The 53,160-nt window shown below is 71.4% G+C and carries 50 protein-coding genes and 3 pseudogenes; 19 read left to right on the forward strand and 34 right to left on the reverse strand.

Going from position 1 to position 53,160, the window contains the following annotated elements:
- Positions 1-24: 24 nt before the first annotated feature.
- Positions 25-513, forward strand: coding sequence for a hypothetical protein (locus tag EIL87_RS02135; protein WP_125088388.1), 489 nt, complete (start codon positions 25-27; stop codon positions 511-513).
- Between the two features lie 163 nt (positions 514-676).
- Here EIL87_RS02135 and EIL87_RS02140 read toward each other — a convergent pair whose 3' ends face one another.
- The gene (locus EIL87_RS02140; protein ID WP_125088389.1) at positions 677-1,312 is read right to left on the reverse strand and encodes a TetR/AcrR family transcriptional regulator; all 636 of its coding nucleotides are present in this window, start codon (positions 1,310-1,312) and stop codon (positions 677-679) included.
- 106 nt (positions 1,313-1,418) lie between these two features.
- On the opposite strand from EIL87_RS02140, the gene EIL87_RS02145 reads away from it, so the two are divergent.
- Positions 1,419-1,997: a VOC family protein gene (locus tag EIL87_RS02145; RefSeq protein WP_125088390.1), complete on the forward strand. Its 579-nt coding sequence runs from the start codon at positions 1,419-1,421 to the stop codon at positions 1,995-1,997.
- Positions 1,981-2,628 (forward strand): carboxymuconolactone decarboxylase family protein, encoded by a 648-nt coding sequence (locus EIL87_RS02150; RefSeq protein WP_125088391.1) that lies wholly within the window; start codon positions 1,981-1,983, stop codon positions 2,626-2,628. Before EIL87_RS02145 ends, EIL87_RS02150 begins: the two co-directional genes overlap by 17 nt.
- A 1-nt stretch (position 2,629) precedes the next feature.
- On the opposite strand, the gene EIL87_RS02155 is transcribed toward EIL87_RS02150, so the two are convergent.
- On the reverse strand, positions 2,630-3,958 hold the full coding sequence (locus EIL87_RS02155) for an oxygenase MpaB family protein (protein WP_125088392.1): 1,329 nt from the start codon (positions 3,956-3,958) through the stop codon (positions 2,630-2,632).
- A gap of 64 nt (positions 3,959-4,022) precedes the next feature.
- Between EIL87_RS02155 and EIL87_RS02160 the strand changes: the two genes are divergently transcribed.
- Complete coding sequence (locus EIL87_RS02160) at positions 4,023-4,637, forward strand: TetR/AcrR family transcriptional regulator (protein WP_199740162.1); 615 nt, start codon at positions 4,023-4,025, stop codon at positions 4,635-4,637.
- Between the two features lie 46 nt (positions 4,638-4,683).
- Here the strand turns inward: EIL87_RS02160 and EIL87_RS27665 are convergent, their stop codons facing one another.
- Complete coding sequence (locus EIL87_RS27665; protein ID WP_267898789.1) at positions 4,684-4,812, reverse strand: hypothetical protein; 129 nt, start codon at positions 4,810-4,812, stop codon at positions 4,684-4,686.
- Positions 4,813-5,164: 352 nt separating this feature from the next.
- Between EIL87_RS27665 and EIL87_RS27670 the strand changes: the two genes are divergently transcribed.
- From EIL87_RS27670 to EIL87_RS02185, 4 genes are all read left to right on the forward strand, one after another.
- On the forward strand, positions 5,165-5,968 hold the full coding sequence (locus EIL87_RS27670) for an alpha/beta fold hydrolase (protein ID WP_267898792.1): 804 nt from the start codon (positions 5,165-5,167) through the stop codon (positions 5,966-5,968).
- A gap of 99 nt (positions 5,969-6,067) precedes the next feature.
- A complete protein-coding gene (locus EIL87_RS02175; RefSeq protein ID WP_125088394.1) occupies positions 6,068-6,583 on the forward strand; it encodes an isochorismatase family protein in 516 nt (171 codons plus the stop codon).
- A gap of 12 nt (positions 6,584-6,595) precedes the next feature.
- Positions 6,596-7,345 carry an enoyl-CoA hydratase-related protein gene (locus EIL87_RS02180; RefSeq protein WP_125088395.1) on the forward strand — a complete coding sequence of 250 codons (750 nt, stop codon included), beginning with the start codon at positions 6,596-6,598 and terminating at the stop codon, positions 7,343-7,345.
- Positions 7,346-7,537: 192 nt separating this feature from the next.
- Positions 7,538-9,148, forward strand: a complete 1,611-nt coding sequence (locus EIL87_RS02185) for a GMC family oxidoreductase (protein ID WP_125088396.1) — start codon at positions 7,538-7,540, stop codon at positions 9,146-9,148.
- On the opposite strand, the gene EIL87_RS02190 is transcribed toward EIL87_RS02185, so the two are convergent.
- The 4 genes from EIL87_RS02190 to benA form a co-directional block, all read right to left on the reverse strand.
- A complete protein-coding gene (locus EIL87_RS02190) occupies positions 9,136-11,808 on the reverse strand; it encodes a helix-turn-helix transcriptional regulator (RefSeq protein WP_125088397.1) in 2,673 nt (890 codons plus the stop codon). The genes EIL87_RS02185 and EIL87_RS02190 overlap by 13 nt on opposite strands.
- A gap of 297 nt (positions 11,809-12,105) precedes the next feature.
- A complete protein-coding gene (gene benC, locus EIL87_RS02195; protein ID WP_125088398.1) occupies positions 12,106-14,748 on the reverse strand; it encodes a benzoate 1,2-dioxygenase electron transfer component BenC in 2,643 nt (880 codons plus the stop codon).
- Positions 14,749-14,759: 11 nt separating this feature from the next.
- Positions 14,760-15,302, reverse strand: a complete 543-nt coding sequence (gene benB, locus EIL87_RS02200) for a benzoate 1,2-dioxygenase small subunit (RefSeq protein ID WP_125088399.1) — start codon at positions 15,300-15,302, stop codon at positions 14,760-14,762.
- A gap of 25 nt (positions 15,303-15,327) precedes the next feature.
- Positions 15,328-16,692: a benzoate 1,2-dioxygenase large subunit gene (gene benA, locus EIL87_RS02205; protein ID WP_125088400.1), complete on the reverse strand. Its 1,365-nt coding sequence runs from the start codon at positions 16,690-16,692 to the stop codon at positions 15,328-15,330.
- Between the two features lie 243 nt (positions 16,693-16,935).
- On the opposite strand from benA, the gene EIL87_RS02210 reads away from it, so the two are divergent.
- The 7 genes from EIL87_RS02210 to EIL87_RS02240 all read left to right on the forward strand — a co-directional run bounded on the left by EIL87_RS02210 (position 16,936) and on the right by EIL87_RS02240 (position 22,413).
- The gene (locus EIL87_RS02210; RefSeq protein WP_125088401.1) at positions 16,936-17,844 is read left to right on the forward strand and encodes a LysR substrate-binding domain-containing protein; all 909 of its coding nucleotides are present in this window, start codon (positions 16,936-16,938) and stop codon (positions 17,842-17,844) included.
- Positions 17,841-18,944: a mandelate racemase/muconate lactonizing enzyme family protein gene (locus EIL87_RS02215; protein WP_125088402.1), complete on the forward strand. Its 1,104-nt coding sequence runs from the start codon at positions 17,841-17,843 to the stop codon at positions 18,942-18,944. The genes EIL87_RS02210 and EIL87_RS02215 overlap by 4 nt, the downstream gene beginning before the upstream one ends.
- Positions 18,945-18,972: 28 nt before the next feature.
- Complete coding sequence (catA, locus tag EIL87_RS02220; protein WP_125088403.1) at positions 18,973-19,818, forward strand: catechol 1,2-dioxygenase; 846 nt, start codon at positions 18,973-18,975, stop codon at positions 19,816-19,818.
- Between the two features lie 20 nt (positions 19,819-19,838).
- Entirely contained in the window at positions 19,839-20,120 is a 282-nt protein-coding gene (gene catC / locus EIL87_RS02225) for a muconolactone Delta-isomerase (RefSeq protein ID WP_125088404.1), read from the forward strand.
- Positions 20,121-20,183: 63 nt separating this feature from the next.
- Positions 20,184-21,449, forward strand: coding sequence for a benzoate/H(+) symporter BenE family transporter (locus tag EIL87_RS02230; RefSeq protein WP_125088405.1), 1,266 nt, complete (start codon positions 20,184-20,186; stop codon positions 21,447-21,449).
- 77 nt (positions 21,450-21,526) lie between these two features.
- On the forward strand, positions 21,527-21,991 hold the full coding sequence (locus tag EIL87_RS02235; protein ID WP_125088406.1) for a MerR family transcriptional regulator: 465 nt from the start codon (positions 21,527-21,529) through the stop codon (positions 21,989-21,991).
- Positions 21,988-22,413 carry a carboxymuconolactone decarboxylase family protein gene (locus EIL87_RS02240; protein WP_125088407.1) on the forward strand — a complete coding sequence of 142 codons (426 nt, stop codon included), beginning with the start codon at positions 21,988-21,990 and terminating at the stop codon, positions 22,411-22,413. Before EIL87_RS02235 ends, EIL87_RS02240 begins: the two co-directional genes overlap by 4 nt.
- On the opposite strand, the gene EIL87_RS02245 is transcribed toward EIL87_RS02240, so the two are convergent.
- The 5 genes and pseudogenes from EIL87_RS02245 to EIL87_RS02265 form a co-directional block, all read right to left on the reverse strand.
- Positions 22,410-24,200 carry a helix-turn-helix domain-containing protein gene (locus EIL87_RS02245; RefSeq protein WP_125088408.1) on the reverse strand — a complete coding sequence of 597 codons (1,791 nt, stop codon included), beginning with the start codon at positions 24,198-24,200 and terminating at the stop codon, positions 22,410-22,412. The genes EIL87_RS02240 and EIL87_RS02245 overlap by 4 nt on opposite strands.
- A gap of 4 nt (positions 24,201-24,204) precedes the next feature.
- Positions 24,205-25,539 carry an MFS transporter gene (locus EIL87_RS02250; protein WP_233575953.1) on the reverse strand — a complete coding sequence of 445 codons (1,335 nt, stop codon included), beginning with the start codon at positions 25,537-25,539 and terminating at the stop codon, positions 24,205-24,207.
- A gap of 43 nt (positions 25,540-25,582) precedes the next feature.
- Positions 25,583-26,341, reverse strand: a complete 759-nt coding sequence (locus EIL87_RS02255; RefSeq protein ID WP_125088409.1) for a 3-hydroxybutyrate dehydrogenase — start codon at positions 26,339-26,341, stop codon at positions 25,583-25,585.
- Positions 26,342-26,663: 322 nt separating this feature from the next.
- Positions 26,664-26,990: pseudogene (locus EIL87_RS27285) on the reverse strand (hemerythrin domain-containing protein); the annotation flags it as partial.
- 510 nt (positions 26,991-27,500) lie between these two features.
- The gene (locus tag EIL87_RS02265; RefSeq protein WP_125088410.1) at positions 27,501-28,115 is read right to left on the reverse strand and encodes a phosphatase PAP2 family protein; all 615 of its coding nucleotides are present in this window, start codon (positions 28,113-28,115) and stop codon (positions 27,501-27,503) included.
- 269 nt (positions 28,116-28,384) lie between these two features.
- On the opposite strand from EIL87_RS02265, the gene EIL87_RS02270 reads away from it, so the two are divergent.
- Positions 28,385-29,188 (forward strand): SAM-dependent methyltransferase, encoded by an 804-nt coding sequence (locus EIL87_RS02270; RefSeq protein ID WP_125088411.1) that lies wholly within the window; start codon positions 28,385-28,387, stop codon positions 29,186-29,188.
- 107 nt (positions 29,189-29,295) lie between these two features.
- Positions 29,296-30,438 carry an NAD(P)-binding domain-containing protein gene (locus tag EIL87_RS02275; protein WP_125088412.1) on the forward strand — a complete coding sequence of 381 codons (1,143 nt, stop codon included), beginning with the start codon at positions 29,296-29,298 and terminating at the stop codon, positions 30,436-30,438.
- A gap of 5 nt (positions 30,439-30,443) precedes the next feature.
- Here EIL87_RS02275 and EIL87_RS02280 read toward each other — a convergent pair whose 3' ends face one another.
- The 5 genes and pseudogenes from EIL87_RS02280 to EIL87_RS02300 all read right to left on the reverse strand — a co-directional run bounded on the left by EIL87_RS02280 (position 30,444) and on the right by EIL87_RS02300 (position 34,053).
- Positions 30,444-31,712, reverse strand: a complete 1,269-nt coding sequence (locus EIL87_RS02280; RefSeq protein WP_233575954.1) for a M20 family metallo-hydrolase — start codon at positions 31,710-31,712, stop codon at positions 30,444-30,446.
- Positions 31,713-31,867: 155 nt separating this feature from the next.
- On the reverse strand, positions 31,868-32,743 hold the full coding sequence (locus tag EIL87_RS02285) for an aldo/keto reductase (protein ID WP_199740164.1): 876 nt from the start codon (positions 32,741-32,743) through the stop codon (positions 31,868-31,870).
- 287 nt (positions 32,744-33,030) lie between these two features.
- Positions 33,031-33,300, reverse strand: a pseudogene (locus EIL87_RS27290) (ArsR/SmtB family transcription factor); the annotation flags it as partial.
- 129 nt (positions 33,301-33,429) lie between these two features.
- Entirely contained in the window at positions 33,430-33,636 is a 207-nt protein-coding gene (locus tag EIL87_RS26710) for a hypothetical protein (protein ID WP_158628566.1), read from the reverse strand.
- A gap of 135 nt (positions 33,637-33,771) precedes the next feature.
- Positions 33,772-34,053, reverse strand: coding sequence for a 4a-hydroxytetrahydrobiopterin dehydratase (locus EIL87_RS02300; protein ID WP_125088415.1), 282 nt, complete (start codon positions 34,051-34,053; stop codon positions 33,772-33,774).
- Positions 34,054-34,208: 155 nt separating this feature from the next.
- Here EIL87_RS02300 and EIL87_RS02305 point away from each other — a divergent pair, with 155 nt between their 5' ends.
- Together EIL87_RS02305 and EIL87_RS02310 are read left to right on the forward strand one after the other, a co-directional pair.
- Positions 34,209-34,469: a DUF3040 domain-containing protein gene (locus EIL87_RS02305; RefSeq protein ID WP_125088416.1), complete on the forward strand. Its 261-nt coding sequence runs from the start codon at positions 34,209-34,211 to the stop codon at positions 34,467-34,469.
- A 98-nt stretch (positions 34,470-34,567) separates the two neighbouring features.
- Positions 34,568-35,318 (forward strand): annotated as a pseudogene (locus EIL87_RS02310) (nucleotidyltransferase domain-containing protein).
- A 99-nt stretch (positions 35,319-35,417) separates the two neighbouring features.
- Here EIL87_RS02310 and EIL87_RS02315 read toward each other — a convergent pair.
- The 17 genes from EIL87_RS02315 to EIL87_RS02395 all read right to left on the reverse strand — a co-directional run bounded on the left by EIL87_RS02315 (position 35,418) and on the right by EIL87_RS02395 (position 52,826).
- Positions 35,418-36,476 (reverse strand): PAS domain-containing sensor histidine kinase, encoded by a 1,059-nt coding sequence (locus EIL87_RS02315; protein WP_125088417.1) that lies wholly within the window; start codon positions 36,474-36,476, stop codon positions 35,418-35,420.
- An 18-nt stretch (positions 36,477-36,494) separates the two neighbouring features.
- Entirely contained in the window at positions 36,495-37,979 is a 1,485-nt protein-coding gene (gene kaiC / locus EIL87_RS02320; protein WP_125088418.1) for a circadian clock protein KaiC, read from the reverse strand.
- Complete coding sequence (locus EIL87_RS02325; RefSeq protein WP_199740166.1) at positions 37,976-38,380, reverse strand: circadian clock KaiB family protein; 405 nt, start codon at positions 38,378-38,380, stop codon at positions 37,976-37,978. Before EIL87_RS02325 ends, kaiC begins: the two co-directional genes overlap by 4 nt.
- Positions 38,381-38,444: 64 nt before the next feature.
- Positions 38,445-39,983, reverse strand: coding sequence for an acyl-CoA synthetase (locus EIL87_RS02330; protein WP_199740168.1), 1,539 nt, complete (start codon positions 39,981-39,983; stop codon positions 38,445-38,447).
- Positions 39,984-40,356: 373 nt separating this feature from the next.
- On the reverse strand, positions 40,357-40,842 hold the full coding sequence (locus EIL87_RS02335) for an SRPBCC family protein (RefSeq protein ID WP_125088419.1): 486 nt from the start codon (positions 40,840-40,842) through the stop codon (positions 40,357-40,359).
- Positions 40,843-40,844: 2 nt separating this feature from the next.
- Complete coding sequence (locus EIL87_RS02340; RefSeq protein ID WP_125088420.1) at positions 40,845-41,201, reverse strand: ArsR/SmtB family transcription factor; 357 nt, start codon at positions 41,199-41,201, stop codon at positions 40,845-40,847.
- A gap of 159 nt (positions 41,202-41,360) precedes the next feature.
- The gene (locus EIL87_RS02345) at positions 41,361-42,107 is read right to left on the reverse strand and encodes an enoyl-CoA hydratase/isomerase family protein (protein ID WP_125088421.1); all 747 of its coding nucleotides are present in this window, start codon (positions 42,105-42,107) and stop codon (positions 41,361-41,363) included.
- A gap of 241 nt (positions 42,108-42,348) precedes the next feature.
- A complete protein-coding gene (locus EIL87_RS02350) occupies positions 42,349-43,470 on the reverse strand; it encodes an alpha-lytic protease prodomain-containing protein (protein WP_125088422.1) in 1,122 nt (373 codons plus the stop codon).
- 757 nt (positions 43,471-44,227) lie between these two features.
- On the reverse strand, positions 44,228-45,115 hold the full coding sequence (locus tag EIL87_RS02355; protein ID WP_125088423.1) for a universal stress protein: 888 nt from the start codon (positions 45,113-45,115) through the stop codon (positions 44,228-44,230).
- A gap of 220 nt (positions 45,116-45,335) precedes the next feature.
- Complete coding sequence (locus EIL87_RS02360; protein WP_125088424.1) at positions 45,336-46,067, reverse strand: TSUP family transporter; 732 nt, start codon at positions 46,065-46,067, stop codon at positions 45,336-45,338.
- 71 nt (positions 46,068-46,138) lie between these two features.
- Positions 46,139-46,570, reverse strand: coding sequence for an HIT family protein (locus EIL87_RS02365; protein WP_125088425.1), 432 nt, complete (start codon positions 46,568-46,570; stop codon positions 46,139-46,141).
- A 219-nt stretch (positions 46,571-46,789) separates the two neighbouring features.
- Positions 46,790-48,397, reverse strand: coding sequence for a solute symporter family protein (locus EIL87_RS02370; protein ID WP_125088426.1), 1,608 nt, complete (start codon positions 48,395-48,397; stop codon positions 46,790-46,792).
- A 21-nt stretch (positions 48,398-48,418) separates the two neighbouring features.
- Positions 48,419-48,760, reverse strand: a complete 342-nt coding sequence (locus EIL87_RS02375; protein WP_125088427.1) for a DUF485 domain-containing protein — start codon at positions 48,758-48,760, stop codon at positions 48,419-48,421.
- Between the two features lie 168 nt (positions 48,761-48,928).
- Positions 48,929-50,608: a sodium/solute symporter gene (locus EIL87_RS02380; protein WP_125088428.1), complete on the reverse strand. Its 1,680-nt coding sequence runs from the start codon at positions 50,606-50,608 to the stop codon at positions 48,929-48,931.
- A gap of 3 nt (positions 50,609-50,611) precedes the next feature.
- A complete protein-coding gene (locus tag EIL87_RS02385; RefSeq protein WP_125088429.1) occupies positions 50,612-50,962 on the reverse strand; it encodes a DUF485 domain-containing protein in 351 nt (116 codons plus the stop codon).
- On the reverse strand, positions 50,959-51,744 hold the full coding sequence (locus EIL87_RS02390; protein WP_125088430.1) for a LytR/AlgR family response regulator transcription factor: 786 nt from the start codon (positions 51,742-51,744) through the stop codon (positions 50,959-50,961). The genes EIL87_RS02385 and EIL87_RS02390 overlap by 4 nt, the downstream gene beginning before the upstream one ends.
- Positions 51,741-52,826, reverse strand: coding sequence for a sensor histidine kinase (locus EIL87_RS02395; protein WP_125088431.1), 1,086 nt, complete (start codon positions 52,824-52,826; stop codon positions 51,741-51,743). Before EIL87_RS02395 ends, EIL87_RS02390 begins: the two co-directional genes overlap by 4 nt.
- Positions 52,827-53,160 lie beyond the last annotated feature (334 nt).

Raw genomic sequence — 53,160 nt, forward strand, 5'->3', positions numbered from 1 at the left:
ACGCCTGACCCTGGGGGGAGTTCGATGGCTGCTCGCACCACCACGGCCGCACTGGGGTTCGCAGCCGCCTTGATCGCGGCCACGGCCTGCGACTCGGCGCGCGCACCAGGCCCGCCCGCGACCCCCGCACCCGCGCCACCGTCGACGAGCGCGCTCACTCCGCAGCCTCCGCCCTCGGCCCCTGCCGAGCCCTCGCCCGAACAGCCGCCGCGGCAAGAACTTCCGCCCAGCGGTCCGAACACCGGTGCGGCGACCGAGGACTCACCCTCTTCCGAGGGGGCCACCGACCCGGACGCCGAAGACCCCTCTCCCGCGGGAGAGGGCTCGGGAACGGGCTCGGAGGAGGACTTCCAGGAGTACAGGCAGGAATCGGGCTACCCCTACAGCTACGAGGAGCACGACCGGCTGCCCGGCTACCTGCAGTGCGGAACGGCGTGCGGCCAGGAACCCACGTCCGGCGAAGTCCAACGTCAGCACCTGTGCGAGCGAGGAATTCTCGACGACGGGTGCTGAGCAGGAGATCTTCACAGCAGACTACCGGTGTCCACCCACGTCACGGTGTTCGGCTGGGGTTGCACCTGGGGTGAACCCGACGCCGACGTCGTTGCTGGCCGAGAACCCCCGACGAAGGGCCAGATCGGGAGATCTCGCGACCGCGGGAGAACGTGGGCGGCGACTACTCCGCGGGGAGGGCGAGCGCCCGGCGGGTGAGGGTGTCAAGCGTGTCGAGGAGCCGCTCGGCAGCCGGTGGGTCGTCACCTTGGACGATCCACAGGTAGAGGGAGTGGTCGATCATCGCCGCCAGGGCGCGCGCGGTCAGCTCGGGGTCCACGTCGTCGGGCACCAGCCCGTCGCGTTGCCAGCGTCGGAGGGCGTGGGCGGTCCGCGCGATCGAGGTGGCCCGGTGCTCGCGGCGCAGCTCCTGGAACTCCTCGTTGAACGTGGCGACCTGCTCGACGATGGCCATCATCTTGGCGTTGCGCAGGTAGGCCTCGCAGTAGGCGCGGTTGGCGTGGCGGATGCGCTCCGCGGGTGACGCCCCGGCCCCCGGTCCGTCGGCGCGCGAGGTCATCTCGGCGAACAACCGGTCGGCGACTTCGAAGAACACCGCTTCCTTGGACGGGAAGTAGGTGTAGAAGGAACCGTAGGCGACCTCGGCTCGACGAGCGATGTGCGCGATCCGGGTGTCCAGGAAACCCCGCTCCTCGAAGACCTCCCGCGCTGCGGCGATGAGCTTCTCGCGGGTGCGCGCGCCGCGCTCGGTCAACGGCGGACGTCCGCCTCGCTCGGTGGAACCCGCTCCCTCCGGCATGCCCTCGATCCCCCTCGCGGACCTTGACAACCCCGGGTGCACCGGATGATGATCTCATATTCCGCACAAGTTGACATGACTGTCAAGTCAGCCATCGGAGGCGTCGATGACGACGACCAACCCGGAGTTCCAGCTCGGCGGCATCAACCACCTGGCGCTCGTCTCGTCGGACATGCAGCGCACCATCGACTTCTACAGCGGCGTGCTGGGCATGCCGCTGATCAAGACCATCGACCTCCCAGGCGGTTCCGGCCAGCACTTCTTCTTCGACTGCGGTGGTGGCGACTGCGTGGCGTTCTTCTGGTTCCCCGACGCCCCCGATGCGGCACCCGGCATCTCGGCGCCGGCTTCCCGGCCCGGTGAGGGCGAACTGCTCAGCGCGGTCGGGTCGATGAACCACGTGGCCTTCCACGTCCCGGTGGAGCACTTCGAGGAGTACCGGGAGCGGCTGCAGGCCAAGGGCGTGGCCGTGAGCCCGGTCCTCAACCACGACGACAGCCCGTCGACCGTGGCACGGGAGATGCACGACGGCGTGTTCGTGCGCTCCTTCTACTTCCAGGACCCGGACGGCATCCTGCTCGAATTCGCGTGCTGGACCCGCCAGTTCACCGACGCCGACGTCTCCCACACGCCCAAGACCGCCGCCGACCGGACCGTGGGAGAGCGCAATGCCGCGCCTGCGTGAGGTCCCGCGCGCCGAGGTCACCGACGAGCGGGTCCTGTTCTTCTACGACCGGCTCTTCGGACCGGACCGCGACCCCGCGGTTGACCACGGCACCGCGACCGGCTCACCCGGCGACTGGTGGACCGTGTTCGCGCAGTGCCCGGAGGTCTTCCGCCACGCCGTCCGCGGGTTCGCGTTGTACCGGAACGCGAGCCTCGACCCGGTGCTGCGCGAGCTCGGCCAGTGCCGCGCCGGTTGGGCGCGGGGCAGCCAGTTCGTCTTCTCCCAGCACTGCAAGCAGCTGCGCGCGCTCGGCGTGCCGGAGGAGAAGATCACCGCTCTCCCCGCCTGGCAGCTCGCCGACTGCTACACCGCGCCCGAGCGCGCAGTGCTCGCCTACACCGACGCCCTGGTGCTCGACGGCGGCCGGGTCCCCGACCCCGTCTTCGCCGCGCTCGGCGAGCACCTCGGCGAGCCGGAGGTCCTGCAGCTGACCTACATCACCTGCGTGTACGACATGCACGCCACGATCGCCAAGGCACTGCGGCTGGAGTTCGACGACCGGGCGGACCCGGTCGTCGAGGTCGCCGCACCGGAGGGCAGCGGGAACCGCGACATCGCCGCCGACCTCACCGGAGGTGCGGGAGCCTGATTCAGGTGGCCGCCTCGGTCACCCGGCGGTAGGTCGCGGCATCGGTCGCGTACTCGGGATTGCCGTACTCGGCGAGGCGCTGCTTGACGACGCGGGTGGTGTACTCGTCGGCGAGCTTGCGCAGGACCGGTTGCTCGGCGGCGACAGCCATGGTGAAGAAACGGCCCAGGACGAACGGGGCCGTGGCCGCCACGCAGGCGAGGTCGACGAACCCGAACGGGACGCTCATGGCTTCGGCCCGCTTGAGGTCGCCGCCGCAGATGCCGAGGAACAGCGCTTTGCTCCAGCTGCGCTCCACGAGCTCCGCGGCCTGGTCGAGCAACGACCGGCCGGGACGGAGATCGGCGGACATGGTCGAGCGGACCAGCTCACCGCAGGTCGCGTCGTCGAACCCGCGGCGCAGCGTCGCCGCGCGCGCGTGGAAGAGATCCACGATGCCGGACGCCGTGGTGGGCAGCAGCTCTTCGGGCAAGCCGAGCAGGAAGCACCGGTACCGGCTCACCTCCAGCATCGCGCGCTCGCGCGCGGAGAACTCACTGCGCCCGGATCCGGTGGCCATCATGGCCGCCAGGTACATGTTGATCAGACCGGCGGGCATCTGGTCGGCCTGCGGCACCGGCACGCCGTAGACCGCCGGGTCCCAGCCCTCGGGGCTGCTGAGCGCGTTGCAGCGGACCATCGAGTGCATCAGCCGCACCATGGCCGCGGCTTGGAACCCCTCGCCGTAGCGGCCCAACGCACCCGGCAGCGTCGTGACGGTGAAGAAGTTGGCGGTCTCGTTGACGCGTCGAGCGGCGCGCCGGCCGGTGAGCGCGCCGGTCAGCACCATCGGCAAGGCCGCGTAGGTGTTGATGAAGGTCGCCAGGAACGCTCCGCGCGTGATGTAGGGCGACAGGAACGCGGCACCGATGCGCAGCTGGCGCGCACCTTCCTCGACGAGCTCCATGTCGAGCCAGTCCGGCGTGTTCTCCATGGCCGCGATGAGGGCGCGCAGCTCGTCGGGGGCGTCGGGCACGGAATCGACGCCCTCCCGGCACGCCTGCTGCAGCATGCCGATCAGGCCCTTGACGCCGTGCTGCTGGGACAACGCCGCGTAGGGGTCGGCGACCACGTCACCGAGCATGGTGGTGGTCCGGATCAGCTCCACGGCCCGCTCGTTCGCGAGCACGGACTCGCGATCACCCACCCAGCTGGGCAGGTCGGACTTCGCCTGCGGGTCGGTGGTGAACCGGTGCGGGGTGCTGTCGAAGTCGATCGAACCGTAGAGGTCGGGCTGCCGTTCCCGCTGAGAGACGGCCCGTTGAGCGAGCTCAGGGTAGTGGAGCGCCATCCGGACACCTCAACTTTCAACCTGTAGGTTCCAGGCTGACAGGTTGTAAGTTAGAGTGTCAAGAGTGACCGGATCCCCCAGCACGCGCAAGCGGATGAGCGCCGTCGACCGCCGCGAGCAGATCCTCGACGTCACCCACCGGATCGTCGACGAGGAAGGCTTCCACGCGGCGACGCCGAACCGCGTCGCGGAGGCCGCCGGCGTCACCCGCCCGGTGCTCTACCAGCTCTTCGGCGATCTGGCCGGAGTCCTCGTCGCGCTCGTCGACCGCGAGTCCGAGCGCGCTGGGATCCAGTTCGCGAAGGCCACCTCGCAGCTCACCGAAGCGCCGGAGGACGACCGGCTCATCAGCACGTTCTGCGGCGTGCTCAACGCGGTCGACGAACACCCCTCGACCTGGCGGCTGTTCCTGTTCCCGCCCCAAGGCGCTCCACCGCGGCTGCACCAGCGGCTCGCCGAATCCGAAGAGCTCGTCGTGCAGTTCCTCCAGCGCGAGCTCGAACGCACCGTCCCCGACCTCCCCGACCCGGAGTACACCGCGAGGATGGTGCACGCCGCCGGGCGCGAGCTGCTGCAACGCCGCCTCGCCGATCCCACCCACGCCACCACCGAACGGCTCATTGCCCTCGTCCGGCACGTGCGGACCTGGGTGCTGCCCACCAGCGCCCTCCCGAACTGACGTCACCACCGGCGCGCGAGAGCCGGGCGCCGGTGGTGCAGCCGGGTCAGAGGGAGGCCGGCAAGACCAGGAAGCTCCACGCCAGCAGGGGACCGATGCCGACGATTCCCGCGGTGTAACCGATGATCTGCTTGTAGAAGCGGTCTCGGTCCACGCCGCGCGCGTTGCTGAGCACCAACCTCCACCGCACCCAGCTCGGGACGGTTCGCACCGGCTGAGCGACCGCGCCGCCCCCGGGAGCGCTCTGCGTCGCCCCCGTGCAGGAGTCGGGAGGACCACCGCGCGGTCCCGGACGATCAGCACCGCTGGTTGAGCGGACCCGGTACTGTCTCGATCATCGCGCTCCACCGGGAGGGGTTCGGTAGGGCCTCCGCAGCACCAGGCGCGGTGGGCATCGGGTGCGGAACCCACCCACCTCGACCTCGTGGGAGCCGCGCACCTGACAGGAGACCGCCATCCACACCGACACGCTCACCATCGACGGCACACCGCTCGACTACCGCGAACGCGGCAATGGGCCGCCGCTGCTGCTCCTGCCTGGCGGGAGCGGCCACGCCGGCGTCCTCGACGGGGTCGTCGCGCACCTGGCAGACCACCACCGCGTCGTCGCCCTGTCGAGCCGGCTGGCTTCGGCCCCGGGGGACGCCGAGCACCACGACCAGCGCCCGGCGGACCACGCCGAGGACGCGCTGGGGCTGATCGAGGCGCTCTTCGACGAACCGCCGACCGTCTTCGGGTTCAGCGCGGGTGCGATCACCACGCTCGCACTGCTGGCGCACCACCCCGACCGCATCGGTCGGGCGGTCGTCCACGAGCCCCCGGTGATCGGGTTGCTGCCCGACGCCGACCGCCACCGGGAGGCCCTCGAAGCGGTCCGGACCGCCGCGCGCACCCAGGGGCCCGAGGAAGCCTCCCGGCTCATGACCGAGACGATGACCGCCTCGGCACCCAGCACGGACTCACCGGAGGTGCGCCACCCCGGCGACTGGCTCGACGGGTACGCCGAGACCCAGCCCGAGCCGCCCACCTCCGACCTGCTGGAGCTGCTGCCCCTGCTCGGCGAGCTGCAACCGCTGTTCCTGGAGCACCTCCTCCTGCCGTTCACCACCAGCGAGCTCGACCTGCCCGCGCTCAGCGCAGCGGAATCGCGCCTGGTCCCCGCCGCCGGCATCGACTCCCGAGGTCAACTCCCCCACCGCACCGCCACCGCCCTGGCCCACCGGCTAGGACTCCCCCTGACCGAACTCCCCGGCGGACACCTCGGCCCGGTCGAACGCCCCGCCCAGTTCGCCACCGCCCTCCGAGCCCTCCTCGCAGAGGTGACGGCCTGATCTTGCGGGGCGCGGCGAACAGCTGTGCTGTCGGCTCGGGGTTCTGCCACCCGCACCGCCCACCGGACCAAGAACTCACCAGCGACTTATGGTCGTGCCATGGCGTTGTTGCGTTCGGGCTCTTCTGTGCTGCTGGTGGTGGACCTGCAGGAACGGCTGATGCCGGCCATCACCGGCGGCGCGGCCGTGCTGGAGAACACCGCCCTGCTGGTGCGGGCCGCGGTGCGGTTGGGGGTGGACGTCCGCGCCACCGAGCAGAACCCCCGCGGCCTCGGCCCGACCGTCGCCGAGATCGCGGAGCTGCTGCCGCGGCCGGCCCAACCCAAGACCACCTTCGCCGCCGGGATCGAGCCCGGGCCCGGCACCGTCGTGGTGGCCGGGTGCGAGGCCCACGTGTGCGTGCTGCAGACCGCGCTGGGGCTGCGGGAGCGCGGGCGGGAGGTCGCCGTGGTCGCCGACGCCGCGGGGAGCCGGGTCGAGTCGAACCGCGACCGGGCGCTGGAACGCCTGCGCGCTCACGGGGTGGACGTCGTCACCGCGGAGATGGTCGTGTTCGAATGGCTCCACGACAGTGACCACCCCGCCTTCCGCGAGGTGCTGGAGCTCATCAGGTGAGGAGCGGACTCGATGCCCGTGCGCGTGGAACGCACCGGTGCGGTGCAGGTCATCACGCTGGACCGGCTTGAACGGCGCAACGCCTTCGACGGCGGGATGACCGAGGCGCTCGACGCCGCGCTGAACGGCTTCGAGGACGACGACTCCGCGCTGGCGGCGGTGCTCACCGGCGGTCAGGACTTCTTCTCGGCGGGCACCGACCTCCGGGCCTGGGCCGGTGCTCCCACCGAGCGCGGTGGTCCCTACGGGATCGCCGGACGTGAGCTCGTCAAGCCGGTGATCGCCGCGGTGGAGGGTGCCGCTGCCGGCGGTGGCTTCGAGATCGCGCTGGCGACGTCGATGATCGTGGCTTCGGAGACCGCGCACTTCTCCTTCCCGGAAGTCGGGCTCGGGCTCATCGCCGAGTGCGGCGGGCTCTTCCGCGCGCCACGCGCGCTGCCGCTCAACATCGCTCGGGAGCTCCTGATCACCGGAGAACGCCTCCCCGCCCGACGTGCCTACGAACTGGGGCTGGTCAACCGGCTGACCGAGCCCGGGCGCGCATTGCCCGAAGCGCTGTCGCTCGCCCAGCGGATCGCCGAACAAGCCCCGATCGCCGTGCGGGAGACCCTGCGCGCGGTCGAAGCCGCTCACCCCGCCGACGACGACACCGACTGGGCGCGAACGACCTTCGCCAAGGACCGGGCACGCGCTTCCGCCGACGCCACTGAAGGCGTGGCCGCGTTCCTCGACAAGCGCTCCCCGCGCTGGAGCGGCGCCTGAGACCTGTCGCGGGAAGACGCCGCTCGCACCGTTCCACCCTCACCCGCCCGGACCAACGCCTCGGAACCGACACCTGGACGGGTGTCCCGCGGACCGCTGGCTGAAAACGACTTCCCCCGTGCTGCCGCCCGTGGGACGCTCGTCGGCGGCTCCGGTCGCGTTGCCCGGGACCGTTTTCTGGGGAGGTGTCTCATGCGCGGCGACGTCGACATCATCCTCGTCGGGGCAGGTTCTGCGGGGTGCGTGCTCGCCAACCGGCTCTCGGCGGACCCGGCCCTGTCCGTGCTCCTGCTCGAAGCCGGCCCGCGGGACCGCAACCCGCTGCTGCACGTTCCCAAGGGCTTCGGCAAGTTGATCGGCAACCCCCGCTTCGCCTGGCACTTCCCCACCGATCCGATCGGTTCGACGCGCCGCACCGAGAAGTGGGTGCGCGGACGGGTCCTCGGCGGGTCCAGCTCGATCAACGGGATGGTCTACAACCGGGGTCACCGAGCGGACTACGACGAGCTCGAGCGGCTCGGCAACCCCGGGTGGGGCTGGGACGAGGTGCTGCCGGTCTTCCGCGCCCTCGAGGACCACTCGCTGGGCCGCGGGCCCGGCCGCGGGGCGGGCGGACCGCTCTCGGTCAGCGTCGCCTCCCCCGGCGAACCCCTGTGCGAGGACATGATCGCCGCCGGGTCCGAGGCGGGTCTCAGCGCGGTCGACGACCTCAACGATTCCGACGCCGAACGCATCGGCTACTCGCCGATGACGATCCGCCACGGCCGGAGGGTCAGCGCGGCGCGGGCGTTCCTGCACCCGGCCCGCGATCGCCCCAACCTGCGGGTCCTCACCGGTGTGACGGTCGATTCCCTGCTGTTCGACGGTGACCGGGCGGTGGGCGTGCGGGGGCGGTTCCGCGGCTCCACTGTGGACTTCCGGTGCGTCCGAGAGGTCGTGCTCTGCGCGGGCAGCATCGGCAGCCCCGCGTTGCTGCAGCGGTCCGGGATCGGGCCCCGCGAGGTGCTGCGCCCGCTGGGCGTCGACACGCGCGTGGACGCCCCGAACGTCGGCGCTCGGATGCGCGAGCACCGCTGCGTGCCGCTGCAGTTCCGGTTGCGGGAGGACCGCGGTTACAACCGGCGGTTGAACTCCTCGGCGGCGCAGGTGCGCACGGCGTTGCGGTACCTGCGCACCCGGAGCGGGCCGCTGGCCGGCCCCGCCTTCGACGTAGTCGGGTTCCTCAAGAGCGACCCGCGGCTGGCCCGCCCGGACGCGCAGGTCCTGCTCGCTCCGCTGTCGCTCAAGCCGCACGGCGCCGGTGAGGAGGCGCAGGTGGAGGACGAACCCGGGGTGCAGGCCATCGGCTACGTGCTCCGGCCCGACAGCGAAGGCCGGTTGGCGATCACCTCGTCCGACCCCGACGACGACCTCACCGTCGACCCGGGGTTCCTCACCACCGGCCACGACCGCGAGATCACCGCGGCCACCTTGCGCCGGATGCGCGAGCTCTTCGCCCAGGAACCGATCGCACGGCACCTCGTCGGTGAAACGCTGCCCGGGACCGACGTCGACGACGTCGACGAGATCGCCGACGTGGCGTTGAACCGCGGGCACTGCGGCTACCACGCGATCGGGACGTGCGCGATGGGCCCGAACTCGGACGACGTGGTCGACCCGAGCTTGCGCGTGCGCGGGGTCGAGCGCCTCCGCGTCGTCGACTCCTCGGCCTTCCCGACCATGGTCTCCGGCAACCTCAACGCCCCGGTCATGGCGTTCGCCTGGCGAGCCGCGGACGTCCTGCTCGACGGTCAGTCGTCCTGACCGGGGTTGGTGCGCGCGGCGAGTTCCGCGCGGGAACGGATCCCGAGCTTGGCGTAGACGCGGGTCAGGTGGTACTGGACCGTCTTGCTCGACAGGAACAGCTCCGCCGCCACCTCCTTGTTGGACAACCCGCGTGCCACCAAGCGGACGACCGATTCCTCCTGCGGCGTCAGGCTGCTCGGGGTCGGTTCTGGCCTGGCCCGGTGCACCCCACCGGCTTTGAGCTCGCGGTCGCAGCGCTCGACGTAGGTGGTGGCACCCATGGCGGCGAAGCCGTCGCGGGCGGCGCTGAGGACGACGTCGGCGCGGGCGCGGCGGCGCAGGCGCCGCAGCGTCTGGCCGTAGCTGAAGTTGATGCGGGCCTGGTCGTAGCGCAGCGGGAGCGCGCTGATCAGCTCGAGCGCTTCGTCGAACGAGCCCGAGGCCGCTGCGACGTCGCCGCGCGCGCCGTGCAGCCGCCCGCGGGCCGCGGCGAGGCGGGCGCGGGTGGAGGCGTGGCCGCGCTTGGCGGCCAGCTTCTCGTGCGGGACGAGGAACTCCTCGGCCTCGTCCAGCCTGCCGAGCAGGACCAGGGCGTGGGCGTACATGTCCTGCCACGGCCAGTGGCCCGGTTCGTCCGTGCTCGCGCTCGGCGACGGCCGGGTCAGCGGGTGCAGCGCGCGCAGCACGCCGTCGGAGTCGGCGCGGGCCTCGGCCGCGTGCGCGCGGGCGAGCTGGCCGGGGATGCGCATGATGTGGTAGTCGCCGGCGCCGGTGGCGCCCTGCAGGAGCACCTCTTCGGTCGCCTCGACGTCACCGCGCGGGGCGTGCACCGCCGCGGCCGTCCACAGCAGCAGCGGGCCGGTCACCAAGATCCCGGTGTGCTCCTGCACCTCCATCGCTTCGCGCACGGTCGCCAGCGCCTCGTTCCACTCCCCGGTGAGGAACTGGACCCGCGCCAGCCAGGCCCTCGCCCACAGCGAGATCCGGGCCGACCCGCCGAGGTGCGCGGTGGGGATGGCGCTCTCGAAGTCGACGCGGGCGTCGTCGATCCGGTCGCTGATCAGGTGGATCCACCCGCGCGCCATGGTCGCGCGCTGCCACTGCGCGCCGTGGCGCAGGCGGGTGGTGAGGTGGTCGTAGTGGCGCTGGGCTTGCTTCGGGCTGCCGGTGGCCGCCAGGCCGATGCCGCGGATGGCGGCGGCTTCCACGGCCGTCGGCGTGTCGGCGCCCGACAGCTCGATCGCGCGGTCGGCCCACAGCACGAGGTCGTTGCCGTCGTAGCGGCACAGCGCGTCGAGGACGTAGCGCTGGCAGATCAGCGCGGCGGTCTCGGGTTCGCGGTCGGTGTTGACGATCGCCCAGGCGCGGCGGAGCCGGTTGCCTGCTTCGGCGGCCCTGCCCCGGACCAGGGCGAGGTAGCCGAGAACGGCGTCGCGCAGCGGGGTTTCGCGGATGCTCTCGACCTCGGGGATCAGCGCGGTGGCGCGGAAGACGTCGCCCGCACCGATGAGCGCGTCCACGGCTCGGGTGATCAGGGCTTGCTGGTGCTGGGGGTCGTCGGTGAGCCTGCTCGCGTCGCTGAGCAGGGTGGCGGCCGTGCCCCAGGCCCCTTCGGCGGCGCGTTCGCGGGCGAGGTCGTCGAGGCGTCCCGCCACTTCGGCGTCCGGCACTGGGCTGGCGGCCACCAGCAGCCGCAGAGACCGGACCGGGTCGTCGACGAGTTCGGACGCGCGGCGCTGCAGCTGGGCGCGGCGCGCCGGGCCCAGCTCGGTGAGCACGGCCGCGCGCACCATCGGGTCAGGTGGGCTGACGTAGGTGAGCCCGCGCGGGGCCAGCGCGACCAGCCCGGCCGCCGTGGTGGCGTCCATCAGGGGCAGCGGTTCGGTGTCGAGCTCGGCCAGCGACATCACGCTGCGGACCGGCGCGTCGGGACCGAGGACCGCCGCGGCCTCGGCGAACCGGCGCGCGACCGGCGAGCAGGCGTTGAGGTCCTCGCGCACCCGTGCCTGCACCGCCGCGGGTGCGGGCAAGGTCGGCTCGAACTGGGACCAGGTGCTGCGCGGGAGTTCCACGAGCAGCTGCGCGGCCGGGCGCGGGCGGCCGAGGGTGTGGCGGCGCAACCGTTCGGCCATCGACGGGTGCAGCGCGACGCCGTGCGCGGCGGCCAGCTCGCTGATCTGACCTGCGTCCAGCGGCGGGACGCGGGGGGCGTCGGTGGCGATGCGCGGCAGCAGGTCGAGGACTTCGGCGGGGGCGCGCCGATCGCCGGTGGTCGCGGTCGCCAAGACGCGCAGCGCGGCGTCCTGGTGGTGGCGTTGGGCCGAGGCGAGGGTGCGCAGCGAGGCCACGTCGCCGAACTGGGCGTCGTGGACCACCAGCACCGTGCACGGTTCGAGCCGGGTGACGAGTTCGGCGGCGGTGTCCAGCGGGTTCGAGGTCGGCAGTTCCGGGACGAGCTGCACCAGCAAGGAGTAGGGGCGGTCGGCCTCCCACTCCGAGGCCGTGGCCCGCAGGACCGGGACGTCCTGGCGGCCTGCGAGGTGGTCGGCCAGCGTCGAGCTCCCGATCCCGGGCGGCCCGCTGAGCAGGACGAAGCGGTTCTGCCCCGACCGCAGGATCTGCTCCAGACCGGCCACGAGCTCGGTCCGCCCGATCAGCGGCTGTGCTGGTCGTGTCACGTCCACCTCGTCGTGCGTCGGCGCCCGTCCAGCATCCCGGACGGGCGCCGACCAGCTTAAGCGGCGTGCGCTGCGCCGGCCGTCGGCACGGTGTGGTGCCGCGCCGACGAGCGGGCCACCGACCCGGGCCCGACGAGGTCGTCCAGCCCAGCCCGGCCGAAGCCCGCGCACCAGGCGACACCGGCCGCTCACACCTCGTCGGTCAGTCGTGCGGCACCGATGCCGATCGGCGGGCTCGTGGCCGCACGGGTGGGGTGCGGGACGGGGTTGGTGGCGACCCCCCCGTCCCGGCCGACGTCAACCGAGGTCGCCGCCTGCGACCGGCAGGACGGTGCCGGTGATGTAGGACGCCTCCTCGGAAGCGAGGAAGGTGATGGCGGCGGCCTGCTCGTCCAACGTGCCGTAGCGCTTCATCAGCGACGTGCCCAGGGTCTGGTCGATGTGGGCCTGGAACCACTCCTGCTCCTGCTCGGTCTCCAGCGGCGAGCCACCTCGGGAGACCCGGCGCGGGGGCGCCTGGGTGCCGCCCGGGGCGGTGGCGACCACGCGGATGCCGGAATCGGCGCACTCCAGGGCCAGCGAAGCGGTGATGGCGTTGATGCCGCCCTTGGCCGCCGAGTACGGGATCCGGTGGACTCCCCGGGTGGCTGCCGAGGAGACGTTGACGATCACCCCGCTGCCCCGCTCCTGCATCGAGGGCAGCGCGGCGCGGCAGGAGAACAGCGTGGTCATCAGCGACCTGCGCAGCTCGGTCTCGATCTGCTCCGGGGTGAACTCGGTGAACGGCTTGAACCAGATCGCTCCGCCGACGTTGTTGATGAGCACGTCGATGCGGCCGTGCCGGGCGACCGCCGCGTCCACCACGGACTGCGCGCCCTCCCAGGACTCCAGGTCGGCCACCACGGGCGAGGCTCCCAGCTCCTCGGCGAGGCCCTCGACCAGTTCGGAGCGGTCGGCCAGCACGAGGTCGCCGCCTTCGGCCGCGATGCGGCGGGCGGTCTGCTCGCCGATGCCCTGGGCCGAGCCGGTGACGATGACGACCTTGCCGTCGAAGCGCCCCGGGGTGGTGAAGCGCGGGCGCTTGGACTCCTCCGCGTCGGCCATGGCCCGCCGGGTGGTGTCCTTCGAGCGCTCGGCGTGCTCGGCGATCAGCTGCCGGGCCGCGGTGCGGTCGCCCGCCTCGAACGCGGTCACGATGTCGAGGTGGTCCTGGGTGCACCGGGGATCGCACCAGGTGGCGTTGCGCAGCGTGGTCTCCATGTGGCCCTTGACGCCGAGGGCGCGGTAGGCCTGCAGGAGGTGCTCGTTGCCGGTGAGGGTGAACAGGTAGTCGTGGAAGGCCGCGTTCGCCTCGGTGTAGGCGGCGGCGTCGACGAACCGGTCGCCGTCCACGTGCGGCACCGCCGATTCGGCGAGCAGCCGGTAACCGGCGAGCTGCTGGGAGCTGAGCCGGCCGATGGTCAGCTCCAGCGCGCCCAGCTCCAGCGCTTGGCGTGCCTCGAACACCGCGTCCGACTCGTGCACCGACGGGTGTTCCTCGCCGATCTCGTAACCACCGGGTGCCGGCGCGACGACCGGTTCGAGGTCGGTCGGCTCCGACAGCACCTGCTGACCTGCGACGCAGCGCGCCTCACCGTTGGCGATGAGCGCCTCACCGCGCTCGAGACCGCTCGTGCCACCACCGGTCCCGGCCCAGATGCGCTGCCCCGCGATGGAGCTCGCCGCGGCCCTCTCCTCCTCCACCGGCGGGAGGGAGCCGTCGTGCAGCGCCGCGACCGGGGTGCCCGGGAAGATGGTCTGACCGGCCAGGTTCCGGCCTTCCCCCGGGTTCTCCTCCAGTTCCGCCACGGGTTCGGGCTCCGCTTCCACCTCGGCGATGACGGGTTCGGGTGCGGGTTCCGGTTCGGGCTCGGCCTCGACGGCCGGGGCGCTGGTGGCGGCGAGGGCGAACTTCTCGTAGTAGAAGCCGGTCGGCTCGAAGCCGTCTCCGGCGAAGTGCTCGCGCACCGCCTCCACCATCGGCGGCGGCCCGCACAGGTACACCGCGACGTCACCGCCGTGCAGGTGCTCGTCCCGGATCAGCGTGGTCACGTAGCCCTTGTTCGGGGCGCTGCTGCCCGGGTCGGCGACGCAGTAGTCCCAGGTCAGGTTCTCGACGTCGGCGGCGAGCTCCCGCACGGTGTCCATCTCGACCAGGTCGTCGTCGGTGGTGACCCCGTAGATCAGGTGCGCGGGCCGCGTCGACCCGCAGGCGCGCATCGCGCGGATGATCGACAGGATCGGCGCGAGCCCGGTACCGCCGGCCAGCAGCAGCACCGGCCGGTCGGTCTCGCGCAGGAAGAAGCTGCCGTGCGGTCCGGTGAACGACAGCTCGTCGCCTGGCTGCGCCCGCTCGGTGAGGTACTCCGACATCACCCCGCCCGGGGTGATCTTGACCAGGAAGGTCAGCAGCTCGTCGTCGGGCGCGCTGCTGAAGGAGTAGGAGCGCGTCTCCTCAGTGCCGGGCACGGCGATGTTGACGTACTGGCCGGGCAGGAACGCCAGCTCGTCCCGGTTCGGCGTCTTCAGCGTCAGCGACACCGTGGTCGGCGAGAGCCGCTCGACCGCGTTCACCGTCGCGGGGAAGGTCGCGGCCTGGGTCTTGGCCACCGCCGAGGTGCTGGCGATGCGCAGCACCAGGTCGGACTTCGGGGTCATGCTGCACGGCAGCACGTAACCGCGTTCGGCCTCGTCGGCGGTGAGCGCGTCGTCGATGTAGCTGCCGCCGTCGTAGTCACCGGACTCGCAGAGGGCCTTGCACGTGCCGCAGGCCCCGTCGCGGCAGTCCAGCGGGATGTTGATGCGCTGCCGGTAGGACGCATCGGCCACGGTCTGGTCCGGCGCGCACGTGATGAACCGGGTGACACCGTCCTCGAAGGACAGCGCGACTTGGTGGGTCATGGCCGCCTCGCTCAGATGTGGTACACGTCGACGACGTGGTGGATGTAGTCGTTCTTGAGCACCACGGTCTTCCGGCGGATCAGCGGCGCCGGACCGGAGAAGTCGATGGTGTAGAACGACGTCCCGTAGTAGGGGTCCACGGTCTTGTACCGGAAGTACATGGTGTGCCAGTTGAACCGGACGTCCACGATGTCCCCGCGGCGTTCGATCAGCTCCACGTTGGTGATGTTGTGGCTGGTGCGGGGCTCCGGGATGGACGTGGCGCTGGAGCGCTCGGTGCGGATGCGGAAGACCCGGTCCTCCAGCCCGCCCTTGTTCGGGTAGTAGATGAGCGAGATGTCGGTCTGCGGGTCCTCGGTGAGCAGGTCGTCGTCACCCCAGGACGGCATCCAGAACACGACGTCGTCGGCGTAGCACTCCAGCCACTTCTCGAACTCGCGGTCGTCGAGGTAGCGGGCCTCGCGGTAGAGGAACTGCTCGATGTCCTGCTGGGTGATGGACTTGGTGCCCGCGGGTGCGGTGGTGGGCGCGGTGGCGTCAGCGTTGACGGTCATCGGGAATCTCCTGGCGCGGTGGGGGTCACTGGACGTCGGCGGCGCGTTCTGCGGCGATGGCGTTCCGCATGCGCTCCTGCCAGTAGCCGTGCTGGACCGGGTAGAGCCCTTCGTCCTCGTTCTTCTGGCCGGCCGAGATCACGCCCTTCATGTCGAGCGCTTCGGCGAGCTCGTCGGGACCGTTCAGCCAGTGCTCGGCACCGCGGCTCATGTCGTTCCACGGCGCGGCGGTGGCGCGGAAGGTCAGCTGGCAGGAGCGGAACTCCTCGAGGTCGTCCGGAGTGGCCATGCCCGAGGCGTTGAAGAAGTCCTCGTACTGGCGGATCCGCCACGCCCGCGACTCGGCGCTCTCGCCCTTGGGCGCGATGCAGTAGATGGTGACCTCGGTCTTGTCCGGCGCGATCGGCCGGAAGTGCCTGATCTGCGTGGAGAACTGGTCCATCAGGTAGACGTTCGGGTACAGGCACAGGTTCCGGGAGCCGCGCACCATGAACTCGCCCTTGGCTTCGCCGAACTCCTGCTTCAGCTCCTCGATGCGCGGCCACAGCGGGCGGTCCTGCGGGTTGCCCGCCCAGGTCCACAGGCACAGGTGGCCGTTCGGGTAGGACCAGTAGCCGCCACCGGACTTGCCCCAGCTGCCCGCGTCGAGGGTCTTGGTGCTGTTCTTGGACTCACCGGTGCCGCGACGGGCGGTGGTGGCCGCGTAGTTCCAGTGCGTGGCGGTGACGTGGTAGCCGTCGGCGCCGTTCTCGGCCTGGACCTTCCAGTTGCCGTCGAAGGTGTAGGTCGACGCGCCGCGGAGCACCTCCAGGCCGTCCGGGGACTGGTCGACGAGCATGTCGATGACCTTGGTGGTGTCGCCCAGGTGCTCGCTCAGCGGCGCCACGTCCGGGTTGAGGCTGCCGAACAGGAACCCGCGGTAGGAGTCGAAGCGGGCGACCTTGGTCATGTCGTGCGAGCCGTCGGTGTCGAACGCGGGCGGGTACCCGGCGCCGTCGGGATCCTTGACCTTGAGCAGCTTGCCGTCGTTGCGGAACGTCCAGCCGTGGAACGGGCACGTCAGCGTGGTGCGGTTGTCGGCCTTGCGGCGGCAGACCATCGCTCCGCGGTGGGCGCAGGCGTTGATCAGGCAGTGCAGCTCGCCCTCCTTGTCGCGGGTGATCACGACGGGCTGGCGGCCGATGTACGTGGTGAAGTAGTCGCCGGGGTTCGGCAGCTGGCTCTCGTGCGCGAGGTAGATCCAGTTGCCCTCGAAGATGTGCTTCATCTCGAGTTCGAAGATCTCCTCGTCGGTGAAGATCCGGCGGTTGGCCCGGTACACCCCGGCCTCGTGGTCCTCGACGACGGCGTCGGCGACGACGGCGGACACGCGGTTCAGCATCTCGGTCATGGATCCTCCAACGGCCCAGATCGACTCTGATCGGCCTCCCGGCGGCCGCTGGGCCGCCGTGGCATGACTCGGAACCATGACAGCTCGTGGTGGTGGTCACACCGGACAAATACCTAGACCTGACCTAGGGTGCGATTCATCGTTGTCGTTTATCAATCGTGCGGAACAAAGTCTTTGTCTTCGATGAGAGGGCTCCTTACCGTGGGAGGGCATCGGCGACGAGGACGAGGGAGGAGGCCCGCCGTGGAGCTTCGCCACCTGCGTTACTTCGCCACCGTCGCCGAGACGTGCCACTTCGGCCGAGCCGCCGAGCAGCTGCACATCGCCCAGCCCGCGCTCTCGCACGCCGTCCGGCAGCTGGAGGACGAGCTCGGCGTGGCGCTGCTGGAGCGCACGACCAGGCAGGTGGGGCTCACCCCGGCGGGCGAGTTCTTCTTGGGCGAGGCCCAGCGGGTGCTCTCGGCCGTCGACGCCGGCGTGCGCGGGGTGCAGCGGATCGGCGAGGGGCAGCTCGGCCTGGTCCGCGTGGGTGTCACCGGCACCGCGGCCTTCTCGCACCTGCCGCACCTGGCGCGGGCGCTGGCCCAGCGGGTGCCGCAGGTCGAGCTGGAGGTGCGCGCCGAGCTGCTCACCGCGGAGCAGTGCGCGCAGCTGCGCGACGGTTCGCTGGGCATCGGAGTGCTCCGGCCGCCGGTGACCGGCGAGGACATCGACTACCGCGTGATCGAGGCCGAGCCGCTGGTGGCGGCGGTCCCCGCCGACCACCGGCTGGCCGTGGAGCCCGTGGTGTCGATGACCGACCTGCGCGCCGAACCGCTGGTGACCTACGACGGCCGCCACTCGGTCGTGCACGCGGCGGTGCTGCGCAGCTGCCGCGACGCCGGGTTCACCCCGAACCAGCAGCACCACGCCCCGGGCACCGCCGCGCTGCTCGCGCTGGTCGCCGGTGGCCTGGGCGTGGGCGTCGTGCCCGCATCCGCCCGTTCGCTGCCGCTGGCCGGGGTGGTCTTCCGCGACCTGGCGGGAGCCGCGACCGTCGAGCTGGCGCTGGCCTGGCACCGCGACACCAGCTCTCCCCTGGTCAACACCGTCCTCGCCGAGCTCGAGGACGTCTTCCCGTCCGCACGACCCCCAGCAGAGGCCGGCTCATGAAGATCACCCGGGTGGAGGCGATCCCGTTCGCCATCCCGTACCGCAAACCGCTGCGCTTCGCCTCCGGCGAGGTCCACGCCGCCGAGCACGTCCTGGTGCGGGTGCACACCGACGACGGGGTCGTCGGTGTCGCCGAGGCACCACCGCGGCCGTTCACCTACGGCGAGACCCAGGCCGGGATCGTCACGGTGATCGACACGATCTTCGCACCGCAACTCACCGGGCTGAGCCTGCTGGAACGCGAGACCGCCTACGCGCGCTTGGCGCGCACCGTGGGCAACCCGACCGCGAAGGCCGCCATCGACATGGCGATGTGGGACGCCCTGGGCCGCAGCCTGGACGTGTCGGTGACCGAACTGCTCGGCGCCTACACCGACCGGATGCGCGTCTCGCACATGCTGGGCTTCGACGACCCCGCCGCGATGGTCGCCGAGGCCGAGAAGATGCGCGACACCTACGGGATCACCACCTTCAAGGTCAAGGTCGGCCGCCGTCCGGTCTCGCTGGACACCGCCGTGGTGCGAGCCCTGCGCGAGGGGCTGGGCGAGTCCGTCGAGCTCTACGTCGACGGCAACCGCGGCTGGACCGCCGCCGAGTCCGCGCGCGCCATGAAGGAGATGGCCGACCTGGACCTGCTCTTCGCCGAGGAGCTGTGCCCGGCCGACGACGTGCTCGGCCGGCGCTGGTTGGTGCAGCAGCTCGACGTGCCGTTCATCGCCGACGAATCCGCCGTCACCCAGGCCGATGTCACCCGGGAGGTGCTCGGCGGATCGGCCACGGCGGTGAGCATCAAGACCGCGCGGACCGGCTTCACCGGTTCCCAGCGCACCCACCACCTCGCCGAAGGCCTCGGCCTGGAGGTCGTGATGGGCAACCAGGTCGACGGCCAGCTCGGCTCGCTGTGCACCGTCGCCTTCGGCGCCGCCCACGCGCTCACCTCGCGCCGGGCCGGCGAACTCTCCAACTTCCTCGACATGAGCGATGACCTGCTGGCCGAACCGCTGCGGATCAGCGACGGTGAGCTCACCGTCCGTCCCGGTGCCGGCCTGGGTGCCGAGCTTGATCCCGACAAGCTTCGGCACTACCGCCAGGACCGCTGACCCCCACCGCCAATCAAGGAGGATTCAGATGACCACCGCCCACGACACGGCCACGGCCGCCGCTTCCGGCGCCAACGCGACCGAGCGCTTCAAGAGCGACAAGCTCGTCGGCGTGGAGGGCACCCCGCCTGAGCGCGTGAGCACGCTCGCCCGCGAGGTGCTCGAGGCCGTGCACGCCACCATCCGCAAGCACAAGGTGACCTACGCCGAGTACAACGCCCTCAAGGCGTGGCTGATCAACGTCGGCGAGGACGGCGAGTGGCCGCTGTTCCTCGACGTCTGGGTCGAGCACGTCGTCGAGGAGGTCGCCACCGAGCACCGCGAGGGCAACAAGGGGACGATCGAGGGCCCGTACTATGTCCCGGACGCCCCCGAGCAGGGCTCGAAGGGCGCGGTGCCGATGCGCGAGGACGAGCCGGGCACGCCGCTGACCTGGACCGGCCGCGTCACCACCACCGACGGTTCGGCGCTGGCCGGGGCGACGGTGGAGCTGTGGCACGCCGACGCCGACGGCTTCTACTCGCAGTTCGCCCCTGGCCTCCCGGAGTGGAACCTGCGCGGGACGTTCACCACCGACGCCGACGGGAACTTCGAGATCCGCACGGTGCGCCCGGCGTCGTACCAGATCCCGACCGACGGTGCCTGCGGCAAGCTCATCGCCGCCGCCGGGTGGCACGCGTGGCGGCCGGCGCACCTGCACGTCAAGGTCTCGGCACCGGGCCACGAGCTGCTGACCGCCCAGCTGTACTTCCCCGGCGACGAGCACAACGACGACGACATCGCCTCGGCGGTCAAGCCCGAGCTGATGCTCGACCCGAAACCGGTCGCCGGTGGCGAGGCCATCGAGTACGGCTTCGTCCTCGACCCGTCCTGATCAGTCCACAGGAGACAGACGTGCTCTACCACATCCGCATGGACGTGAAGCTCCCGCCGGACCTCGATCCGGACGTGCGCGCGGACCTGCTGGCGCGCGAGAAGGAGTACAGCCAGAAGCAGCAGCGCGAGGGCCGGTGGCCGCACCTGTGGCGGGTCGCGGGCGAGTACGCCAACATCTCGGTCGTCGACGTCGCCGATCACGACGAGTTGCACGAGGTGCTGTCCGGGCTACCGCTGTTCGCCTACATGGACATCGAGGTGACCCCGCTGGCGGTGCACCCGAACAAGATCGCAGGTTGAGGAACGCCTCGGAAGCCGGGTGTCCACAGCGGACACCCGGCTTCCTCGTACCGGAGGGGGCTCGTGACCAGCACTCTCGACGAAGTCGACACCGGGGAGCCGGTTCGCCGCACACGCTTCGAACGTCCCTCCCCCGCCCGAGCGCGCCAGGTGCTGCGCGACCTCAACGGCTCCTCGGTGGCCGGCGGGGTGGTCGGCCTGGTGTTCTCCGCGACCGGCCCGATCGCGGTGATCCTCTCGGCCGGCCTGAACGGTGGGCTGAGCCCGGCGCAGCTCGCGTCGTGGGTGTTCGGGGTGTTCTTCCTCAACGGCGTGCTCACCGCGATCGCGTCCTGGGTCTACCGGCAGCCGCTGGCGTTCTTCTGGACCATCCCCGGCACGGTCGTGGTCGGCGCCTCGCTGGACCACTTGCGCTGGTCGGAGGTGCTGGGCGCGTTCGTGGTGACCGCTCTGCTCATCCTCGCCATCGGCCTCACCGGGTGGGTCCGCACCGTCATGGCGGCCCTGCCGATGCCCATCGTGATGGCGATGGTCGCGGGCGTGTTCCTGCGCTTCGGGCTCGACCTCGTCCACGCCACCGGGTCGGACGCCGTCGTCGCCGTGCCGATGATCGCGGTGTTCCTGCTGCTCAGCGTGTTCCCCGCGGCCGGAAGGCTGGTGCCGCCGATCCTGGGTGCGCTGCTCGCAGGTGCGCTCGCCGTGGCCGCGTCCGGCCGCTTCGCCCTCGACGGGGCGGGCTGGCTCGCCCAGCCGCTGCTGCAGTCGCCGGAGTTCTCCTGGCGCGCCCTGACCGAACTCGTCGTGCCCCTGGCCATCACGGTGCTGGTGGTGCAGAACGGACAGGGCACAGCGGTTCTCCGGCAGGCGGGGCACCGCCCGCCGACCAACGTCGCAGCGCTGCTGTGCGGGCTCTGGTCGTTGCCGGCCGCCGCGGTCGGCGCGGTCTCGACCTGCCTGACCGGACCGACCAACGCGCTGCTGGTCGCCTCCACCGAACGCTCCCGCCAGTACACGGCCGGCATCGTGTGCGGTCTCGGCGCGATCGTCGTCGGGCTGTTCGCCCCGGCCTTCGTCCGCTTCATGCTGGCCACTCCCCCGGCGTTCATCGCGGTCCTCGGCGGGCTGGCCATGCTGCGCGCCTTGCAAGGTGCGTTCACCACCGCGTTCAGCACGAAGTTCACCCTGGGCGCCCTGCTGGCCTTCCTGGTGACCGTCTCCGGCGTGAACCCGCTCAACATCAACTCCGCGTTCTGGGGTCTGCTGGCGGGCGTCCTGGTCGCCTTCGCCCTGGAACGAGCGGACTTCACCTCCCGCGACCAGGCGGCCTAGAAGAGCCTGAAGCGGCTCCGCGGGGAGCGAGCGCGTGGTTGCGTTCGAGCGCGCTCACACCTCTACCGTTTCCCGGTGTGGCACACGACGACGCACTGCACGAGGCGCTGCGCCTGGCGATCGATCCACCCGGTGGGGTCTCGGTCGAGGCTCTGCGCGAGCTCGCGCGCGATGACGACGCAACCGAGTGGGACATCGCCACGACGGCGAAGCACCTCGGGGTGAACCCCCACACGCTGCGGTACTACGAACGCACCGGTCTGGTCCACGTCGACCGCGATGCCGCCGGCCACCGCCGCTACGACGCGCCCGCCGTGCGCAGGCTGGTGTTCCTCATCCGGATGCGGACCTCGGGCATGCCGATCAGCGACCTGCGGCACTACGTCGACCTCATCGACGCCGGACAGGACACCGTGCCCGAACGCCTGGACCTGTTGCTGGAACACCGCGACACGGTGCGATCCCAGATCGCCCGGCTGCAACTCGCCCTCGCCGCCACCGAGTACAAGATCGCCCTCTACCAGGAAGCAGACCAGCCATGACGAGCACCGCCCCGCAGCACGACATCTCCAGTCCCGACAACCTCGCCCGCCGCCGCCACGGGCTGTCCGTCCTGTCCGAGATCGACGGACACCGAGGCGAGGCCGTCCTCGACTCGCTCGCCGACATCAACCCAGCCCTCGGCCACCACGTCGCCGCGTTCGCCTTCGGGGACATCTACGACCGACCTGGTCTCGACCGCCGCAGCCGCCAGCTCGTCACCCTCGGCGTCCTGACCGCCCTGGGGAGCTGCGACCCGCAGCTCCGAGTTCACATCGGCGCTGCCCTGAACGTCGGTCTCAGCCGCGAGGAGATCACCGAAGCGCTCCTGCACGCGGCGGTGTTCTGCGGCTTCCCCCGGGCCCTGAACGCGACCTCCGTCGCCCGCGACGTCTTCGCCGAGCAGGACGACGCGCACCCCTAGCGGGTGCGGGCCGACTCCCAGCGGTGCAGGCGCAGGGCCAGCTGGATCTCCAAGGCGCGGGAGGGGGTTTGCCAGTCCTCGCCCAGCAGGGAAGCGACGCGTTCGAGGCGCTGCACGACCGTGTTGACGTGGACGTGCAGGACGTCCTTGGTGCGGTTGTGCTGGCCGCCCGCGGCGAAGTACGCCTCCAGCGTGGCCACCAGCTCGGTGCCGCGCCGCGCGTCGTAGTCCAGCACCGGTCCCAGCGTGCGGCGGACGAAACCGCCGATGTCGGCGCGATCACCGAGCAGCACGCCCAGGAACCCCAGCTCCTCGGCAGAAGCACCTTCGCCCGCGCGGCCCAGGGCCAGCAGCGCGTGCAGGCACCGCACCGCTTCGGCGTGCGCGGAGGCCACCGCGACGGGCCCGCACGCGGGACCGGCCGCGCCGACCGTGACCAGACCGTCCACAACGGACCCGAGTTCTTCGGCCAGGCGCGCCGCCAGCGTCGACGCGTCGTCCTCGCGGGCGAGCAGCACGACCTCGTCGGCGTGGCTGCCCGCGAGCACCGCTCGCGGGGAGGCCGCCATCACCAAGCGCCTGCGCGGGACCGACTCGGCGTGGGCCACCAGCACGCAGTGCGGGGCGGCGAGGTCCACGCCGAGCCGCGAGGCGCGCGCCACCAGCGCCGCGGAGTTGCGTTCGGGCGCCGTCAGCAGGTCGGTGAGCAGTTCGCCGCGCACCTCGTCCTCGGCCTTGGCCACCGAGCGGCGCAGCATCAGCAGCAGCGCGGTGACCACCGAGGCGCGCTCGAACAACCGCCGGTCCGCGTCGAGCAGCGTCGGGCGGTCCGCCAGCACGATGCTGCCGAGGGTTTCCGGTCCGGCCTGCACCGCGCACACCCAGGTCCCGTCGCGGACCACGGCACGGCCGGTGGCCAGCGAGTCCGCGACGGCGTCGGCCGCGGGCGGGTCGACGGGCTCGCCCGCGCGGGCGAGCTCGGTGGAGTCGGCGTCGAACAGCGACAGCGAGCCCTGCAGCACGTCGGCCAGCGCGGCCGCGACGCTGGAGACGTCGGCGCCGCGCAGCACCAGGTCCATCAGCCGGTCGTGGGCTTCGCCCGCCCGCTGCACCGCCTCGCTGTGGGTGCTGATCTCCTCCAGCAACCGGGCGTTGTCGAGCGCGATGGCCGCGTGGTCGGCCAAGGACGACAGCAGCGCGACCTCCTCCGGGGTGAACTCGCGGGGAGTGCGGTCGGCCGCGTAGAGCACGCCGATCACGTCGTCACCGACCGACAGCGGAACGCCGAGGATGGCCGCCAGCCCCTCGTCGCGCACCGCGTCGTCGATGGCCCTGGTGTGCGTCACGCGGTCGTCGCGGAAGTAGTCGGGACTGGCGTAGGGGCGGGCGGTCTGGGCGACCAGGCCGCCGATCCCCTTGCCCATGCCCAGCGCGACTTCCTTGAACAGCTGGGACACGCACCCGTCGGTGACCCGCATGTAGGTGCCACCCGCGGCTTCGTCGTTGAGGCTCAGGTACGACACGTCCGCGCCCAGCAGGGTCCGGGCGCGGCGCACGATCGACCGCAGCACGGCGTCCGGGTCGTGCAGCCGCGCCAGGTCGCTGGCCGTGTCGAACAACGCGGTCAGCTCCGCCTCCCGGCGGCGGTGCGCGCTCAGCGTCGCGGAGATGCGCAGCGCCAGCTCGGTGGCACGGCCGAGGTCGGGGTTGCCTGCACCGACCTCGGCCAGCCGTTCACCGCTCGCTCCGCTGGCGAGCAGGTCGAGCAGCTTCAGCACGTCGTCCACGCGCTCATCTTCCCACCGGCAGCCCGGCCTCCGCCCCGTCCTGAGCCTCGTCGTAGAGCGAGGTGCGGGCGGTTTCCCGGGCGCAGAGGAGCGCTGCCACGGTCAGCGCGCACATGGCCACCACGTAGAGCGAGACCGCTGTGGTGCCGCCGGTGGCCTTGAACAGCGCCACCGCGACGAGCGGGGCCAGCGCGCCGGCCGCGATCGAGGACAGCTGCCCGCCGACGGACAGCCCGGTGAAGCGGACCCGGGTGGCGAACTGCTCGGTGAAGAACGCCGCCTGCGGCCCGTACATCGCGCCGTGCAGCACCAGTCCGACGGTGGCGGCCACCGTGATCAGCAGCGGCGAGCGGGTGTCCATCAGCGCGAAGAACGCGAACGACCACACCGCCGTCCCGACCGCCCCGAACAGGTAGGTGGGCTTGCGACCGATCCGGTCCGACAGCGCGCCCCACATCGGGATCGTCACGAAGTGCACGGCCGAACCGATGAGCACCGCGTTGAGCCCGGCGGACTTGCTCATTCCGAGCCCGGTCGTGACGTAGACCAGGATGAACGCGGTGAGCACGTAGTAGGAGACGTTCTCGGCCATCCGGGCGCCGATGGTGATCAGCACCTGGCGCCAGCTGCGCCGGAACACCTCGATCACCGGGGCCTGGGGCCGGCTGCCGGCGTTGCGCTGCGCGGCCAGGAACACCGGGGACTCGGAGACGGTGAGCCGGATCCACAGACCGATCATCACCAGCGCACCGGAGAGCAGGAACGGGATCCGCCAGCCCCAGGCCTCGAACGCGGCGTCGGACTGGAAGGCAGCGAGGACCGCGAGCACGGCGGTGGCCAGCAGGTTCCCGCCCGGAGCACCGCACTGCGGCCACGACGCCCAGAACCCGCGCCGCCGGTCGTCGCCGTGCTCGGAGACGATGAGCACCGCTCCGCCCCACTCCCCGCCCAGGGCGAAGCCCTGGACCAGGCGCAGCAGCGTCAGCAGCAGCGGAGCGCCCGCGCCGATGGCCGCGTAGGTCGGCAGCAGGCCCATGGCCGCTGTCGACCCGCCCATCATCAGCAGGCTGATCACCAGCAACTGCTTGCGGCCGACCTTGTCACCGAAGTGCCCGAACACCAGCCCGCCCAGGGGCCGGGCGAGGAACCCGATCGCGTAGGTGGCGAACGACAGCAAGGTGCCGGTGAGCGGATCGGACTCGGGGAAGAACAGCGTGTTGAACACCAGCGCTGCGGCCGATCCGTAGAGGAAGAAGTCGTACCACTCGATGGTGGTGCCGATGAGGCTCGCGGCCACGATCTTGGCGATCCGCCTGGGTGGCGGCTGGGTCTCGGTCACCGTCAACACTCCTTCGTGTCACGTGGTTCTGCGGCCGTGGGGGTCAGGAGGCGGTCCAGCCGCCGTCGAGGGGCACGCTCGTGCCGGTGATGTGCGCGGCCTGGTCACCGCTCAACCAGCGCACGACGTCGGCGACCTCCTCGGGCGTGATGAGCTGCTTCACGGCGGCGCGCTGCAGCAGCACCTCGCTGATCACGTCGGATTCGTCCATGCCGTGCGCCTCGGCCTGGTCGCGGACCTGGTCGCGCACCAACCGGGTGTCGACGTAGCCGGGGTTGACGCAGTTGCTGGTGATGCCGTGCGCCGCACCCTCCAGAGCGGCCACTTTGGACAGTCCTTCGAGGGCGTGCTTGGCGGTCACGTACGCGGACTTGTAGGCGCTGGCCCGCAGACCGTGGACGCTGGAGACGTTGACGATCCGGCCGTGCCCGCGTTCGCGCATGTGCGGCAGCGCCTTGCGGACGAGCAGGAACGGCGTGGTGACCATGACCTGCTGCATGCGGGCGAAGACCTCGGGCGGGAACTCGTGCAGCGCCGCCACGTGCTGGAAACCGGCGTTGTTGACCAGCACGTCGACCTCGCTGGGCAGCTCCTCCACGGCAGCCGGGTCGGCGAGGTCGGCGGTGTGGGCCCACCCGCCGTGCTCGGCGGCGACGCGCTGCACGGCGTCCGCGTCGATGTCGACGGCGTGCACCTTCGCACCCGCCTCGGTCAGGGCCCGCACGCAGGCGTGGCCGATCCCGCTGGCCGCTCCGGTGACCAGCGCGACCCGGCCGTCCAAGCGGCCTTGAGAACTCAGCATGGCGACAGACGGTAAGCCCCCGCTGACCACCGGACCATGTGCCCGTCCACCACAGCCTGAGTTCGGGAGATGGTGACCGGGCACACCCCCTCAGCTCGGCACGGGCGGTGCTCCGGCGGTCACAACGGCGCGAGGACGCGTTCCGGGTCGGCGTCGAGGCCGAGCCGTTCCAGCACCGACAGGAGCGCCCGCTCCTCGAACCGGAAGTGGCTCTCCACGATCGCGGAGAGGCGGTCGAGGTGACGGGGCCAGGCTCCACCGGCGACGCGGACCGGTTGAGGGCGGCCTGCACCTGGTCCAGCAGGTGGGCGATCATGTCGTGGTCCTGCTGCAGCTCGTGCAGCGTCGGCCGGAGCTCCGGATGAGCGGCGGCGATCGCCGGGAACAACTCCCGGTCCTCACCTCCGTGGTGTGCGGACTGCGCGGTGCAGAAGCCTCGGCAGAAGAACAGCAGGTCCCGGCCCACATCACCGGGCGGAGCACCGCCGACGGCCTCTCGCCGGGTGTCCTCCAGCGCTTCGCGCAGGCGCGCGTGCACGCGGCGCAATTCCTGGTTCCAGGCGACCAGCCTGATCTTCTCGCCCTCAGTCACGGAAGGGCGACGGCATGGACATCGGCATGTCGCCTCCTTCGGGTCCCACGCCTCCATGCCTGGCACGAACTGCCACCGGCACGCGACGCTGGCGCCACACCAACACCGCGCTCCCCACCGCTGGAGCAGAACGGCGCACCGCGCCAACGGAGCAACCCGAATGCTGTCCAGGACCCCGCGGGACAACCCGGAAGCTGTCAACCCTCGAACTTCGCGCGAAGTTCGAACGGCAACCCCTCACCACTTCAGACACGACGACGCGCACGAAACACCTGCGCGTGTCAGGTCCGAGAAGGGCACAACGACCTCCCGCCGAACCGCGCCTGCCCCGGTTCGCACCTCGAGCGCATCTTGACGGGCTCCGCACACCGAGGCTCTGAGCAGCCGTCCTGAGACCCGGGCAGACCGACACGCGCGGGTTCAGGAAAGCGCCCTGATGTGTCCGAGGAAGTCACCCTCCTCGCAGCGAGTTGCATCCGGCCCCGTCCGCTTCGCGCGAGATGGTCGAACGGAGGTGCGAAGCCGCTGGAGCAGGCACCGCCGAGCGGAACAGCCTCGCGGCTCTGGTCAGGCTGCCAGCGTGAACAGGCCTGCGGCGATGGCCGCACCGACCAGGATGCCGCCGACGACCTGGGCCGTCGTGTGATCACCGAGGCGGACTCGCGACCACGAGATGGCCGCGACGACGGGCGAGGACAGCCACCACGCCGGACCGTGCGCCACGATGAGCACCACCGCGGCGCCGGCGGCGACGGCGGCGTGCATGGACACCTTCCACCACACCGTGATCGCCGCGGTCACCACCAAGGCGACCACCATGGTGATGTCCAGCGCGACCACCATCCGCGGCGCCTCCCACGCGACCAGGAGCGCCAACCCGACGGTGCTCGACGCGATCAGGGCGAGGAACGGGACGAGCCTGCCCTCCCGATCGCGGACGTGGTGACCGTCCCAGCGGCCCGCACGCGCACCCCACACGATCACCGCCATCGGCAGCAGGCTGCTGGTCAGCGCGACCAGCAGACCCCACCCCAAGGCCGGCCCGACCGCCCGCGTCGCCCGCCACGCCACGACGAGCGGCAGCACCGTCACGATGACCCACGGCGCCAACACCTCCGTGATCACCCGCGCGAGCCGGTCGACCCACCACGCCCCCACCGCCGTCCGAGACTCGATCTGCATGTCCGTGAGAAGCCCCTCGCTCCAACCACACCCGGTGTCCGCCGCCGAGCGCGGAACGCGCTGCGCGGCAAGACGTGTCGTCCTGATTGTCCTCCACGGGCGGGAGCAGTCCGCCCTCAGGTGGCGCCGACCGCCTCGCTCGGCGGACGCCGTCCGAAGATCGTTCCCCCACGGTCTGATTCGATCCACGTCACCCGGCGGAGCGTAAAGCTCGATCTTCGGCGCACGTCGGAGTACGGTCCGCCGCAGTCCGGTGTGGGAGGTTCGTCATGACCGCAGACGAGCACGGGGTGTTCGACCTCAGCGACGGCGTCGACCTGTCCGCGCCGAACGTCGCGCGGATGTACGACTACTACCTGGGCGGCGCCGCGAACTTCGCGATCGACCGCGACACCGCGGACGAAGTCCTGGCCATCACGCCCGAGGCGGGCCGAGCCGCGCGCGCCAACCGCGACTTCCTCGGACGCACCGTGGCCTACCTCTGCGAGCAGGGCGTCGACCAGTTCCTCGACCTCGGCTCGGGCATCCCGACCGTCGGCAACGTCCACGAGATCGCGCACCGGCACAACCCGGAGGCCCGCGTCCTCTACGTCGACCACGACGCCGTCGCCGTGCTGCACGCGCGCTCGTTGCTCGGTGCCGAGCCCCGTGCCGAGATCACCCGCGCCGACATCCGCGATCCCGGGGCGGTCCTGTCCTCACCCGAGGTCGCCGAGCTGCTGGACTTCAGCAGGCCCGTCGCCGTGCTCGCCGTGGCGGTGCTGCACTTCCTCCCCGACGCCGACCGACCGGCCGAGGTCCTGCGCGCGTACACCGACAGGTGCGCCCCCGGCAGTTACCTGGCGATCTCCCACGTCGCGGGCGTCGGCATGACCGACGCGCAAGTGGCACGGGGTCGGGAGCTCTACAACACCACCCCGACCCCGGTCATCGTGCGCGACCGCGACGAGATCGCCGGTCTGGTGGAGGCCTACTCCCTCGTCGAACCCGGGCTGGTCCCGATCAACCACTGGCCGGTGGTGACGCCGGAAGCACCGGCCGGCGGCTACGGCGCGGTGGCGCGGAGCGGCTGACCCGGCCCACATCGGTGGCCCGCAGCACCTCCGCCGACCTCCCTGGAATACGGGAGGGCGCCGGTTGTTGAACCGCGTGCTCAGTCGTGCCGCTTGAGGAGACCAGCATGCAGTTCGGGGTCGACGCCAGCGCGCCCGGTGGCGACCGCACGGCCACCGTGGTGGTCCTCGGTGGCGGGCAGGCGGGCTTGTCGGCCGGCTACCACCTGCAGCGCAAGGGTTTCGTCAGCGCGCTCGAGGACACCGGGGCGCGGAGCTTCGTGGTGCTCGACGCCAACCAGGCGCCCGGGGGCGCGTGGCGCCACCGCTGGGAATCGCTGCGGATGGCGACCGTGAACGGCATCTTCGACCTGCCCGGGTTCGCCCAGCCGCCGGTCGACCCGGACGAGCCCAGCCGGGTGGCGGTGCCGCGCTACTTCAGCGCTTTCGAGCGAGCCACGCAGCTGCCCGTGCTGCGACCGGTGCAGGTCACCGCCGTCCGGCCCGCCGTCCCGGACGAGCCCGACGGGGACCTGCTCGTCGAGACCGACCGCGGGCGGTGGACCACCCGCGCGGTCATCAACGCGACGGGGACCTGGACCAACCCGGTCCTCCCCCACTACCCGGGTCAGGAGACCTTCCGGGGTCGGCAGCTGCACACCCAGGACTACGTCGCCGCCGAGCGGTTCGCGGGGTTGCGCGTCGCCGTCGTCGGCGGGGGCATCTCGGCCGTGCAGCAGCTCGCGGAGATCTCCGAGGTCGCGACGACGTTCTGGTACACGCGCCGGGAACCCGTGTTCCGCGAGGGCGCGTTCGACCGCGACGCCGGGCGCGAGGTCGTCGCCGAGGTGGCTGCCGACGTCGAAGCCGGCCGTCCCGCCGGCAGCATCGTCTCCTACACCGGGCTGGCCTGGACCTCCTACGCCGTGGCCGCCGCGCAGCGCGGGGCGCTGCAGCGCCGTCCCCTGTTCACCCGGATCGAACCGAGAGGGCTCCGCGAGGCCGACGGGACGTTCACCCCGGTGGACGTGATCCTCTGGGCCACCGGGTTCCGACCCGCACTGGCGCACCTGGATCCGCTCGGCCTGCGCACCGAGCTCGGCGGTGTCCGGGTGCGCGGAACTCAGGTCGTCGGTGACCCTCGCGTGCACCTCGTCGGTTTCGGCCCCTCCCAATCCACCGTCGGCGCCAACCGCGCGGGCCGCGAGGCCGCCCACGCGCTCGTCCGCCACCTCCGCCGGCGGGACCCCACCGTGACGCCAGCCGGCTGAGCCGGTCAGGGCTCCGGGCGCACGGAGGTGCGCTGGTCCATGCGCAGCAGCGTCGCGGCGAGCAGGTGCACGCCGGTGGCGATCTCGTCGGGTTCGGTCCACTCCTCCGGGCAGTGGCTGCGGCCGTCGTGGGAGGGCACGAAGATCATCCCGGCCGGGCAGCGCGCCGCGAGGTGCGCGGCGTCGTGCCCCGCCGCGCTCGGCATCGCCACCCAGGGCAGCCCGAGCTCGTCGGCCGTGGCCGCGGTCAGGTCCTGCACGCTGGTGGCGGTGGGGACGACGTCGTTGTCGGAGCTCCACTCCAGCAACGCCTCCACGCCGTTCTCCGCGGCGAGGCTGCCGATCTCCTCGGCGATCCGACGCTGCGCGCGGGACAGCCAGGCCTGGTCGTCGGAGCGGAATTCCGCGGCCAGCACCGCCCGGCCGGGAACGACGTTCTCCGCAGCGGGTTCCAGGCCGAGCGTGCCGCAGGTCGCAACCGCCGATTCCGGGCCGGTGCAACCGATGCGCTCCACGGCCAGCACCGTCTTCGCCGCGGCCACCAGCGCGTCCTTGCGCTCGTCCATGCGGCAGGTGCCGGCGTGGTCAGCGCGCCCGATGAACGTCGCCAGCAGTCGGTCGATGCCGACGATGGCGGTGACCACGCCGATCTCGACACCCCGTCGCCGCAGCGTCGGTCCCTGCTCGATGTGCAGCTCGACGTACCCGTGCAACGGGCCGGTGGCCCAGCCCGGGCGCAGCACGCCCTCCGGGTCGACGCCGAACCCGCGCAGGGCGTCACCGAGCCGCGTGCCCTTCCCGTCGCGGAGGTCGAGGTCGGCGGCGGTGAGCACGCCGGTGGCGGCCTGACTGCCCAGGCAGGTGCCCGAGTGCGGGTTGGCCTCCTCCCCGAGGAAGTCGACCACCAGCAGGTCGTGGTCGAGCCGGGTGCCGGTCTCGCGCAGCCTGCGCGCGACCTCGATCGCACCGAGCACCCCGACGACGCCGTCGAAACGACCGCCACCCTCGACGGTGTCGGTGTGCGAGCCGGTGACCAGCGGCGGCCCACCGCGCCGGCCCGCCAACCTGCCGACGATGTTGCCGGCCGGGTCGGTGACGACCTCGAGCCCCGCGTCGCGCATCCGCGCCCGGACCCACGCCCGCGAGGCTCGGTAGGGCTCGCTGAACAAGCGGCGCGTCCACCCCGCCGAGTCGGGTTCGGAGAGCTCGGCGAGCTCGTGCACGTCCGACCACAACCGCTCCTGGTGGGGCTCCAGCAGCTCGATGCCTCGCACAGCGTCCTGCCTCTCACTCGACCGATCCGCCTCGGCGCCATGCTGCCGCCTCGAACACGGCGGGTCCCGGAGCGATCCGCGGACGTTCCCGCTGAACCTGGCCCCCGAACCGGAAGACGTCAGTCCAGTGGGTCAGCTCCGGGCACGACCGGTGATCAGGGAACGAGGTGCCCCGCTGCTCGGAGGAGGCCGTACCACTCGGCCCGGGTGAGGCGGAGGTCCGAGCCCGCCGCGGCGTCGGTGATGCGTTGCGTGTTGGTGGTGCCGAGCACGACCTGCATTCCCGCCGGGTGGCGGGTGATCCACGCCGTGGCGATGGCCATCGGGGTGGCGCCGTACTTGACTGCGAGCTTCTCCAACAGCGCGTTGAGCTCCGGGTGTTCCGGGTCGTCGAGGAAGACCCCGCCCGGGGAGGTCTTCTGGAACGGCGACCACGCCTGGAGGGTGATGCCGTTGATGCGGCAGTGGTCGACCAGGCCGCCTCCGTCGCGCACGAGCGCGCCGTCCTCGGCCGTGTTGGCGGTGAGCCCTTGCGCGATGATCGTCGCGTGCGCGACCGACAGCTGCACCTGGTTGACCACGATCGGTTGGCGCACGGCCGTCTTCAGCAGCTCGATCTGGCCCGGGGTGTGGTTGGAGACGCCGAAGTTGCGCACCTTGCCGCTGGATTCGAGCTCGTCGAAGGCGCGGGCCACCTCATCAGGCTCGACCAGCGCGTCCGGGCGGTGCAGCAGCAGCACGTCGACGTGGTCCGTGCCCAGCGCGCGCAGCGACTCCTCCACCGACGAGACGACGTGCTCGTAGGAGGAGTCGTAGTACCCGTCGACGATGCTGGTCTTGGTCTGCAGCGTGATCTGCTCCCGCTCGTCGCTGGACAGGCCCAGCGCCTCGGCGAACCTCCGCTCGCACCAGTGCCTTCCGTGCTGCGAGCCGTAGATGTCCGCGTGGTCGAAGAAGTCGATCCCGGCCTCGCGGGCCGCGGTGTAGATCTCCCGGATCTCCTCATCGGTCTTGTCCGCGATCCGCATCATCCCCGAGATGATGTTCGGCGCTTGAGTCGTTCCGAGCGGAACGGTCCGCATAGGTCGTGTCACCTCACCGCACGAGTTCGTCCGGGAGATCCCGGACCCGCCGGTCGATTCCACCACGGATCGCGCGGACCGCCGCGACGCGCTGCCCGCGGACGGCGGGTGGGAGGCGTCGCTTCCGGCGGGGTGGCGCAGGCAGCACGCGGTCGAGCCCGACCCCCACGGCCGCAGGCCGCTGCGTCGTTCCGATCACGTGTTGGCCGCTGGCGTCTCGGACGGTGCCAGGCCGGGGAGAGCGAGCGCAGCGCTTCCGGCCGCACGTGGGAGCACCTCCACGTCCCACGCCGCTCGCCTTCGATCACACCGGTCTCGCGCAGCACCTCGAGGTTGTGGGAGATCGTGGGTCCGGCCAGGTCGAACGCCCCAGTCAGATCGCCCCCGCACGCTTCACCTCCGGTGTGCGAGGCGAGCAGCGACAGCAACCGCACCGGCTCCCCGATCGCCTTGAACACCCGCGCCAGCGAGGTGGCCTGCTCGTCGTCCAGCGGCTCGCGCACCACCCGTGATCAGCACAGGCCCACAGCCGCCTGTTTCGCACGCAGCTACCTCGACCGCTGCCGAAGCAGCGGAGCAAGCGGTCCCGTCGGCCACCGGCTCTTCGCGTGGGCGACCTGGAAGCCTCCAGCGCGCTACTCGACGCTCTTCGGCCGCGAACCCGCCAAGCGGTGGCCGGCTTCGCCCTCATCGAACCACCGCTCGAGCTCGTGCTGATCGCGGGTGAGGCCGGGCAGGACACCGCGCGGGACCACCTGGGCGTGGAAGTCGACAGCACCGAGGCGGTCGACGCCGCCGAGCGGCTCCGGGCCCTCGGTCCGCTCACCGAGGCCGAAGCACACGACCTGCTGCTACCCGCCCCAAGGACGACGTCTGGGTCCACGGACCCGGCCGCGAGCCGTGGGCTGTCCACGTCGTCGAGGACGACGCCCCCGCCTCCGGCGCCTCGGCGGAGGCCTTGCTGCGGGTGACGGGGCTCAGGCGTCGAGGATCCCGTTGAGGCGGCGTGCGAGGGCGAGGTCGTGCTCGGTCGTCCCGCCCTCGTCGTGGGTGAGCGAGGTGACGGTCACGCACTTGTAGTCGTGGATGCGGATGTCGGGGTGGTGGTTGGCCCGGTTGGCCGCCCACGCCACCACGTTCGCCAGCTGCACCGCCCCGTTGAAACCCTTCACCGTCCATGTCCGGCTGATCGAACGCGCATCACCGGTCCAGCCGGTCAGGTCTTGCAGGGCGCGAGCCACCTCGTCGTCGCTGAGCATCGCGACTCCTTCCGGCGCGGGATGATCGACGACACCGAGTCTACTGACCGGCCGCGAGCCGGCCCGTCCGGATCAGGGCCTATCGGCCCTACCGGCACCGCACGCGGGTCAGCGATCGTGACCTCAACTGGTCCGGTCGACTGCCGGAGGACGCCATGCTTCAACCCCACGAACGCCGAATCCTCGGTGAGATGGAGCGCCAGCTGCGCACCGAAGACCCCGGGCTCGCAGGCGAGATGGCCAAGCCTCGCAGCCGCTTCCGCACTTGGCTGAACACCCGCAGAGCTCTCGGCCTGGCTTCAGCGTCTCTGGCAGTGCTGTGCCTCGTCCTCGGTGAAGCCGCTGCCTTCGTCACCACCGCCCTGGTGGCCACGGCCCTGCTCATGCTCAACGGTTGGACCTTCCGATCCCGGTAGCCCAGGTTGACCCCCGTGCGCACTCCCACCGGCGCCGAAGCTGGTGGGAGTGAGCATGCTCCTGCTCTGCGAACGCCTTCGACCAGGACAGGGTGGTCATGACCGACGAGCGGTTCCTCGCGCACGTCACCGAGCGGTTGGAGGCCCTCCCGCGCGTGCAGGCGGTCACGCTCGGCGGCTCCCGGGCCCAGGGCACCCACCGCCCGGACAGCGACTGGGACCTCGCTCTCCACTACCGGGGCGGATTCGCGCCCGCGGACCTGCGCGCGATCGGCTGGGACGGCGAGGTGTCCGAGATCGGTGCGTGGGGTGGCGGTGTCTTCAACGGCGGTGCCTGGCTGACGATCGACGGTCGGCACGTCGACGTGCACTACCGCGACCTCGACGTGGTCGAGCACGAGCTCGCCGAGGCCGAGCGGGGTCGGTTCCACTGGGAGCCGCTGATGTTCCACCTCGCGGGCATCCCGAGCTACCTGGTCGTCGCCGAGCTCGCCTTCAACCGCACGCCGCACGGCAGCCTGCCGCGTCCCGACCACCCCGCAGCGCTCCGGGGATCGGCTCCCCCGGTGTGGCGGGACCGCGCGACGATGACCTTGCAGTACGCCGAAGGCGCCTACGCCGCGCGCGGCCAGGCCACGGAGGTAGCGGGCGCGCTCGCGACCCGCCGCCATGTTCACCGCGCACGCGGTGCTGGCCGCCCGCGGTCAGTGGGTCACCAACGAGAAGCGGTTGCTGCACGACGCTGATCTCCGCGACCTCGACGCCATCACCGCGAAGCTCGCTCCGGACCCCGAAGCTCTGCACCAGGGCCTCGCCGACTCCAGGGACCTCTTCGACTCCGCGACCTAGGTCCTGTGGGGAACCACTCCGCTAGGGCTCGGCCGCTCGGTGACGCGGCCCATGTCGGAGGGCACGACGGGACGAGGAGCACGACCGGTCGCGAGGTGTTCAGGTCGAGCCGGTCCCCTGCTGCGGTTCGAGCCGGAGGCAGAAGCAGGCCCCGCCGCTCTCGGCGCGTTCGTACCAGGCGCTCCCGCCGTTGGCTTCGGCGAGGTTGCGGACGATCCAGAGCCCGAGCCCTGTTCCCTCCACGTCACGTCCGGTGTTCGGGTCACGGCTGAAGCGGTCGAACATCCGCGGCGCGAACTCCTCCGGCACCCCGGAACCGTGGTCGCACACCTGCAGCTCGACCCCGCCCGACCGCTCGGTGGCGTTGATCTCGACCGGCGGTCTCCCGTAGCTGAAGGCGTTCTCCAGGTAGTTGGTGAGCATCTCGGAGAACTCCTGCCTGTCGACCATGGCCACGAGGTCCGGGCTGCAGGAGAACGTCACGTCCCGGGCCTTGTCACCGAAGACGGCCAGCCGTTCGAGGATGAGTTCGAGCACGGGCACCGGTTCGCGGAGGGCTCGGGCGTTCTCCGCGTCGATCCGCGAGGCGGTGAGCAGCTTGCGCATCAGCCCCCAGAGCCCGTCCACGCGCTCGAGGACCTGCTCGACGAGGTCACGACCGCGCTTGTCGCCGTGGCCGGAGAGGTGGTCCTGGAGGCTGCGCACGAGCAGCTTGATCTCCGCCACCGGAGCGCGGAGCTCGTGGGCGGCGACGGCGACGATGGCGGATTGCCGTTCCAGCGCCGTCTCCAGCTCCTGTTCGACCCGCTTCCGACGCGTGACGTCCCGCAGCGAGGCGACGTGGACCTGTTCGCCCTGCCAGCCGGCGGTGGTCACCCGCATCTCCACCACCCGCGGCGACCTGCCGGGGGCGAGGAGGTCGATCTCGCTCGTCTCCTGGTTGACCATCGGGAACCCGAACGAGCTTCCGACGAGCTCGGTCGCCGGCCGGGCGAACAGCGCCTCGGCCGCCGGGTTGCACGAGCGGATGATGCCGTTGTGGTCGACCGCGACGATCCCGTCGGCCGCGGCGGTCACCAACGTCTGCTCGCCACCGCCGTTCGACGGGGCGCCGGGGTCTCGTCGTCCACCGGAAGGAGCGTTCGACGGCTCGCTCATCAGTCACCGCTCCATCGCCTACAGCGGCTCTGCCGGCTGCTGCGGCTGCTCGGGAACCAGGGTGGTGGACGCGGAGTCGAGCGGCTCGCCGATGTGCATGCCGCGGTCGTCGATGTCCACCCGGCGGATGCGCTGGTCGTGCGAGGTGCCCCGGGCCTTCGGCACGACGACGGCGCGCCGCACCTCGCCGCCGCTCTCCAGGTCGCGCAGCAGGATCGTCACGTCGACGAGGCTGTTGATCTCCACGGCGACCTCGGGCGGCATCCGGTCTCCCAGGCGAGGGCCCGACGAGGAGGTGAGCAGCGCGGTGATCTCGCGAGGGCGCAACACCGCGCCCAGGGCGACCAGGAAGTCGAGCATCCCCTGCGGGTTGGTGATGCGCTCGAGCGCGGAGACCGTGTCGATCACCACCCGCCGGGGCGCGAACTCGGTGACGTGGCGCCGCATCCGGATGAAGTGGTCCTCCAGCGAGGACTCCTCCGGGTGCTCCGCCACCACGCGCAGCAGCCCGCTCCCCTCCGCCTCCTCCACGTCGACGTCCCAGCCCGCAGCGGTGCGCACCAGCTGCTCGTGGGTTTCCTCGAAGGTGCAGAAGAGGCATCGCTCCCGCGCCTCGAGCGCGGCGGCGGCGAAGCGCAGTCCGACCAAGGTCTTGCCCGAGCCGGGAGAACCGCTGAGGAACGTGATCGCGTCCCGGTAGGGACCACCCCCGCACATCGCGTCCAGCTCCGCGATGCCCGAGGACACGCGCTCGCGCGAGGCGCGGGCCGGCTCGCCGAGGAAGGCCAGGGGCACCACCACGATCCCGTCCTGCGGGTCGATGGCGAACAACCACTCCCCGGTCCGGTGCCCCGCACCGCGGAACTTGACGATCTCGATGGTCCGGCGGCGCTGGCCGCTGTCCAGCACGTTGCGGAGGATGATCACGTTGTTGAGCACGAACTCCTCGACGCCCAGCCGCGACACGCCATCGTGCTCAGCCGACCGCTCGGTGGTGAGCACCGCGGTGACTCCGAGGCCTTCGAGGGAGGAGGCGATCCTGAACAGTTCTCGGCGGACGTTGGCGGCGTCGCTGAAGCGGGTGAGGATCGCGCCGAGGGAGTCGAGCGCGACGCGCTTCGCGCCCGTGCGGCGGACGGCGTCCTCGATGCGCGCGACCAGAGCGGCCAAGTCGAAGTCGCCGACGGCGACGCTCTCCTCCACCTCCGCCGACGCGTCGACGAAGGTCCAGGCACCCTCGCTCTCCCACACGTCGATGGGCTCTCCCAACGACGCGGCGTTGCTGCGCACGGCCGCGGGCTTCTCCTCGAACGTGACGAAGACCCCGGGCTCGCCGAAACCGCTGATGCCGCGGGCGAGGAACTCCACGGCGAACACCGTCTTCCCGCTGCCGGTCGTCCCCGTCACCAGCGTGGCGCGCCCTGCGGGCAGTCCGCCCAGCGCGACCTGGTCGAAACCGCCGATGCCGGTCGGAAGGCGTTCGATCGCTCCGCTACCGCTCACGAGTCACACCGCCATTCCGGGGGCAGCTCAGCGTTGCCGGGCAGGCCCAACGCGGCTGTGGTGCGGGAGTGGTCGGACAGGTCGCCGACCACCCGCCTCTGCGGGCCCGGCGCGATCCTGACCACCGTGGGGGTGGCCAGGACCCGCTGCTCGGCCGCCAGTTCCGGGTGCTCGGCGGCGTCGACGACCTCGATCTCGTAGCGGCCGGGCACCAGGCGTTCGCACACGGTGCGCAGGTTCGTCCACGCGGCCTGGGAGCGCTCGGTCTGCCCGACCACGAACAACCTGAACGAGAAATCCGCCACCTGACCACGTGCCTTCGTCGCACCGGGTCCGCGCGTCAACGCCGCGCGGTCCCACCACGCGTCGCTGACCAGCCACCACCCATCGTGCCCCAACACCCCGGGCACCGCGTCCCGCGCAGCGGCGGGCCACCGCGTCGAGTTGCCGGAACCACCCGAGACGTCAGGGTTCGGCCAGCTGGTTCCGGAGGCGGTACTTCATGATCTTGCCGCTGGAGGTGCGCGGGAGCTCCTCGACGACCTCGAGGCGGAGCGGGAGCTTGTACCCCGCCAGGCGCCCTTGGGCGAATTCGCGGAGCTCCTCGAGCGAGAGCGTGGCGTCCGGGTGCAGGACCGCCACGGCGGTGACGGCTTCACCCCAGCGGTCGTGCGGGGTGCCCACCACCGCGACGTCGGCGATCGCCGGGTGGTGGAACAGCACGTCCTCGACCTCCGCCGGGTACACGTTCTCCCCGCCGGAGATGACCATGTCCTTGACCCGGTCGACGACGTAGACGTAGCCCTCGTCGTCGACCACGCCGATGTCACCGGTGTGGAACCAGCCCTCGGCGTCGATCACCGCGTCGGTGGCGGCCTTGTCCTTCCAGTAGCCGGCCATCACCTGCGGGCCGCGCACGCAGATCTCACCCCGCTCCCCGGCCGGCACCGAGTTGTTCTCGGCGTCCACCAGACGCACGTCCGACAGCGGCAGCACCTGGTTGCCCGCCGCGCCGATCTTGGCGTCGACCTCGTCGGTGCGCAGCACCAGGGCCAGCGGCGCCGTTTCGGTCAACCCGTAGCCCTGCACGAAGGTGACCCCGCGTTGCCCGTACCGCTCGATGAGCGCCTTCGGAGCCGGGGCTCCCCCGCAGATGAAGGTGCGCACGCTGGAGAGGTCGGCGCTCTCGAACTCCGGAACCTGGCTCATGAACAGGAACATCGCGGGCACGCCGAACATGGTGCTGACGCGGTGCTGCTCGATGAGGCGCAACGCTTCGACGGGGTCGAAGGTGGGCGTGAGGACGATGTGGCCGCCCTTCTGCAACGTGCTCAGCGTGGTGACGTTGAGCCCGCCGATGTGGAACAGCGGGGCGCCGACCAGCGAGACGTCCTGCTGGCTCGTGTCGTAGATGAGCAGCGCGTTCACGTTGTTCCAGAACAGGTTGCCGTGGGTGAGCATCGCCCCCTTCGGCCGTCCCGTGGTGCCCGAGGTGTACATGATCACCGCGACCTCGTCGGCGTCCGGGTGCACCGGCTCGGCCAGCGGCTCCCGGGCGGCGAGGAGGTCCGGCAGCGCTTCCCACCCGGGCGCCTCGGTCACGGCGATCGTGCGCTGCAGGCCGGCTTCGGTGCGGACCTGCTCGACCACCGCGGCCCGCTCGGTGTCGGCCAGCATGGTGTGCACGCCGGCGTTGCCGAGGATGTAGCTCATCTCCGGTGCGGTGAGCCGGAAGTTCAGCGGCACGAACACCGCCCCGATCCGGGCGCTGGCGAACAGCGCGACCAGGAACTCACGGTCGTTGAGCCCGGCGTAGCCGACCCGATCGCCCTGCCCGACCCCGCCGGCGGCCAGTTCGGCGGCCAGCCGGTCGATGCGGTCGGCCAACTCGCCGTAGGTCAGCGTCGTCCCGGTGAACGTGATGGCCGGCAGGTTCGGGGTTGCTGCCGCGCGGCGGCTGATCCACGAACCGAGGTCCATCGGAGGCTGCACGCTGGTGGTCATCGTCCACTCCTCACGGCGCAGGTCTGCGGGCCGACCCGGGTGTGTCCTGGGTCATAGTCGCTGAGCGTATCCCGGCGAACCGCGGAGAACAACGACGCGCGCCGGCCCGCCGGCGCCACTTCGCTCCACAGTGGACGAGCGCCGTTGACCCCCGGAAGTGGAGGCGAACGCGCCTCTTCCGGTGGGGACCTCGATGCCCGGTGGGACCCGACCCGGCGCCGAGCGGTGCGGTGGCGCCGGGCGCGCAGCGCAAGGCATCTGCGCGCCGTGCACGAGGTCGAGTCGTTCCACACAGGACGCCACGGCGCGGGACCCCGCCCCCGGTCCCCCGGCGCCCTCCGCGGAGGGCCGTACGAGAGCGGTCCCGGCGCGGTCAGGACGCGAGCAGGTCGTCGATCTGGTTGATGGCGGAGGAAGCGCCTTCGACCACACCCATTTCCAAGACCTTCTGCAGCGCATCGGCCGAGGCGTAGGTGCCGACGTAGGTGGCGCGCGTGCCGCCGTCGATCTCGGTGAAGGTGTAGGTGTTCTGCGAGACCGGCATGTCGGGGAGCGGGTTGAACTCCTCGTCGGCGAAACCGTCCTCGAAGGTGAACCCCCGGGGCTCGTCCACCGACGTCACCTCCCACCACCCGCAGAACTTCTCCCCTTCGGGCGAGGTCATGCAGTAGTTCATGCGCCCACCGGGCCGCAGGTCGTGGTCGACGAACGTCGCGGGGTAGCTCGGCGGGCCCCAGACCCGTTCGAGCTGGCGCGGGTCGGCGTAGACCTGCCACACGCGCTGCACCGGCGCGGCGAACTCGGCGGTGATGGTCAGGGTCAGGGCGTCCACGTCGTGCTGGACATCGGTGACGGGCATGGTCACTCTCCTCCATCGGTCCTGGTCGACCCCTCGGCGTCGAGGAGTTCGTCGATGCGGGCGACGCGGCCGCGCCAGACCTCTTCGAGCTCGCGCAGCATCGAAGCCACTGAGCGCACCGCCTCCACCTCGCCGGCGGCGAGGCTTTCCCGACCACTGCGCCGCTTGCTGATCAAACCGGCGCGCTCGAGAACGGCGACGTGCTTCTGCACGGCGGCGAAGCTCATGCCGTACTTCGTCGCGAGCGCGGTCACCGAGTGTTCGCCGACCAGGACCCGGCGCAGGATGTCGCGTCGCGTCCGATCAGCGAGCGCGTGGAAGAGGGCATCGGCCCTGTCCTCGGTCTCGGTGTCGTCCACAGGAAGAAAGTACAACCAAGTGGTTGTAGATCACAAGCTCGCGACCTCACCCGCTTCCGCGCGCACAGGTTCTTGACCGCGAGGCGCTGCCGGCAGGGCACTTCGACCCACCTCGCCGCGACGCGGCCAGCGAGAGGGGAAACGGGACCGGGGCGCCCGTCAGCCCCTCTCGGCCGTGTAGCGGGTGATGTGCTCGGTGGTCTCGCTCGAGCGGAACAGCCGGGCGAAGGTGTTGATGGACTGGTCGACCGCGCTCTGCAGCGACACGTTCAACCACTCGTCGATGAGCGCTCGCTGCTCGCGGACGGCCAGGGCGGGCAGGGTCGCGAGTTCGGCGGCCCACTGGTGCGCCACCGGCACGACCTCCTCGCGCTCGACGGTCTTGTTCACCAGCCCGGTGTGCGCCAGTTCCGCCACGGTCAGCGGTTCGCCCGTCAACAGCATCTGCTTGGCGGTGGAGAGCCCGACGTGGTGGTGCAGCAGCGCGGCGTCGACCACGGACGGGATGCCGAGCTTGACCTCCGGCAGTCCGACGAGCGCTTCCGCGTGCGCGACGCGCAGGTCGGCGGCCAAGGCCAACTCGAAGGCCGCTCCCAAGCACGCGCCCTGCACCGCGATGATGGACAGCTGCGGCGCGTGGCGCACCGCGCGCATCAGGGAGCCGATCGAGGCGATGGCGCTGCGCGCTTCGCTCTCGGACAGCCCCGGGAACGTGCCGAGGTCCATGCCGGCCGAGAAGTTCCGCCCACCGGTGCCGGTGAAGACGAGCACCCGGCAGTCCTCGGGTGCGTCGCGCACCGCCTGCTCCAGGGCGCGGACGTCGCTCAGCAGCAGCGCGTTGGCCTTGCTCGGCCGGTTGGTGGAGAGGGTGCGGACCTCGCCGGTGTCGCTGATCTCGATGGCCATCGGTCGATCTCCTCGCGCGGCGTCGGTTCGCGTCGGCGCTGCCGCGCGCGCCGACCGCGACGTCGAGCCCGCACGACCACCGCAGCGAACACCGTTGACGTACAGCACGTCTCGTGACTTGCCGAGATGAGCCGCATGGCCCGACGATCGCCGCAGACTACATCGTGGGCCACGCGCAGGAGGTCTCCGCGCAGCGGCGCTGCGACCCACCCGGGTCGCAGCGCCGGACTTCCCCGTCAGATCACTGGGTCAGCAGGCTCAGGCCGTAGGCCGACAGCGCCTCCCGCACGGGCTGGAAGTAGGTCTCCCCGCCGGTGCGGCAGTCTCCCCAGCCACCCGAGGTCATGCCTTGGGCCTGGTTGCCGGAGATGAACGAGCCGCCGGAGTCACCGGGCTCCGCGCAGACGTTGGTGCGGGTGAGGCCGGACACCGTGCCCTGCTGGTACTGGACGGTCTGGTTCTTGGCCAGCACGGCGCCGCAGTGCCAACCCGTGGTGGAACCGGAACGGCAGATCGACGCTCCCAGCGGAGCTTCGCTGGACCCGGACACCGCGACGTAGCCACCGCTGTAGTCGTAGACGAGCGGGTAGCCGGTGTCGTCGGAGCCGGTGCTGACGTAGGCGTAGTCGTTGCCGGGGAACGACGAGCCCGCGAAGGTGCCGGTCGGCTGGGTGGTCTGCTCGCCCTGCCCACCGCAGTGCCCGGCGGTGACGAACCCGCCTTGCACCGCGAAGCCCATCGAGCACCGCGCGCCGGCCGCGGTGTAGTAGGCGTAGCCACCGACGACATCGGCGTAGGTGCGGGGCTGCGCCGGCGACTCCACCACGCGCACCGACTCCTGCGCCACCCGGGCATCCTGCACGAAACCGGTTGCCTCGGCTGCCGTTCCGGGCTGGGTGGTCACGACGACCGTGTTCTGCCGGACGTCCGCGTACCAGCCGGTCACCGAGGCCGGGGCCTGCTCGCTGCGTCCGTTGAGGACTTCGACGATCTGGTCGAGCTGCTGCTCGCTCGTGCCGACCTGCCGGGGTTCAGCACCGGCCGCGCGCACTTCGTCGGCCTTCGCCGGGTCGGTGGTGCCGACGACGAGCTTGCCCAGGTCCGCGTCGAAGTAAGAACCGCCGAAGGACCCGCCGAGCGACTCGCGCACCGCGCTGTCCGCTCGCGCCGCGACGGCCTCCTGGGCGAGGCGTGCCTCGGCCTGCTCCGCGGTGAGGCCGAGATCGCGCTGCATGGCGGCGATCATCCCGGGCTCAGCCGGGGCCGCCGGCTCGGCGAGGGTCGCGGGCGTGGTCAGCGCGGTGAGAAGACCGGCCGCGGCCAGCGCCGCTCCGGAGATGCGTGCTGCGGTTCTGGGTTTCATCGGACGCCTTTCTCTCAGGAATCTCACGCACCCGATCCGGGCACACGAGATCCGCTGCAGTGGAGTCGACAGAAGGGCGATCGGTGGGATCGCCGAACGATGAACGAGCCGACGAAAACCAGTGGCGCCAGGAGTTTTCGTCGAACTCCCTCAGATTAGCCACATTCCGGGCGCGGGCAACTCCCTCACGGTTTTGCGAGCACTTCTCGCCAAACCATTGCGCGATCCGACCGTTCCGGACATTCCCCCCGCGGTGACCCGTTCGCAGCTGTGCGGTTCACCCGATCGGCCTGAGCTCACGCGGCGCACACCACGTTTCGCTCCGGAGGTTCGCGCAGCGGCCGTTCACAACGGGAAAGACGGGAAACAGCGTGATCCACCCAGTTGAACCGGAACAGCCCCATCCGATTTCCGGAGGCACAATTCTTCGACCGAGGAATCCGCGGTTGAACAATGGTGCCGAGCAAGATCCTCATTCTTCAGCGCGACCGCCGGCACGGCGTCGAGCGCTTCGCACCACCCGGGGCCTTGCGGAACCCGCGCCTCTCCCCGATCCGAACGCCTCTCCCCGTCGCGCGTTCCAGACGAGGCGCCATCCCGCCCGGGGTGAGCAGGGTGGTGACGATGCCGGAAGAGCAGCGGTCACGCCCTCCGCGCACCGGTCCCCGCTCGCTGCAGCAGCTTCGACGAGTTCACCTTTCCCGGGAACGGCCGGCTGCTCGAACCTCTCCGCCTGCGGACGAGGAGGTCGCCCGACTCACGCGGCGGGCATCACGGCCACCGGGCAGCTCGCCTGGTTGAGCACTGCGTGGCTGACCGAACCCAGGAACGCGCGGCGCACGGCACCCCGTCCGTGACTGCCCACGACCAGCAGGTTCGCGCCCTTGGCCTCGCCGAGGAGCAGCTGCGCGGGCGGGTCCCCGCCGACCACGCGCCGGACGGGCACGTCCGGGTACCGCTCGTCCCACGGCGCCATCGACTCGGCGAGCACTTCGCTCGCCCGGTCCCGGAACTCGCTCCGGTCCGTGTCCCAGTCCTCGATGATGTCGAACGGGTTGAACGACGATTCGCCCCACGAGTGCACCCCCACCAGCGGGCGACCGAGCCGCGACGCGGTTTCGAAGGCGTAGCCGATCGCCTGGTCGCTCACCTCGGACCCGTCGACGCCGACGACCACCGGGGCACCGCCCGCCGTGGTGATCTCCCCGCGGACCACCACGATCGGGGCGTGTGCGCGTCGGGCGATCACCTCCGCGGCGGTCACGCCCAGGCGGTCCGTGTGCGACCCCACCAGCGGTCCGCCGAGGACCACCAGCTGCGCCTCGGCGGCCAGCTCGATGAGGTTCTCGGCCGCGTCCCCGATCGGCATGGTCTTGCGGATGTCGAGGTCGGGGTCGATCTCCCGGCAGGCCTGCTCCAGGGAGTCGAGCTCCCGGAGCACCGCGTTGCGCAGCTTGTCCATGACCTCTTCCTGGTCCGGGATGCGCATCGGGAGCGAGTGCTGGAAGGGCCGGGCCAGGACGTGCACGAGCAGCAGCGGGACGCCTCGGCTGGAGGCCTCCCGCGCGGCCCAGTCGACCGCCGTCCGGGACGCCTCCGTCCCGTCGAAGCCGGCCACCACCGATGAACGAGCTTCCTCGACCATGCGAACCTCCCCGTCGCCCCGGAGCGGGCCGCGAGGCCGCCCCCACCAACGCGCCCGAACCCGTGGGCTACCCGCGCGGCGGCGTGATCAACCGGGTCCACGGCCCGTCGCACCCCGTGGTGCGGCTGACCCCCTGACGGGTGGCCACGGAGCGTTCCCGAGCGGAACCACTCGCTCGGCGGACCCCGCCGGGGCGAGGACGGGGCACCCGCGGCGGTGGTCACGCCACGAGCGTCGCGAGCCCTGCGCTGATCACCAGGACCGCGACCGCGGTGCGGAAGGAGCGGGCCGGCACGCGGGGGTGCAGTCGCATGCCCACCCGGTTGCCCACCAACGCCGCGCCGAGCAGCACGGGCAGCACCGGCCAGAGCAGATGCGCGTCGAACCTCCCGGCGACGGCGAGCGTGCCGAGCGACATGGTGTTGACCGCGACGAAGTAGCCCGCGAAGTCGGCGACGTGCTGGGTCGGCGTGCGGCGGGTGGCGCCGAGGAGGATGGCGACCGGAGGGCCGTTCAGCGAGATGGTCGTCGACAGGTAACCACCGAGCGTCCCGGCCGCGAGGAAGGACGCCGAGCCGGCGCTGCGCCGCACCTCGGAGTTCCGTGTGAGCAGCAGGTGGATCCCGGCGAGGACCACGGCGGCACCGGCGACGGCGGTGAGCACCTCGCGGTCCACCCAGGACGCCGTGGCGGCGCCCGCCACGGCTCCGGGCACCCCTCCGCCACCCAGCAGGCCGACGGCGCGCCAGTCGACGTGCCGCCGCAGCGTTCGCAGGGCGGCGATCCGCGTGCCGAGCGTGGCCGACAGGTTGATCACGACGACGTCGGCGACCTCGAACCCCAGCAGCAACAGGGCAGGTGTGGCAAGCAGGGAGGCGGCGAAGCCGGTGATGCCGCCGACCACAGCCGCTGCGGCCACGCAGAACGCCGCCAGGACGAGCACCGCCGTCATGTCCCACCTTCGGAAGATCGCTCACCGACGAGGACCGAAGGTATGCGCGCGAACACGCCGCACCGAGCGGCTCATCCCTCCAGGGCGGTGCAGATCCGCTTGCCGAGCTCGGTGATCGTGCCGTCGTCGCCCCTGACCTCCGGGGTCCACGGGAGGCGCAAGCGGTCCTTGGCCTCGTCCCGGTAGCGCGGGATCACGTGCAGGTGGAAGTGGAACACCGACTGCCACGCGGTGGCACCGCAGCAGTTGAGCAGGTTCACGCCGCCGGCTCCGAGCTCGTGGACGGCGGCCCGGGCGACGCGCTGCGCGGTCAGGGTCACCGCCGACAGGTCCTCGGCGGGGATGTCGACCAGGTCGGTGCTGTGCCGCTTGGGGACGACGAGCAGGTGGCCGTCGGACGCAGGGTTGATGTCCATGAACGCGTAGGTCGTCTCGTCCTCGGCAACCCGTGTGCTAGGCACGTCGCCGGCCACGATGCCGCAGAACACGCACTGATCACTCATCGACCGGAGCTTACGTCTCGCCGAGGGGAACGCTCCGCTCGGCGGCGCCAAGAGCAGGAACCCCTGAAAAGGGCGAGCACGGCGGCTCCGCCGCATCCTTGAACAGCTCCTCACCGGTTTCGATCGGGAAGTCGTGCGACAGAAGATGTCCCGGCGGGCTCTGGCGTTGGAGGGGGGTCGCGCCAGAGCCCGCCGGGACCGGGTGGGGCACCGAGGGGGTCAGTGCGCGGAGGCCTTCTCCGCGCCTGCGCCGGTCAGGGAGCGAACCTCCATCTCGGCGTACTCGTCCTCCAGGTGCTCCTTGGACAGGACCGTTCCCAGCCAGCCGAAGAAGAACGCAGCCGGGATCGACACCAGGCCCGGGTTCTGCAGCGGGAACCAGCTGAAGTCCACGTCGGGCAACATCGACTCGTCGGTCCCCGACACCGCCGGCGAGAACACGATCAGCACCACGGTCGTCAGCAGACCGCCGTAGATGCTCCACAGAGCACCCGAGGTGTTGAACCGCTTCCAGAACAGCGAGTAGAGGATCGTCGGCAGGTTCGCCGAGGCCGCGACCGCGAACGCCAGTGCCACCAGGAACGCGACGTTCTGGTTGCGGGCGAGGATGCCGCCGACGATGGCGACCGCGCCGATGACCACCGCGGTGATCCGCGCGACGCGGACCTCGGCCTCCTTGTCCTCGACGTTGCCCCTCTTGATCACGTTGGCGTAGATGTCGTGCGCGAACGACGCCGAGGCGGTGATGGTCAGACCCGCCACCACGGCCAGGATCGTGGCGAAGGCGACCGCGGCGATGAAGCCCAGCAGCAGCGGGCCGCCCAGCGCCTGGGCCAGCAGCGGTGCCGCCGAGTTCGACGAGCCCGGAGCCGCCTTGATCGTCTCCGGTCCCACGATGGCCGCCGCGCCGAAGCCCAGGACCAGCGAGAACAGGTAGAACAGGCCGATCAGCCAGATCGCCCAGACCACCGAGCGACGCGCTTCCTTGGCGGTCGGCACGGTGTAGAAGCGCATCAGCACGTGCGGCAGGCCCGCGGTGCCCAGCACCAGGGCGATGCCCAGGGAGATGAAGTCCAGCTTGCTGGTCTCCGACTTGCCGTACTTGGCACCGGGGCTGAGCAGCTTCTCGCCGGAGGACGCCCGGTCCACCGCCGCCTGCATCATGCCGGAGAAGTCGAAGCCGTAGAGGCCCAGCGTCCACACCGTCATCACGGCGGCGCCGCTGATCAGCAGCACGGCCTTGATGATCTGCACCCAGGTGGTGCCCTTCATGCCGCCGACGAGCACGTAGACGATCATGATGACGCCGACCACGGCGATCACCGCGGCCTGCCCGGTCCCGCTGGAGACGCCCAGCAGCAACGAGACCAGCACGCCCGCGCCGGCCATCTGGGCCAGCAGGTAGAAGAAGCTCACCATCAGCGTCGAGGTCGCCGCAGCGGCGCGCACCGGCCGCTGGCGCATCCGGAACGCCAAGACGTCGCCCATCGTGTACTTGCCGGTGTTGCGCAGCAGTTCGGCCACCAGCAGCAGCGCGACCAGCCAGGCGACCAGGAAGCCGATCGAGTACAAGAACCCGTCGTAGCCGTAGAGCGCGATCGCGCCGACGATGCCGAGGAACGACGCCGCCGAGAGGTAGTCACCGGCGATCGCGATGCCGTTCTGCGGGCCGGAGAACGCGCGACCGCCGGCGTAGTAGTCGGCCGCGCTGCGGGTGTTGCGGCTGGCCCGCAGGACGACGACCAACGTCACCACGACGAAGGCCGCGAAGATTCCGATGTTCAGCAGTGGGTTGCTTCCTTGCAACCCCTGCGCGAGGTGGTACATGCCAGCTACTCCTCAGGGGGTTCAGGAGGCGTCTTCGACCTTGGCGCGGATGCGTTCGGCCAGCGGGTCGAGCTTCCGGTTCGCATAGCGCACGTAGAGCGTCGTGATCACGAAGGTGGACACGAACTGCAGGAGTCCCAGGACCAGCCCGACGTTGATGTTGCCGACGAGCTTGATCGCCATGAAGCCGTGCGCGTAGTCGGCCAGCAGCACGTACACCAGGTACCAGACCAGGAACAGCGCGGAGACCGGGAAGACGAACGCCCGCAGCCGCCGTCGCAGCGTGGCGAACTCCTCGCTGGCGTGGGCCTCGTGCCACACATCGCGGGTGGGTGGCGGGTTGGCCGAGTCGGTGGTGCTCACGGTTCCTCCCTAACGTGTGAGGAGCGCCACGCTAAGGAGTGCTGGGCCGGTGCAGTACCCGTTCGGGACCGACTGCCGGTGGCGCGGGACGAACGGTCGACAAACGGTGGGTCGTCCGGGACGAACGGTCGGACGCGAAACCTCCGCGTTACACCCGTGAGCGATCTCCTACGCGCGTGGGCGGGCGGGCTCGTCGAGGTGCAGCCGGAGCATGGCAGTCTCGGCCCACGGCGGGGGCTTGCCGCGCAGCGAGATCGCGATCATGGTGGCGAAGGCGAGCGGGACCGCCCACGGCGCCGGCTGGGCCACCAGGATCGCCGGCCAGCCCTCGAGCTTCGGCCCGAACAGGGTCGCGCCGATGGCCCCGGAGGTCGCGGTCAAGCCGACGAGCACGCCCCACAGCGCCCCGGTCCGGGTCAACCGCGGCCACCAGATCCCGAGCACCAGCAGCGGGCAGAACGTGGCCGCGGCCACGGTGAAACCCCAGGTCACGAGCAGTCCCGCGGACAGGTGGGTGGCCGGCAGCGCGAGCAGGACGACCACCGCCGCCGCCCCCAGCACGGTCCAGCGCAGCTGCACGAGACCGCCTGGGGTGAGGTCGTGCGAGATCGCTCCGGAGACCACCAGCAGCAGCCCCAGCGAGGTCGCCAGGAACGCCGCGAACGCACCCCCGGTGAGCAGCGAGGTGAACACGGTGCCGACCCAGCCGGTGTCGACCTGCGCGGGGAGCCCGACCACCACGGAGTCGGTGACGCCGGAGAGGTAGAGCTGCGGCATGAGCACCCGTCCGAGCGCGCCGTAGACGCCGGGGAACAGGTAGAAGGTGCCCAGCAGCAGCACGGTGATGGCCGCGGCCCGGCGGGCGGCGCGCCCGTCGCGGCTGGTGTGGAAGCGCACGATGACGTGCGGCAGGCCCATCGTGCCGAGCATGGTGGCCACCAGCACCGCCCAGGTGCCCAGCAGCGGGTGGTCGGCGTTCTCCAGGTCCAGCAGCGGACGCTGCCAGTCCGAGCTGCCCGGCACGTCGATCCCGTCGATCTCGGGCACCGCCGCACCCGCCGGGAACGTCAGCTCACGTCCCTGCTCGATCTCGTGGTGGCCGGGCGGCAGCGGCACCGGCCGCCCGTCGCGCTCGCGCGCGGTCACCGGCTCGGTGACGGCGAGGTCGACCCCGACGCGGAAGGTCACCGGGGTGTCCTCGGTGAAGTGGGTGTACGGCACCGGGTGCAGCGCCTCCTGCCGCACCGCCGGCCCCACCTGCGACACCAGCCAGATCGCGGGCACCACGAACAGCAGCAGCTTCAGGCAGAACTGGAACGCCTGCACGTAGGTCGCCGCCCGCATGCCGCCCAGCGCGAGCGTCACCGACACCGCGGTGCCGGCCACCACCACTCCCACCCAGTACGGCGCGCCGCTGACGACGCTGAGCACCAGCCCCGCCGTGCGGAACTGCGGGACCAGGTACAGCCCCCCGATGATCAGCACGACGAACGCCGCCACCCGCCGCAGCTCCGCCGAGGCGAAGCGCGCCTCGGCGAAGTCGGGCACCGTCAACGCCCCCGAGCGCCGCATCGGAGCGGCGACGAGCACCAGCATCGCCACGTACCCGGCGGTGAAGCCGACCGGGTACCACAGCGCGCCGACCCCGTTGGACAACATCAGCCCGGCCACGCCGAGGAACGACGCGGCCGAGAGGTACTCCCCCGACACCGCCGCCGCGTTGACCAGCGGGGACACCTGGCGGGAGGCGACCAGGAAGTCGGAGGTGGTGCGCATGGCGGCCACCCCGCGCAGCCCGATGAGCAGCGTCAGGAGCACGACCGCGGCCACGGCCAGCAGTGCGAACACGGCTCAGCGCTCCTCGGCGCGTTCGGCCCGGCGCAACTGCCAGCGGGCCAGCACGGCCATCGCCGGGTAGGGCAGCAGCACCAGCAGCGCCCACGACACCGGCACGTCGAGCACGCGCACCCCGTCCAGGTCCGGCGCGAGGGCGAAGATCAGCGGCAGCCCCAGGATCAACGCGAACAGCGCTCCCAGCGTCACCGCGCCGATCCTGCGCTGCGCCCGGTACAGGGCCTGCGTCCGCAGCGCCTCCTCCGGTTCGAGGCGGGGCGCGCGCCAGCGCCGCCGCAGCATGCGCCGGGCGTGAGCCACCCGGGTCTGCGGGCTGGTCACCGCCACGCGCTTGGGGCCGCCGCTCATCCGCGTCCCCGCGGGTTGGTCAGCTCGGCGTTGCGGGCGCTCTCCAGCAGCCGTTCCCTCAGTTCCCGGGCGTGCCGACGGCTGACCGGGACGTCCCCGGCTTCGGTGTGGGCGTTGAGCGCGCCCGCCGAGTCGCTGCGCAGTTCTCGCACGGCGCTCAGCGACAGCAGGAAGCTGCGGTGCACCCGCACGAACCCGGCGCTCTCCCAGTACTCCTCGAGCCGCGAGAGGGGCATGCGCACCACGTGCACCCCGCTGCGGGTGTTCAGCCGCACGTAGTCACCGTGGGCCTCGACGAACAGGACCTCGCTGCGCCGCACGTAGCGGGTGCGCCCGGCGGTCTCCACCGGCAGCGCCACCATCGCGTCGGGCTGGACCGGGGCGGCGGTGGGCGGCGCGACGTCGTCCGCGGACAGCAGTCGCGTCACCCGGTCCAGGGCAGCCGAAAGACGTTCCGCGCGAACCGGTTTGAGCAGGTAGTCAACGGCTCCGATGTCGTAGGCCTTGACCGCGTGCTGCTCGTAGGCGGTGACGAACACGATCACCGGCGGTGCGCTCATCTTCGCCAGCAGCGACGCCAGCTCCATGCCGTCCAGGCCGGGCATGGAGATGTCGAGGAACACCACGTCGAACTGGTCGTTCTGCAGCGTGCGCAGCGCGCCGAGCGCGTCGGAGGCCGCCACGACCTCACCGACTTCGGGAGCGTCGCGCAACAGCCTGCACAGCTCGTCGAGCGCGGGCTGGAGGTCGTCCACCGCCAGCGCGCGCAGTCCTTCGGTCAACTCGGCACCACTCCCGGATGGAATCGCGGGACGCGGACCACCACGCGGGTGCCCGCTCCCTCGGCGGTTTCCACGACCAGCCCGTACCAGGCGCCGTAGACGCTGCGCAGCCGCCGGTCGACGTTGGCCAGCCCGACCGAGTCGGAGGGCCCGTTGCCGGCGAGGATCGCCTCGGCCAGGACGGGGTCCATGCCGACGCCGTCGTCCTCCACGCTGATGATCAGGTCGCTCCCCTCGGCCTCGCCGAGCACCTGCACGGTCCCGACCCCGTCCGACCCGGGGGTGAAGCGGGGTTCCATGCCGTGCCGGACGGCGTTCTCCACCAGCGGCTGCAGCACCAGGTACGGGATCGCCACGGCCAGCACTTCGGGGGCGACGCGGATCTGCACCCGCAGCCGCTCCCCCAGCACCGCCCGTTGCAGGGCCAGGTAGGTCTCGATGGCGTGGAACTCGTCGGAGACGGTGGTGTAGTCGCGGTGCCGGGCCAGCCCGTAGCGGATGAACTCGGCGAAGTCGAGCATGAGCTCGTGGGAGCGCTCGGGGTCGGAGCGCACCAGTGAGCCGATCACGGTCAGCGCGTTGTACATGAAGTGCGGCGAGATCTCGGCGCGCAGCGAGCGCAGCTCGGCCTGCGCGGCCAGCTCCGCCGAGTCCTCGAGGCGGCCGTGCTCCAGCGCGTCCTCGACCCAGGCGGTGGCCTCGCGCACCGCGGACAGGCGGACCTCTCCCTCCACGACCAGCACCCCGGCGAGCTCCTCGTGCACCAGCAGCGGCATCGCCACCACGGGTGGACGGCCGCTGCGGGTCTCGGTGTGGAGCACGTCGGCCACCGCGCTCACCACGTCGGGCTCGGCCTTCGACCGGCCGGACCACTGCAGCGCGCCGGACAGGTCGCTGATCGCGACGGCGTCGACGTCCAGGAGGCGCCGCAGGTCGCGCAGCGCCGCCGGGACGCCGGGCCCGGCGAGCCCCGGGCGCAGGTTCTGGGCCAGTCGCCGGGCGGTGCGCAGCACGGGTTCGGAGTCCGAGCGCCGGGGCAACCACGCGCCGGACTGCGGCAAGCGGTTGATCGGTGCAGGCATCCACGAACTCCAGCAATCGCCGTTGACGGATGCCGAGATGCTAATCCGATCGACTGATGCGGGCGAGACCGCTCGTCAACCGCTCGTCGCACATCGGCGGCGTTCGACCGCGTCAGCGGGACGATCGGTCGCGCACGTGGTGCCACAGGTCACGAGGACCGCTTACGTTGCCCAGCCAGTACCGAGCACCGCCGATCTGCAGGGAGTGCCCGTGAGCAACGTCGCCCACGACCGATACGAGCCGTCTGAGGAATTCGCGGCGCAGGCCAACGCCACGTCGGCGCTGTACGAGCAGGCCGAGGCCGATCGTGAGGCGTTCTGGGCGGAGCAGGCC

Source organism: Saccharopolyspora rhizosphaerae, from assembly GCF_003931915.1.
GTDB classification, from domain to species: Bacteria; Actinomycetota; Actinomycetes; order Mycobacteriales; family Pseudonocardiaceae; genus Saccharopolyspora; species Saccharopolyspora rhizosphaerae.

What these genes read in the sequence shown, in the direction of transcription:
- EIL87_RS02355 (WP_125088423.1), bottom strand. Translation starts at nt 45,115, where the DNA reads ATGGTCGAGGAAGCTCGTTCATCGGTGGTGGCCGGCTTCGACGGGACG.
- EIL87_RS02385 (WP_125088429.1), bottom strand. Translation starts at nt 50,962, where the DNA reads ATGAGCGGCGGCCCCAAGCGCGTGGCGGTGACCAGCCCGCAGACCCGG.
- EIL87_RS02300 (WP_125088415.1), bottom strand. Translation starts at nt 34,053, where the DNA reads ATGCTCAGCGACGACGAGGTGGCTCGCGCCCTGCAAGACCTGACCGGC.
- EIL87_RS02265 (WP_125088410.1), bottom strand. Translation starts at nt 28,115, where the DNA reads ATGCAGATCGAGTCTCGGACGGCGGTGGGGGCGTGGTGGGTCGACCGG.
- EIL87_RS02285 (WP_199740164.1), bottom strand. Translation starts at nt 32,743, where the DNA reads ATGATGCGGATCGCGGACAAGACCGATGAGGAGATCCGGGAGATCTAC.
- EIL87_RS02365 (WP_125088425.1), bottom strand. Translation starts at nt 46,570, where the DNA reads ATGAGTGATCAGTGCGTGTTCTGCGGCATCGTGGCCGGCGACGTGCCT.
- EIL87_RS02240 (WP_125088407.1), top strand. Translation starts at nt 21,988, where the DNA reads ATGACGAGCACCGCCCCGCAGCACGACATCTCCAGTCCCGACAACCTC.
- EIL87_RS02330 (WP_199740168.1), bottom strand. Translation starts at nt 39,983, where the DNA reads ATGACCACCAGCGTGCAGCCTCCGATGGACCTCGGTTCGTGGATCAGC.
- EIL87_RS02305 (WP_125088416.1), top strand. Translation starts at nt 34,209, where the DNA reads ATGCTTCAACCCCACGAACGCCGAATCCTCGGTGAGATGGAGCGCCAG.
- EIL87_RS02215 (WP_125088402.1), top strand. Translation starts at nt 17,841, where the DNA reads ATGAAGATCACCCGGGTGGAGGCGATCCCGTTCGCCATCCCGTACCGC.
- EIL87_RS02270 (WP_125088411.1), top strand. Translation starts at nt 28,385, where the DNA reads ATGACCGCAGACGAGCACGGGGTGTTCGACCTCAGCGACGGCGTCGAC.
- EIL87_RS02175 (WP_125088394.1), top strand. Translation starts at nt 6,068, where the DNA reads ATGGCGTTGTTGCGTTCGGGCTCTTCTGTGCTGCTGGTGGTGGACCTG.
- EIL87_RS02335 (WP_125088419.1), bottom strand. Translation starts at nt 40,842, where the DNA reads ATGCCCGTCACCGATGTCCAGCACGACGTGGACGCCCTGACCCTGACC.
- benC (WP_125088398.1), bottom strand. Translation starts at nt 14,748, where the DNA reads ATGACCCACCAAGTCGCGCTGTCCTTCGAGGACGGTGTCACCCGGTTC.
- EIL87_RS02275 (WP_125088412.1), top strand. Translation starts at nt 29,296, where the DNA reads ATGCAGTTCGGGGTCGACGCCAGCGCGCCCGGTGGCGACCGCACGGCC.
- catA (WP_125088403.1), top strand. Translation starts at nt 18,973, where the DNA reads ATGACCACCGCCCACGACACGGCCACGGCCGCCGCTTCCGGCGCCAAC.
- EIL87_RS02180 (WP_125088395.1), top strand. Translation starts at nt 6,596, where the DNA reads ATGCCCGTGCGCGTGGAACGCACCGGTGCGGTGCAGGTCATCACGCTG.
- EIL87_RS02255 (WP_125088409.1), bottom strand. Translation starts at nt 26,341, where the DNA reads ATGCTGAGTTCTCAAGGCCGCTTGGACGGCCGGGTCGCGCTGGTCACC.
- benB (WP_125088399.1), bottom strand. Translation starts at nt 15,302, where the DNA reads ATGACCGTCAACGCTGACGCCACCGCGCCCACCACCGCACCCGCGGGC.
- EIL87_RS02360 (WP_125088424.1), bottom strand. Translation starts at nt 46,067, where the DNA reads ATGACGGCGGTGCTCGTCCTGGCGGCGTTCTGCGTGGCCGCAGCGGCT.
- EIL87_RS02370 (WP_125088426.1), bottom strand. Translation starts at nt 48,397, where the DNA reads ATGTACCACCTCGCGCAGGGGTTGCAAGGAAGCAACCCACTGCTGAAC.
- EIL87_RS02395 (WP_125088431.1), bottom strand. Translation starts at nt 52,826, where the DNA reads ATGCCTGCACCGATCAACCGCTTGCCGCAGTCCGGCGCGTGGTTGCCC.
- EIL87_RS02150 (WP_125088391.1), top strand. Translation starts at nt 1,981, where the DNA reads ATGCCGCGCCTGCGTGAGGTCCCGCGCGCCGAGGTCACCGACGAGCGG.
- EIL87_RS02145 (WP_125088390.1), top strand. Translation starts at nt 1,419, where the DNA reads ATGACGACGACCAACCCGGAGTTCCAGCTCGGCGGCATCAACCACCTG.
- EIL87_RS02135 (WP_125088388.1), top strand. Translation starts at nt 25, where the DNA reads ATGGCTGCTCGCACCACCACGGCCGCACTGGGGTTCGCAGCCGCCTTG.
- EIL87_RS02315 (WP_125088417.1), bottom strand. Translation starts at nt 36,476, where the DNA reads ATGAGCGAGCCGTCGAACGCTCCTTCCGGTGGACGACGAGACCCCGGC.
- benA (WP_125088400.1), bottom strand. Translation starts at nt 16,692, where the DNA reads ATGACCGAGATGCTGAACCGCGTGTCCGCCGTCGTCGCCGACGCCGTC.
- EIL87_RS02155 (WP_125088392.1), bottom strand. Translation starts at nt 3,958, where the DNA reads ATGGCGCTCCACTACCCTGAGCTCGCTCAACGGGCCGTCTCTCAGCGG.
- EIL87_RS02185 (WP_125088396.1), top strand. Translation starts at nt 7,538, where the DNA reads ATGCGCGGCGACGTCGACATCATCCTCGTCGGGGCAGGTTCTGCGGGG.
- EIL87_RS02345 (WP_125088421.1), bottom strand. Translation starts at nt 42,107, where the DNA reads ATGGCCATCGAGATCAGCGACACCGGCGAGGTCCGCACCCTCTCCACC.
- EIL87_RS02140 (WP_125088389.1), bottom strand. Translation starts at nt 1,312, where the DNA reads ATGCCGGAGGGAGCGGGTTCCACCGAGCGAGGCGGACGTCCGCCGTTG.
- EIL87_RS02350 (WP_125088422.1), bottom strand. Translation starts at nt 43,470, where the DNA reads ATGAAACCCAGAACCGCAGCACGCATCTCCGGAGCGGCGCTGGCCGCG.